The following is a 54,808-nucleotide window of genomic DNA, read 5'->3' as shown; positions in this document are numbered from 1 at the left end:
GCGCGACCGGAGAGCCGATCCGCAGGTACGGGCACCCTCACCCAGGATCGCTGGTGCGCGTAGACGTGAAGAAGATCGGTAACGTTCCCGACGGTGGAGGCTGGCGCTACGTCGGCCGCCAGCAAGGCGAGAAGAACCGCGCCGCCACCCCGGACAAGCCGCGCAATCGGTACGGCGGTCCGAAGCTCGGGTATGCCTTCGTGCACACCGTTATCGATGACCACTCCCGAGTGGCGTGCACGGAGATCAGAGACGATGAATCAACGGTGACTGCCGTCGACGTATTGCAGCGCGCCGTGACGTGGTTCGCCAGCCGCGGAGTCACCATCGAGCGGGTGCTGTCAGACAACGGCGGCGCGTACCGGTCCGGCCTATGGCGCGATACGTGCGGGACACTCTCGATCGTCCCGAAACGAACACGCCCGTATCGGCCGCGAACGAACGGCAAGGTGGAGCGGTTCCACCGCACGATGGCCGACGGGTGGGCCTATGCCCGCTGCTACCGCAGCGAGCAGGAACGCCGGAACGCGTTGTCCGGGTGGCTCCACCACTACAACCAGCATCGCCCGCACACAGCTTGCGGGAACCAACCGCCCATGTCTCGATTGACCAACGTCCCCGATCAGTACATCTAGAAGGTGATCCCGACGTTGGCGAGGTAGGGGAGCGGGTCGGGGTCGACCCGCTGGCCGTCGACGCGGAGCTCGAAGTGGAGGTGGCAGCCGGTGGATGCGCCATCGGTGCCGACCTTGCCGATGTTCTGGCCGGCCTTCACGGTGTCGCCGGCCTTCACGAGGACCCCATCAGCGAACATGTGCGCGTAGCCGCTGGAGAGGCCGTTGCCGTGGTCGATGAGGATCCAGTGCCCGTAGGTGCCGAGGGGCGCGGCGTAGACGACGGTGCCGGCGCGGGCGGCGTAGATGGGGGCGTCGCAGGCGGCGCCGATGTCGGTGCCGTAGTGGAAGCCTCCTGAGCAGCCTCCAGGGCCGCAGAGGGTCTCTCGGGGGCCGTAGCCGTCTGTGAGTGGGCCCTCGGCGGGCTTCGCCCATCCTTGGGCGTTCACGACGCCGGCGGGCCTGGCCTGGCAGGACGAGACCGATCCTCCGAAGGCCGCCATGATCTTCTGAGCGGCCGGGTAGAAGCGCTCGTAGTGGACGGGTCGGCGTTGATCTGGACGCGGTGCGCGGCGATGGTCGGCTCGAGCGTCTCCCAGTTGGGGACCTGCAGGAGCCGCTCGTAGAAGAACGTGGCCGACTTCGCGGGGTCCATTCGGTCAGCGAGGCTGCCCCAGCTGTCGCGCTGCTGGAACAGGCCGCGGGAGTCGGGCCGGCCTGGTCGCCGTAGTCGAGGACGTGGAGGCTGGATTCGCCGATCGCGGTCATGATCGCGATGGTCTGCCCCTGCTGGCTGACGCCGAGCGCGGCGCCGGCGTTGGCGATCGCCGCGGCGTTGCCGAGCTGTTCGGCGTCGAAGCCGTCGACGGCGGGCAGGTTCGTCCCGTCGACCGAGACGCCGCTGCTGGCGCAGCTGGGGGAGGCGATGAACAGGACGAAGCTCAGTAGGCTGGCGACGACGCCGGCGGGGATCGCGACGGCGATCCCGACGACGTAGCGGCCCTTGCCTGCGGCGCTCACTGGCCAACAGGCTAGGCCGAAGGTCGCCCCTCGTTCACCAAAATGAACTTTCCCGCATTCAAGGCGCCCGGCAGCCGCACGGTATCGCCCTGCCCGAAAGGACTGTAGCGCTCCGCGCCGGGGCGACCGGGCGCCGGCGCGGAACACGAGGCGCACGTGTCGGGGCCCGTCACTATTGTTGACTACTCGCTCATGCCGTCGCAGCTTCCACCGAAGGAGATTGCCCATGACCACAGCCGACAGCATCACCCTGCCCGTCAATGAGCTGGCGGTGCCAATGCTTCCCAGCGACGATGCCGAGCGGACCGTCGAGTTCTACACCGACTTGGGGTTCCTTTTGCTCCACCGTCAGGCGAAGCCCTACCCCTACCTCGCGCTGTCCTGGCGCAACCTTGATGTGCATTTCACCCGCCGCCCCGAGGGCGCCGATCCTGATCGCGAGGACTTCGCGTGTCTCGTTGCGGTGGACGATGTCGTTCCGTACCACGCTCACTTCGCCGCGGCGCTGAAGCGAGTGCTCGGTCGTGTGCCGGCCATGGGGCGCCCGCGGATCACCAGACTGCGCCCTGGCGCCTCCCGATTCACGCTCGTGGATCCCGATGGCAACAACATCATCTTCGTGCAGCGGGGCGAACCTCGTGCCCTCGAGTATGGCGGCTCGCCTGATCTCGTCGGGCTGGCGAAGGCCCTCGACAGTGCGCGCATACTACGCGACTTCCGCGAGGACGCGCGGGCGGCGTTCCGAGCACTCGACTCCGCTCTGAGACGACCGAAGTCCAGTGACACCGACGCAGACACCGTGACTGCCCTCATGTGGATGCTCGAACTCGCTGAGGCGGCCGGCGCGGCTGAGCGTCGGCCGGAGCTGGTCCGCTCACTTCTCGACCGCGGAGTCGATCAGACGACCATCAATGGGATCAGCGGCGTCTCCTGACGCGACGTGCCGAATACGTCCCGGTTGCGACTGTTACAGGGCGGCCACCCGTTGCGCTCGCTCGGACAGGGCCTGACGGAGGGTGTCGGGCGTGACGGCCTGCGCATCGATGTCGAGCTGACAGATCGCCCACACAGCGTCCAGTAACCGCTCGTTCTGCTCCAGCTTCCGCGGCTGCGGCCGTATCGTTCGGGACTCGGCCCATAACTGCGGCTGCCAGGCGTGGTAACGCGGCATCCAGTGCCGCCGCTTGCGCCGCAGCTCACGACTGATCGTCGATGGGGCCCGGCCGAGCATCGCCGCGATCGACCAGACGGATTGCCCCTGACGGTCGGCGACCATGATCGTCGCCCGCTCCATCGGGCTCAGATACCGACCAGACGAAGGCTTCAACAGATGCTGCGGAACCATCGGCGCAGGGTCCGGCGCGAGGGTGAAGGTATCGCCATCGCCGATGTCGATGTAGTGGTCGTCCATCGGTGCCACTCCTCTATCTGCTCGCTGCGCCAGTACGGCGATGCGACTCCACAGCGCTGGCTCCGCGGCGTTCCTTGACCTTGAATTTGGCAGTGAAGGACCCGTCCTTGTGCACAGCAATGTCTGCGGCGAGCTGTTGGACGCGCTGCGGGGAGAGGCCGAGTACGGCTCCGGCGTCGCGGAAGGTGAGGCCGTCCGCGCGGAGGGTGGCGATGGCGCGACGAGCGAGGGCAGCGGCCGCTTCGCTCTCGGTGCGAGCTAGTGCTTCGCGCTTCTTGGATTCCTCCCACGCCGCGCGGGCGTTCTCGGGGATCTCGATCGAGACGTTGACGTCGAAGGCGTCGGGCTCGACGTCGAGGAAGAGCCCGATAACCTCGCGGGCGACCTCCTCGACCTCGCGGTACTGCGTGCCTGACCGACGGTGTCGAGCTCGGGCACTTCCACGAGCCACCAGCGCCCGTCGCGGCGCGCGGTGGCCTCATACGTGTGTCGTTCAGTCATCTGCTGCGCCTCTCCCTATCGCCAGCTCGCCGGTTCCACCGCACGATGACCGACGGGTGGGCCTATGCCCGCTGCTACCGCAGCGAGCAGGAACGCCGGAACGCGTTGTCCGGGTGGCTCCACCACTACAACCAGCATCGCCCGCACACAGCTTGCGGGAACCAACCGCCCATGTCTCGATTGACCAACGTCCCCGATCAGTACACCTAGCTGTACGGCTACACCGCAGGGGCAAAGGATCTGAGAGCGTTCTCGTATGCTGCCCTGTCGCCGCGCACCTCTTCGGTTACGAGAAGTGCGTGCGGTCCAATCTGCCTCACGTGCGTTCCAACACAGGGCACGGTCACCACCTTGGTCAGGCCCCGTCGCCATGCGTCGGCCAACACCGCCACGCTCCGACGCTCGGGGCTGTTCGCCAGCACCGTCGGTCGTGATGCCACGTGGGATTCGAAACCGAGTCGGTCCCACTCCTGGTACGTCGCGTCATCGAACACCTCAGCGCCGAACTGGTCACTCACACTCGGTCCGGTCAGCTGCCGAAGAAGCCTCGCACGGTCGGGGTCGCTCGCCTCGGCGCTGAAGACGTTGTCGACCAGAGCTCGGTCGGGCTCGGTACCGGCATGTGCCAGGACTTCGTCCCAGACTCCCGACCATCCCCGCGACCATCGAGCGCGTGTCGCCTGATAAACCGCGGTTGCGGCCGGGACGGGCGTGCGGACCAGATGCGGCGGCAGGTCTTCGCCGTCCGGGTTCAGAGAGTGAGCTTCTCGAAGCCACAGCAGCTCGAGCAGCGCATGGGGGCGATCCTCGACGGTGATCGTCATGTCGTGAGGCCACGGGTTATCGGGCATTGGGATCGCAGATCGCATGGCGTCAGTCCACTGCATCCGAGTCGAGGTTTCAACGGACCGCGAAAAGAGGTCCAGTATCTTGCGAGGGCCAGAACAGTGCGGTCTTTCTCGCCGACTGGCCAGACGCTGGGTCGTAACGCAACCCATCTCACGTGGTCGATAGTCTCGGATGCATGTCCTTGACGCTCGGAACGGTCCTCGACTCGGAGTCTCTGCCTATCCAGGACGTGCTGGTCATCAGGCACGCCTACAACGCCGAGCCGACATCGAGCCGCCTCGCCGGCGTACATGCAGGCTCCACGGACGACGAGATTCTCGCGTACACGCGCCGTCAGTCAGCTAAGTCGCAGATCTTCCCCGTGACCCCTCCGCGAGTGTGGGTTGTGCTCGTGCCCGAAGGGGGTGATCGTGGGCGCCTCTGGCGCGTCGTCGAAAACCGTGGGGAGATCTCCAACGACGGCGAGCTCCGCGAGTTTGACCTCGCGGAGACTGATCACTTGCGCGACTTGCTCGGCCGACTCGTGATCGGGTGGAAAGCTGGACGGGTATGGCGCGTCTACGGCGCTACGGCAGCAACATACCCGGTGCTCGAGGTCGCGGACGCTCAGCCTCCTCGGTTCCCGGGCTTTGACCGACTGATCGTCTCGTACGAGATGCTGAAGGCAGTCGTGAAGGAGCGCCGGTACGCCGCCTGGCAGACGGCGCTCTCATCGATTGTCGGCATTTATCTGATCACCGACACTCGCGACGGACGTCACTACGTCGGCAAGGCAGACGGCGCCGAGAATATCCTGCAGCGCTGGCGCACCTACGCCGCCAACGGACACGGCGGCAACGTCGCGCTGAGGGAGCGCGATCCATCGACCTTCCGATACTCGCTACTTCGGGTCTTCGACCCCTCGACGCCACTCCGGGATATCAACGCCGCTGAGAGTCACTTCAAGCGAGCGCTGGACAGCATCACCCACGGACTCAACCGCGGCTGAGCACAGGCAGGTCCACACGCCACAAGCCGTTACCGCGATCGCTCGGGCGCTTCGAACGCCCGCCCGCAGCTACCGCGGCTTCCTCCTCAGAGATGAAGCCGCTAACGGATCCCAACCCGATCTGATCTCAGGCTTGCCGTCGAGGCGCTGAGCGATGATCAGGTCTTTGCGCACCTTGATCCCGGGCGCGAATCCCCCGACCACGTTCTTGATCTGGTAGATCGCGGTGTGGTTCTCCATGGGCATCCTGAACTCTCGGAGCGCCGAAGAGAGGTCATCGAACTGCTTCACCATGCCCCGAACGTATCGCACTCCGCGCTGACCACTCCTCTGAGCTCAACAACGTGCATGCTATTACGCGATCTAGCTCGGGGTCATAAGCCCCGACGGGTCGCCACCCCTTATGACCCCGCACGCGGCTTCTCCAGAATCACGCGGATTCTCACCGCTCTGCTGTGCTCGATTGCTGGGGCAGTTCGTCAACGCTTCCCAGCAATCGAGCGGAAGGGAGCGGTCGCCAGGGTCTCCTACTACCCCACAGGAATCCAGAGGCCGCAGCCGTTCGTCGTGAAGCCCTCGCCCGCGTTCACGGTCACTGTGACGCCGTTGTGCGCTGCTCCGACGAAGTTGTTGTCGAGGATGTCACCGGAGCCGTCGTTGCGCTCCCAATAGCAGTCCTTCACTCCCGCCGCCGTTCGGTACGTCCCCGGCTGGATCGTCTGACCGACGATGTGATCACCGTCGTAAAAGCCACCGAGCACCATGTCCATTTTCGGAGCAAACTCCGGGCAATACACGCGCACCGCGGCGATATCAATCTGACGTGACTCGGTCTGGTCTCCCCACAACATCGGATACACGTTGTCTGGGGTGTAGTACTCATGCAGGTACTCGCAGTACTCGCGGCCGTCGAATGGAGAGGACGTCCCGTTCCCCTCGAATGACGCCGCCATGGTCTCGTACTGATTGTCGAGCGCCTTCTCCGCCGCAGCTGCCAGCTCTGCATCGCGTTGCTCTTTCGAACCAACCAACAGGATTGCGATGTCCACAGAGGTCGCCGCGTCCTTCAACTCCCCGGTCGTCGGCTCCGACGAGTCGAGCAACTTGATGAGGGCGTCGATCTCCGTCCGAAGCTCTTCCCGCTTCGCAGCGTCGCCGTAGGGTTCTGACTCGGCGTAGCGAGACTCGCCCGCTTCCAACGCGGTCTGCGCCTCTTCGAGTGCGTCTGCATGGTCCTGTTCCGCCTGGACGCGCTCAGCCTCGGCTTGCGCATCGGCTGCAGCCTGGGCCTCGGCGCGAGCATTCGCATCCGCTACAACGACACTCGTCGTGATGCCTGCAGCAACAAGAGCCACCACGGCGACAGCCGCGATGATCAGGTTCCGTTTACGGTGCCCCGCCGACCCTGGCTCCGACGCCGCGGATTGCTCGTTCATGAGCCGAATCCTATCGACCCGACCCGTCCTACGATGATTAGCGGCTGCGCGCTACAAGCGACAGGGCGACATTGCGCGTTCCTCACCGCCTAATCGAAGAGCGGGCACACCCACCCGGTCTGCACCGCTCTTTGGTGTGCGTCAGGTGGTATGCGCTCGGCCGCGGGCGCGCAGGAGCAGGATTCCTGCAACGATCACGCTGCCCCAGATCAGGCCCAGCGCAAAGAGCGGTGCGCCACCGGTCGCGGCGAGCTATACAGCGCCGCCCTGGATCGCCCGGTTGCGGGGGCAGGCGGCTTCCGACTCCAGAAACGTCACTACGGGAGCAGTCGCCCCTGGCGATCGCTGAAGGAGATCAAGCGCGCCCTGAAGGCTGGCGAGATCACGTGAAGCCCGCCGTCGCCCTCGCTTAGTTGCACCTCAGGGTCGATAGCTCCGTGCTCGCAGCTCCGGCTTCCGAGATCAGCATCTCGAACCTGCCATAGTCACCAGCCTTAAGAGCGGGGAGCGTGGCGTTCGTCATACCGATGACGACGCCACCCCCGTCCAGCACCCTCGCCTCGATGTAGGCGCCATTCGGGCAGTCCTGGATCGCGAACGCCTCCACAACACGGCATCCGACGCTCGAGATAGAGCACGCGGTACCGTCCGGGGCCTCGCGAATTGCGAGTTCATTCTCAATGTTCTGGTACCCCTCGGGGGCGTCGAGCAACGACGGCTTCGTCGTTGCTGAGCATCCACTCAGGAGGAGGGTAGCGAGGACAGCGACGGCGGCGAGCGACTTCATGTTCACGGTCGAAGCGTATCGGTCCGGTTGCTGCCCGAATCTACTTTGCAGACGATCGACCCCTCGCGATCCCGCTCGAGCACTGCTCAGACGCCGATCAGCAACTCAGCCCCACCTCACTTCAACGTCTGGCCCATTGGGCACGATAAGACCCGGCGGTCTCAACCGATCAACGCACCACCTTCACTCCGAGGAACTCTAGCGTCGAGCTCAGCGGGGATCGTGGGTGCGCATGCGCACCGTGGCCCGTGTCCCTTGGGCGGGCTCGAGGACAGAGATCCGGGACGCGAGCCCGTCGATCACCGACGCGGGAGCTGGGATCCTCGCGGACTGCAGCGCGGTTCGGACCTCGTCTTCCGAGTGTCCGGCGTGCTGGTGCGCGATGGTGTTGAGCCGGTCCTCGACGGTGGCAGACTGGCCCTCGTTGATCCAGCGATCGACCTCATTCAGCGGCTTCGGCTTATGACGTCTCCACATGGATCGAGGCTAGGCCTCGCCCGAGCGTGCTGCCAGAGGTCGAGCACGTCCGACGGCGCGGTAGACGGTCGCGCGGGAGACCCCGAAGAGCTCGGCGATCTCGGCGGAGGTGTGGTTGCCGGCGTGGTGGAGGTCGACGAGGTGACGCTCCTGGGCAGGAGTGAGCTTGGGCTTGCGGCCCTTGAGCTTGCCCTTTGCCTTCGCGATGGCCATGCCTTCGCGGGTGCGGGCGCGGATCAGGTCAGCCTCGAACTCGGCGACCATCGCGAGCACGTTGAGCAGCAGCCGGCCAACCGGGTCGTTGGGGTCGTGGACGGTGCCTCCGATCTGCAGCCGGACGCCGTGGGTGGTGAGCTCGTCGACGATGTCGCGCGCGTCGCGGATCGAGCGGGCGAGGCGATCGAGCTTGGTCACCACGAGCGTGTCCCCGGACCGGGTCGCGGCCAGGGCCTCGCGGAGCCCGGGCCGGTCGCGGTGGGTGCCGGTCGCGCCCTGGTCGACGTAGACGCGTCTCGGGTCGACTCCCATCGTCTCGAGCGCTTGGCGTTGGGCGGTGAGGTCTTGTTCGGCGGTCGAGCAGCGTGCGTACCCGATGAGCGTCGCGGTCATGCCGTGAGTGTCGCAGATAGGCAGCCCTCACCGGCAGATTTTCGAGCGGGTCTATCGAGACAGTCGACATCAAGGTGCTGCCTCGCCGCGTGGGCGTGCGCGGGGTGTCTCGGTAGGGGATCGGCTTACGGCACGGCGGTATGGTCAAGCGGATTTCCGGGTGATGTCGGCCGTAGGTGGTCATGCAGCCCTCGACTCCTACCCGGGCGTCACCGCCTTTGTCCCTCACCTGCGTTGAGCCCGCATAGGGTTGGCTACGTGGACCAGGTCATCCTCATGTGCGGTCCGGCTGGATCGGGGAAGTCGACCTACGCGCGTGGCCTGGAGGCCCGGGGCTATGTCAGGGTCTCGTTCGACGGCGAGGCGTGGGCCCTCGGGCACCGGACCCACCCGATCGGCGACGACGCGCGCCAGGTCGTCAACGGAACGCTCCAGGACAAGCTCGTCGACTGTGTGAAGCAGGGGAAGGGCGTCGTCGTGGACTCCTCGTTCTGGTCCCGTGCCTCGCGCGATGAGTTCAGGCGGCTCTGCGCCCCCCTCGGCGTCGTCCCGGTCGTCTACTACCTGGACACCAGGCGGTCGATCCTCCTGGACAGGTTGGCCCAGCGCGAGAACTCCGGCCCGGACGACATCGCTGTGTCGCGCGAGCGAGCGATCGCGTACATCGACGGGTTCGAGACGCCCACACCTGAAGAAGGCCCACTCAGGATCGTCCACGTGACAAGCCCGATGTGATCGTGGCTGCGCCCAGACCGGCGCCACGCCCACGCTGGTCGCCCTCCTGACTCGAAGGGGTATCCCCGGTGGGCGGTCTCGCAGAGACACATCACAGTCGCCGATTCTCATTGCCTGCCCCGGCTTCATTCCTCAGCTACAGCTCGCACGCCTGCGTCGGATCTGCTCATCGACCGGCGCAATTCTCGAGCCGCCGCTGCGGTCTCAAGAAACCTCTCCGTCGGCGCCGCCCATTCAAGGACCTGCCGAGGCCGTTCGTTGAGGAGCCTCTCGATGCGTTCGAGCTCGTCGTTACTCGTCGCGTTCATGTTCGTGCGCCGCGGGAGGTACTGGCGCAGGAGGCGGTTAGTGTTCTCGTTGGTGCCGCGCTGCCACGGGCTGCGGGGGTCGCAGAAGTAGACCGGGGCGTCGATGAGTGCGCTGAGGAAGGCGTGGTCGGCCATCTCGCGGCCGCGGTCCCAGGTCAGGGACTTGCACATGCCGGGTGGGACGTTGAACAGGGCGCGGGCGACCGCGATGCTGACGTCCTTGGCCTTGATCCCGTCGGGCAGCGGCACGATCTTCAGGTAGCGGGTGGTGCGCTCGACGAGGGTCGCGACCGCGCTCGGGCGCTTGCCCATGACGAGGTCACCTTCCCAATGACCCGGCTCGAGCCGGTCGGTCACGGTGGCGGGGCGGTGGTGGATGGAGACCATGTCGCGCAGATGCCCTCGCCCGTGCGATCGCTTCACGAGCCGGGGCCGGCGCATCGTGCGACCGGACCGCAGCCGCTGGTACGTGCTCTTCGGCAGGTTCCGCGATGCCGGCAGATAGACAGCGCGGTAGATCGTCTCGTGCGAGACCCACATGCCCGGCTCGTGGGGATGTTCGCGGCGCAGCCACGCCGCGATCTGCTGCGGGGACCAGTCCAGCTCGAGCCGCGAGAGCACCACCGCCCGCAGCCGCTCGTCGCTCGCGAGACGCGGCACCCGCGACCGCCGGGCTTCGACGCGGGCACGCTCATCGGCGACCGTCGCACGGTAGGCGTCACGGCCGCCGTTGCGGGCGATCTCGCGCGAGACCGTCGACGCCGACCGCCCCAACCCTTCGGCGATCGCCCGGGCAGAAAGACCAGCAGCGATCCCACGCGAGATCTCTTCCCGCTCACCTGGACTCAGATGCCGTGGGGAGCGTCTCGGCAACGCGGGTCGCACCCCACCATGACGCAGCAAGTACCGGCGCACGTGATGCGACGGGACGCCGGCCCGATCGGCGATCCGCCGCAGTGACTCGCCCTCGCCCCATGCCTGCCACACGACGTCCTGTACTGCCGCTGGCAGCGACGTCACCACACTCATCCCAGCCTCCACGACAACGCATCATCGACCCTCGTGGTGCGTTGGTGGGTTGAGACCGCCCCCCCCTTATCCGGGCTATCGGCGTAAGTGACGAGGGTTCAGGTTGAAGGGTGTCACCGGCGCGCGCGTCGGTCCTGCCCCCGGACACTGCGGGACTTGCGCTGCTTTCAGCTAGGGCGTGTCTCCTAACCCTTGGGTGTGGTTGGGGCAGGGTTGAGGGCGTGTCGCGTACCTCTTCTCTCTCGGATGCCGAGTGGGCTCAGATCGAGCCAATGATGCCGGCCGCGTCGGCGAAGGGTGGCCGGCCGTTCCAGGATCATCGGCGGGTGGTCGAGGGCATCGTTTGGCCGTTCCGGACGGGATCGCCGTGGCGGGATCTGCCGGCAGAGTTCGGGCCGTGGCAGACGGCGTGGAAACGTCACCGCCGATTCAGTGGTGACGGGACATGGGACCAGATCTACGCGGCGATCCTTGCCGCCGCGGACGCTGCGGGCGAGATCGACTGGGCTGTGAGTGTGGATTCGACGATCAACCGTGCTCATCAGCACGCGACGAACCTCCCGCGCGACACAGGGGGATCTATCGAGTTACAAGAATCTGCGTAAGGAGCCACCTGACCATGCAATCGGCCGGTCACGGGGCGGTTTGAGTACGAAGATCCATCACCTCGTCGATGGTCACGGTCTCCCCCTGGTGGTGCTGGTCGGTCCCGGTCAGGCCGGTGATGCGCCGATGTTCCCGGTCCTGATGGAGCATCTCCGCGTCGCCCGCCGCGGACCAGGTCGACCGCGCACTCGTCCCGACCGGGTTCGTGGCGACAAGGCCTACTCGTCACGCGCGATCCGCACGCACCTGCGTGAACGCGGGATCGTCGCGGTGATCCCCGAACCGGCCGACCAGCGAGGGCATCGCGTGCGGCGCGGCTCCCGAGGCGGACGGCCGGTCAGCTACGACATCGCGGACTACAAGGGCCGCAATGTCGTCGAACGCGGCTTCAACGAAGGCAAACAGTGGCGCGGCCTCGCGACCCGCTACGACAAACTCGCCCTCAGCTACCGCGGCGGCGCCGTCCTACGAGCCATCACCCTCTGGCTCAAACGCTTAGGAGACACGACCTAGCACGTAGTCATTTTTTAAATGGCTTTCAAGCGGTATGCCCGAAAATGATGATCTCGGCTTGTACCGTTGGACATGTCCAACGGGCGGGTCCATAGATGAGTCGCGCCGCCCCTCCTGTAGATCGTGGTGTGTGATGTGGAGTCCGGAAGCAGCCCAGAGTTTCGGTGGCGTCGTCCGCGCGCGCCGAAAGGCGCTCGGAGTGACTCAGGAAATGCTCGCGAGCCGCGTGGGCATCACCAAGAACCAGCTCCAACTCATCGAAGTCGGTCGCTCGAGTAGCGCGAAGGACTCTACGGCACCGTCGAATCCACGCATGTCCACACTGACTGGTATCACCGCATCGTTCGGTCTGTCTGTCGCACAACTCATGGAGGAGTCGCGCCTATAGCTGACCAGCCGAGGGTTCCATCTGCGCTGAATCCGGAAGGCGGCGATGGCCGGCCACAGGGCGGACGCCACTCGTTCGGGGAGGTCGGCGGGGACGTCGCCGCCGAATCGGTTGAAGTCGGCGAAGTAGCTGCCGAAACACAGGCTGACGATGGTGTCGACATCGATGTCCGCACGCACAGCTCCGCGCTGCTGCAGGTCCTGGAGCACGTCGGTGAGTTCCTGGCACCGAGGTTGGTTTCCTTGCGCTCTCATCTGCTCGAGCAGGCCCGGCTCCCGCTCGGCCTCGGCCATGAAGTTCCCCAGGGTCACAAGCAGGGCGACGGGATTGCGGGATGCCTCACGCGCCGCCGGGGGGGCGACGGAGTGGGGCATCCCGCATGAGGTCTCCCCAGCCTCATCCTCAGAAGCCGGTCAGCGACGGAGACCCGACGCCATCCGGCCCCATCAGGATCCACCACCCATACATCCGGCGCAAGCGCTCGACCCTGGCAACCCCTGACGCCAGAAACGAAAGAGCCGCCCGCGGCTTCATTGCCCGGGCGGCTCCTCGTGTCGTAGATGAAGTCAGATCCTCGCGAGGATGTCCGCCTTCTTCGCCACGAACTCCTCCTCCGTCAGCACGCCGGCATCTCGCAACGCTGCGAGTTGCTGCAGCTGAGCGGTGAGGTCCGGAGCAGCGGCCGCCGGTGCGGGAGCAGCGGCGGGCGCCGCTGCCTGGACGACGACCGGCGCCGAGGCTTTCGCTTCCTGCTCCTGCATCGCTCCGAGGATCGCCGAGCGGAATTGCGCCGCCTCGTCCTTGCTCACTCGGAAGGTGATCGTGTTCACCACAGCGCCGGAAGACGTCTGCACGTCGACCGCGTAGTACATCAGTCCGTCCTTGCGGCTGGTGACATTGGTGACGTGCTTGAGCAGCACCATGTCGTGCTCGTCCGTGCCGCCCTTCACACCGGTCGCGAGCAGCGAAACGCCGGCTGTCAGGACGCCGGCGGTGATCTTCCCGCCGGAGACGCCCCGCGGGCGCTCCCACTCAAGCCGGTCAGGCCAGAGCCGCACCTTCGCGTTCTTGCCGTCGATGTGGCTCTCCAGTTCGATGATCGGCTGCGGTTCCGCCGCGGCGGGTGCAGCGACCGGAGCAGCAGTCGGGTCTGCGGCAGGGGCCGCGCCCGGGACTACGGACCGCGCCTTGTCTATGCCCGCCTGAGCTGCCTGCGAGGCAGCGTCCTTCACCTTGTCAAACAGGCCCATGATTCCTCCATGTTCAGGTCTCCTCAGCTGAGATTAGCGGACCCCCTGTGCACGCTCGCGTTCGTCGTTGGACCGGCCATCCAGCCGATATGCTCACGATGACCCGGCAGTGAGCTGTCCTCCCGGGGATCTGGGAGGGAGACCCGATGACGAACACTGGCGCGCGCCCTCAGGCTGCCACCGCATCCGAGACCGTGAAGCACGAGACGAAGACCGTCCAGACCGTCCGCGGCACCGAGAAGCTCATGATCTCCAAGTGGGAGAAGGACGGCTGGGAGCTGGTCAGCCAGAATCCCGGCAAGCTCCGCACCGAGCTGGTGTTCCGTCGGCCGAAGCCGCCCCTGCCGTGGAAGCTGTGCGCGATCATCGGCGGCGTGCTCGTGGTCCTGGGCGTCTTCATCGGCATCATGGCGACCATCGCCGGAGACAAGGACGACACCGCTGCGCCGGCGAGCACTCCGAGCACGGAAGCCGTCGCGCCGCGTGACGAACCGTCGACGGAGGCGGAAGAACCCGTCGCAAGTGCTCCTGCCGAGGAACCGACGCACACGATCGAGAACAACGCCGACCTCGCGTCTCTGCTCACAGGTCCCGCTGAAGGCCCCACCGTCGAGGCCTTCGCGCAGAAGTACTCCGGCCAGCTGATCGAGTTCGATGGCGCCATCGGAGCGATGAACAATCACGAGGGCTACACCACCCGGTACGACATCCTCATCGTCAGCGGCGACTACAGCGAGACCCACTCGAACGGCGGCCCCAGCTTCCAGTTCCGTGACGTCAACATCACGAACGACCTGCATCTCACAGGTGACGTCCCCGACACGCTCGGCGTTGGCGACAACGTCCACGTCATCGCTCGCGTCGGCTCGCTCGACGGTCAGCTGTTCCTTCTCGAGCCGGTGCAGACTAGCGTGCGTTGACTCCGCGACGTCCAGCGAAGCGAGGGCCGCCTCGGCCCATAGAATCAGGGCAAAGAAAAACCCCGGCTGCATGCCGACTCTTGTTCGACAGAGGCTTATGCCGGGGACTTCCCTGCCAGTGTATCCCGCCGAGGAGTGATCGTCCAGTGACCATACCCGCACATCACCTCGCGGCTCTGGACCGTTCCATCACGCCCGCGCGGATGACCACGTACATCAACACCGCAGCGGGTGACCACGCGCGTGCTCGGGACCTCTATCTGTGGGACCGTGAGCTCGCAGTCGGGTTCCTCGGTGATCTGGCTTTCCTGGAGGTGGCACTTCGAAACGCGATGAGCTCGCAGCTCGAAGCGAAGTGGGGTCCCACTTGGTATGAGAACAACAACATGCCGCTGGACGACCGATCCATGAACACGCTGAGCCAGGCCTGGTCACGGATCAACGGCGCAAAGACACCGGGAAAGCTCGTTGCTCAATGCATGTTCGGCTTCTGGCGTGGTCTCCTCGATAAGGGCGACCACGCTGGCAAGGCACCGCGACGTGTTCGTTGTGACTACGAAGTTCTCTGGCGCGGGGTTCTGGACAAGGCGTTTCCAGGAGGCCGAACCCAGGCGAAGAGCGACGGCCTTCGCTGGAACCGGGAGTACGCCCTCGCTGTCGTCACACGTGTGAATGAATTGCGGAATCGTGTGGCTCACCACGAACCGCTCGTAAATGGGATGCCGCTCCCAGGCCAGCACACACGTCTCACTGCGCAGCAAGCCCACGAAGACACTATGAGGTTGGCCGCGATGCTTGATCGCGATCTACATGCGTTTCTTGGCGCTCAGTCGTCAGTGCCCGCTTTGCTCGCGGGCAAGCCTTGACTCGTCAGCCATGAGCGCCCGTGCCTTCCGGCCTCTAGCGATCGATCCGCTCGGCGCCGGCGAGGAACACTCCGTCCAGGAGCTTCGTCGCGCCGAGGATCTCGAGGCCGAGCAGCATGCCTGACTGGTCGAAGTCGAGCACCACGGTGCCGCCGGCGATGTCGACAACCTCGTTGCGCACAGAGCGTCCGGACTCAGTCTCAGGGACCAGCGTGATGTAGGCCGCATCCACCTCGGCGTCGAAAGTCGTTCGCATGCTCGGAGCCTACGCGGCGACACAGACATCACGTCGCTGCAAACGCACAGCGTGGCTTACGACTTCAACGGCAGCGACCACGTACGCGCGCGCATGACGTCTCTAGGAAGCCACGTCGGCGCTTGTTGTGCAGCTCGTGTCACCGCGCTGAGCCTTAGATCCCGGACGAGGAACTCCGGCCCTGGCCGGACAAGCACAGCGCTCAATCACGCAGACGTCCCCTTGTCAACCCAGGCGCGGAAAGTCTGCCGTTGCTCGTCGCCCCACGTTCCGTCGCACGGCATGCTGCCGTCCTCTACGCGCTGAAGGATCGCGTCTGCGTGCTTGGACACATCATCGTAGGACCAGAGGTCGAATGCGAACCGCATCGCGTCTCGGTCCTTCTGGCGGAACAAGGGCTTGATCGTGCTGTCGAACACCATGGGGGTCGTCCTCTCGTCAGGAACTTTAGGGTCGTCTACCGGTTCGTGTCCGCTACGCACCGCGCCCCATCCGACTGGCAAGCTCAACGACGCGATTCGAGAAGCCCCACTCATTGTCGTACCAAGCGAAAATCTTCACCTGGTTGCCGATGACCTGCGTCAACGGAGCGTCAAAGATTGCGGAGTTCGAATTCCCCACGATGTCAGCTGAGACGATCGGCGCATCGGAGTACTGGACATACGAGGCGAGCGGGCCTGCCTCAGCTGCGGCGCGGAACGCCTCGTTCACCTGTGCCGCTGTAACCATCGAATCGAGATGTGCGGTGAGATCGGTGATCGACCCCACAGGCACCGGAACTCGAAGCGCAAGGCCCGTCAACTTGCCGTCAAGATCGGGAATGATCTTCCCGATCGTTCGAGCGGCACCTGACGACGTGGGAATCGTCGACAGCGCCGCTGCGCGAGCTCGTCGCATGTCTCTATGGGGCGAGTCATGGAGGCGCTGATCGGCCGTATACGCGTGCACGGTGGTCATCAGGCCCGAGACGATGCCGAAATGGTCGTGCAGAACCTTGGCCATCGGCGCGAGACAGTTGGTAGTGCACGACCCATTCGAGACGATCGGCTCCGCCCAGTCGATGGAATCATCGTTCACGCCAAGGACAACCGCAGGGACATCCTCGCTGGCCGGCGCAGAGATGACGACCTTCTTCGCCCCAGCGTCGAGATGTGCCGCTGCGCCGGCGCGATCGGTGAACCTTCCGGTCGATTCGATGACGACATCGACTCCCGCATCGGCCCAGGGAATCTTGCCCGGCTCGCGCTCGGAAGTAACTCGCAGACGGTGCTCTCCCACGATGATCTCATTTCCCTCGGCGCGCACCCCTTCGAGGTGGCCCGACACGGAGTCCCATTCCCTGTTGTGCACGTCCTCTCGTGGAGTGTTCTGCTGCGGTCGTGGAGTCAGTTGTAGGTGTAGAAGCCCTCGCCGGTGGCGACGCCGAGCTTGCCGTGGTCGATGTACTCGCTCTTCAGCCAGGCCGCGAGCGCCTGGTCCTTCTCTCCGCCGTGAGCGAGGATGTTATACGGGGTGGTCAGGCCGATGACATCGGTGATCTGGAAGGGTCCCATCGGCGCTCCCGTGCCGATCCGCCACACGTTGTCGATGTCCTTCGGCTCGGCGTACCCGCCGGCGGCGAGTGCGTACCCGGCATTGAGGAACGGCACCAGGAGCGAGTTGAGGACGTAGCCCGACTTCTCCTTGCGCACGGGGATCGGAACCATCCCGATATCGCCGGCGAAGGCGACGACATCGTCGAACACGGCCGGATCGGTGTCGGCGGTGCCCATCACCTCGGCGGTGTTGAACTTCCAGACCCGGTTCGCGAAGTGCAGCGCGAGGAACTTGGCGGGGCGTCCGGTGAAGTCTTTGAGGTCGCTGGGCAGAAGCGTCGACGAGTTGGTCGCGAAGATCGTCTTCTCCGGTGCGAGCTCGCCGAGCTTGCGGTAGGTGTCCTGCTTGATGGACAGCACCTCGGGGATCGCCTCGATGACCAGATCCGCGTCCGCGACCGCGTCGGCGAGGTCGGAGGAGAACCGGACGCGGGTAAGCGCCTCGTCCGCCTTCCCCTCAGCTGCCCCCGCGACTCCGTCGTCCTTGTAGGTGGTGACGAGAGCATCGAACCGCTTCTTGGCTGCCTCGATGACGTCGTTGCTGATGTCATATGCGGTGACCTGGAAGCCGTGGTAGGCGGTCTGGAAGGCGATCTGGGTGCCGAGGACCCCGGTTCCCAGGACGGTCACGTGTGTGATGTTGCTCATTGTCTTGTCTCCTTCATTTCTTCTCGAGCGGCCGATCGGGCCGCCGGGGTGTGGTGCAGCACGCCGGTCACGATGTGCGTGACCTGACGTCTGAGGTCGTCGATCGCGTCAGCCTCGGGGGTGTCCGAGGCCGTCATCCGAGCGATCGCGAGATGAGTGACGGCGAACAGCGAGGATCCTGCGACCCGTGCCTCTTCGTCGCTGAGGGTCGGCGCGGCGCGGCGCAGCGTGTCAGAGAGCGACTTCTCGAGCGTGAGGATCAACGCCATGCCCTCGGCTCGGAACTTCGCGTCGTGAGGCCCGAACAGCAGCTCCCGCTGGTACGCAGCACTGTTCTCCGGCTCCCGTGCGGCGGCGGCGACGAGCGGGCACAGGCGGGCGAAGACCGCGGCGGAAGGATCCGGCGTCGACGCCGCACGCGCGGCGCCTTCATCTATCGACGACCGGAGTGCCTCGTTGTAGACCATGAGCAGCAACTCGCTCTTGGTCGCGGCGTAGCGGAACAGGGTCCCCGCGGCGACCCCGGCCGCAGCGGACACCTCCTGCGTTGTCACCGCGGAGAAGCCCCGCGTACGCAACAGGTCAGACGCGACGCGGAAGATCCGCTCTCGCTTGAGCCGCATGTTCTGCTCGCGGCGCGGCTCCATTCCCCCCACGCCCGGACGCCGTCCGTGCTCTGACAGCTGCTGCATCCCGCTCACACGAATGAGCGTACTCATTTTCTTGCGGACCGCAAGGAGGGCGTGCGCACATGATCGGCGATAGGCCACCTCGGTAACGTGCACAGAGCTGTGCAAACTGTGTATGCTTGCGGGCGTGCGGATGAGCTGGCGGGTTTTCACAAGGGACGTCACCCGGCTGTTCCGTGTCCGGAAGGCGTGGATCATCGTGATCGGCGTGTTGATCACTCCGGCGTTGTATGCGTGGTTCAACATCAACGCATTCTGGGATCCGTACGCGAACACTGAGAGCATTCGCGTCGCAGTGGCGAACCTCGACGAGGGCGCATCGTCGGAGCTGACCGGGGCGCTGAATGTCGGTGATCAGGTCAGTGCGCAGCTCGAGGAGAACGATCAGCTCGGCTGGGTCTTCATGGGCGAGGAGGAGGCCGCCGAGGCCGTCCGGCGCGGTGACGTGTACGCCGCCATCGTCATCCCCGCAGACTTCAGCGAGGACCTCCTCAGCATCACCAGCGGCGAGTTCACCCAGCCGGCGCTGCAGTACTACGTCAACGAGAAGGCCAGCGCGATCGCGCCGAAGATCACCGATGTCGGCGCGTCTCAGCTTGGCCGGCAGATCACGGCCGCTTTCACGGAGCAGGTCGCCCTGGCTGCGACAGACGCGGTGAGGGATGCGGGGGATGACGTGGAGTCGCGGTTGCTGACCGCGAAAGACGACGCGCTGAACACCTTCGACAGTACCTCGCAGTCACTGGCATCGACGCGGAGCAGTATCACCGACCTCCAGGACGGAATCGCCGGTTCTCGCGCGACGCTGTCGGCCGCCCAGGACACGCTCACGGATGTCGATTCGACGCTGGCGGACGTTCAGCAGGCCACAGCGGAAGCGCAGTCGACCATCGCCGACGCACAGGAGCAGGTGATCGGGTTCACCGATGCCGCAACGGCCGCGTACCTCACAGGCACGACACTGCTCGCGGATGCCTCCGCCTCCGCGAACTCCTCGATCACCCAGGTGACGGGGGCTCTGACTGCTGCAGGGCTGCGGGTGGACGCGGCGATCGACAACGTCGAGACCGTTCTCAAGGCGAACGAGGCCGCGATCGCGCAGGTGCAGGCTTTGATGAATGACTTCGATCTGGATCCTGAGACGCAGCAGCGTCTGTCCGGGGTGATTGAGGCGCTGCAGGAGCGAAACGCTGCCGATCAGCAGCTCCTCGCGGATCTGTCGCAACTGAGCGCCAGCACCGGCGACACCATCCAGGGGCTGCAGGCGGCTGCAGATGCCGTCGACGAGGCGGTCCAGGGCACCCAGACTGCGGCATCCGATCTGCGGACGGTGCTCACCCAGAACCTTCCGGCGCTGAACAGCGCGATGGCCCGCCTGTCCTCCAGCGCGGGAGAGTTCTCGGCGGCGGTCGCCTCACAGCGGCAAGTACTCACCCAAGTCGGCGGCCTGCTGCGCAGCGCGGATACGCAGTTGGCATCCACCTCGACGGCGCTCGACAGCTTCGACGCCGACATCGCCGGCGTCGAGTCGAACCTGCAGGCCGCGCGCACCGATATCGAAGCGGTCGCCGCCGCAGCGGAGTGGGGTGCGCTCGGCACGATCACCGAACTGGACGCGGACGACATCGCCCGCTTCATCGCCTCGCCCGTCGTCGTCGAGGAGCAGACGATGTTCCCGGTGTCCTCCTACGGGTCCGCGATGGCGGCACTGTTCACGAACCTGTCGCTGTGGATCGGTGCATTCGTGCTGATGGTGATCTTCAAGATCGAGGTCGACACAGAAGGTGTTGAGGGCGTCACGGTCCGCGAGGCCTACCTGGGACGCTTCGGCCTGTTCGCGCTGCTCGCTGTCGGGCAGGCGCTGGTGGTCTCGATCGGGAACCTCATCATCGGTGTCCAGACCGTGAGCGCCGTCGCCTTCGTGGGGACCGCTGTGCTGATCGCCTTGGCGTACGTGAGCATCATCTACGCGCTCTGCGTCGCGTTCGGGCATGTGGGGAGAGGTCTGTGCATCCTGCTGGTGATCATGCAGATCCCAGGCGCATCAGGGTTGTACCCGATCGAGCTGATGCCCGACTTCTTCCGCGCGATCTATCCGCTGCTGCCGTTCTCCTACGGCATCGACGCAATGCGGGAGACGATCGCAGGGTTCTACGGTGGCCACTACTGGCGGTTCCTTGGAGCACTCGCCGTCTTCGTCGCCCTCGCGTTCCTCGTCGGGCTGGTCCTGCGGCGCAGACTCGCCAGCTTCCACATCCTGTTCAACCGCGAGGTCGCCGCAACCGACCTGCTGATCGGCGAGAACGTCCAGGTCGCCGGCAGCGGCTACCGGCTGAGCGAGATCATCCACGCACTCTCGAACCGCAGCGCCTACCGGGACGAGCTCACCCGCCGGGCCCGCCCGTTCACACACCGTTACCCTGTGCTGCTGCGAGCGTCCCTGATCGTCGGACTGGCGGGGCTGGCGCTGCTCGCCGTCGCCGCTCTCACGTTCGCCGACGCCAAAGCGCTCCTGCTGGGCATAGGAACCCTCTGGTGCCTTCTGGTCATCGGGTTCCTCGTCGCCATCGAGTACGCCAGATGGAGCTTCGCGCGAGCGGGAGAGATCGCTGAGCTCGATGACGCCGAGCTGCGCCAGGCGGTCTTCGCCGGTGGTGCGCAGGCGCACGCCACCGTCGCCTCCTCAGAGGCGCGCACGGCACACGAGTCCGTTCCCGGCGCGCAGCACCTGCTCGCGGAGGATCTGAGCTCCGGTGATCCCCTCGAGTGGAGCCCGTCCGCGGACGTCGCTGCCACCGGTGACGCGGATGAGTACGCCCCTGACGACACGGATGATGTCGTGGCGAAGTGGTTCCGGGACGAGCCCGCAGCCGACGACTCGGTCGAGGCTCACGACTCCGCCCACGCGGACGCTGGCGTGCCCGAGCCGACGACCACAGACGCGGCGCCCCACGATGAGCCCGCGGAATCGGATGAGAACGAGGGCGTAGCGCAGCAAGAGGATGACGGCCCTGCGGAGAAGGGGGAGCAGCCGTGAGGGTCATCCTGCGACTGGTGGGACGCGACGTACGTCACGCGACACGGAACCTGATGGCGTGCATCGTCGTCTTCGGTCTCGTCGTGATCCCGTCGCTGTTCACCTGGTTCAACGTGATCGCCAGCTGGGATCCGTTCGCGAACACCAGCAACCTGAAGGTCGCCGTCGCCAGCACCGACACCGGCTACGAAAGCGACCTGATTCCGGTCCGGATCAACGTCGGCGAACAGGTCCTGTCCGCGCTGCGCGCCAACGACGATCTGGACTGGGTCATCACGACCGAAGACGACGCGATCGACGGCACGAAGTCGGGAGCGTACTACGCAGCGATCGTGCTTCCGCCATCCTTCAGCACCGACATGATGACGTTCTACGTCGACGACGCAGAGCACACCGACATCGCGCTCTACACCAATGAGAAGAAGAACGCCCTCGCTCCCAAGATCACCGGACAGGGTGCCGATGGTGTGTCCGCGCAGATCACCGAGACGTTCACCCAGACCCTCAGCGAGATCGCGCTCAGCCTGCTCTCCTCCCTGTCCGACTACCTCACCGACGACGACACCCAGGCCGCACTGACCCGGCTCCAAGCCCGCGCGGCCAGCCTGTCGACGCAGCTGCGGTCGAGTGCGCAGACCGCCGACATGTTCTCCGCCCTCTTCGACTCCAGCATCCCCGTGGTGAACAGCGCGTCCCGACTCGTCGACACGGCAGGAAGCGCGTTCAGCGACGCCTCCGACGCAGTCGGCAGCGGAAGCGACGCGGTCGAGTCCCTCGCCTCCGCTCTGCGCACCGCCACCCAAGGAGTCTCCGACGCGCTGTCCGCGACGACCGACAGCTACAACGCGGTCGGTGATCGCATCGACGACCTCTACGCGGACATCGACGCCCTCAACGGCGACCGCGTGACGGTGCTCACTGACCTCGCGGCACGAGTGCAAGACCAGATCGACCGATACCACACCATCCGCGACACCCTCGACACCCAGGTCCGGCCCACGCTGCCCGAGGCCGCGGAAGGCACCCTGGACACCGTCATCGCCGCCCTCGACGACGCGATCGCCCGGCAGCAGGCCGTGCATGACAGCCTCGTCCAAGCGGCACAGGACATCCAGGACGACAACGCCTCCGCTCAGGACTCCCACCAGGAGATCCTCGCCACGATCGCCGAAGCGAAGACTGCCGTGCAGAACGCACAGAGCGCATACACCGACGGACTGAAGCCGCAACTGGACCTTCTGTCTTCGACGCTCTCGCGGCTCGACTCCGACATCTCCGTCGTGCGCAGCGACCTGACCCGGCTGTCCTCGAGCTTGTCCGGATCATCGGACTCCGTGCTCGCCGTCATCGACCGGGGCAAGACCGTCGCAAACGGGATGTCCACCTCACTGCGCGAACTGGCCGACCGATTCGACGAACTCGATCAGGCGCTCGGAACCGCAGCCGACACGGGTGATCTCAGCGAACTCCGCGACATCATCGGAGGCGACCCCGGCGTCCTCGCCACCTCACTGGCCGAACCCGTCCGGGTCGACCGCACCGCAGTGTTCCCGGTCGCCGGATTCGGCGCGGCCATGGCACCGCTCTACACAATTCTCGCGCTCTGGGTCGGAGCGTTGCTGATGACGGTCACGATCCGTGTCGACGTCAACAGCAACACGCTTCCCGGCACCCCCGAACTTGCCCCGACCCAGAAGTACCTCGGACGGTACGGCATCTTCGGCCTCGTCGGCCTGGCCCAGAGCACACTCCTCACCCTCGGGCTCATCCTGTTCGTCCGGATCGAGCCCGCGCACCCACTGCTCATGATCCTCGCCGGATGGATCATCTCCCTCGTCTTCACCCTCATCGTCTACACCGCGGTCGTCGCGTTCGGCAACGCCGGAAAGGCACTGTCCGTGCTCCTACTCGTCATCCAGATCTCCGGCTCCGGCGGCGCGTACCCCCTCCAGCTGCTGCCCGACTGGTTCCAGAACATCAGTCCATTCCTGCCGGCGACCTACGCGATTCAGGCCATGCGATCGGCGATTGCCGGCGTCTACGCAGGGGACTACTGGATCTCTCTCCTCCTGCTCGCCCTCTTCATCGTCCCGGCCCTGCTGCTCGGCCTGGTGCTGCGGCGGCCCCTGATCGCATACAACCGGGGCCTGTCGGAAGCGCTTGAATCCACCAAGCTCATGTGAGCGTCCGCGAGAGGTGATCATGTCTACACGAGAGTCCATGGCCTGGCCGGACTCGGTTCCTGCACGCGAGCGCAGAAGTGACGCCACAACCAACCACAAAGCACTCCTCCACGCAGCGCAGATCGTGCTCGCCGAGAATCCCCAGGCCTCCCTCGACACCATCGCGCAAGCAGCTGGCCTGTCACGACGTGCCCTCTACGGCCACTTCGCCGACCGTGAGACTCTGCTGAGAGAGGTCATCGCGCTCGGCGCTGAGCGGTTCAATACAATCGCCGAGATCATCGACGACATCGACCCGCGCGTCGCTCTGGCCCGCCTCGCCGCAGGTCTCTGGCGCGAAGCCTCCGCAGTACGCGCCGCCGCCAACATCGCCCTCAGCGAAGCCCATGTCTCGGAGACAGTCCGTTCACTCGCGCCTCTTCGACGACGTGTCCGCGAACTCACCGATGCCGGCATAGCAGCGGGGGCTTTCCGACGAGACGTTTCGCCCGAAGTCCTCGCCATCCTGATCGAAGAGACAGCCCGCGCCACATTGCGCCAGACTCGCCTAACAGGAAGCAACCCGTCGGTCATCGCCCGAGTCGTGCTCAGCATCGTCGGCCTGTCATGGACCGAGCAGGCCGCGCTCATCGCGTCGAACCCGGACATCGTGGCCTGAGCGTCACCCGTCGGATGCGCGCAGGCGGGCCCGCAACGGCGGCATGCAGCTCTCTCGGGCGATCCAGTTCATGCGGGATGTTCGAGGCTCGCGCGCGTAGTCGGGCGGAAGATCGCTTTCGACGAGCCTACGACGCGTAACGTCCGGCGCCTGCGCAACCATCCGGAGCCTGACCCGGTTTCCCGGACGGTTTCTTTGTGTTGATCATGCCGCGGTTGCGGCGGGGATGTGAAGTCTCTCGAACTCCACGGGGCTGAGGTTGCCGAGAGCGGTGTGCCGACGGGTCGGGTTGTAGAAGCCCTCGATCCACTCGAACATCGCTGACGACAGTTCCGTTTTCGAGGTCCAGCTCGATCGGTCGAGAAGTTCGCGTTGCATGCTCGACCAGAACGACTCGATGAGCGCGTTATCGACGCTGGAGGCGACGCGGCCCATCGAGCCGAGCAGGCCGGCTTGCCTGAGCCGGTGGCCGAAGAGCCAGGAGGTGTATTGCGCTCCTCGATCCGCATGGACCACGGTTCCAGGCTCGGGGCGGCGTCGCCAGCGGGCCATCTCGAGCGCGTCGACGACGATCTCGGCGGTGATCCGGTCTGAGATCGACCAGCCGACGATACGACGTGAGAACGCGTCGATGACGGCGGCGCAGTAGACCCACCCGTCTTTCGCGCGATGCTGCGTGATGTCACAGAACCAGAGCCTGTTCGGCTCGGACGCGCGGAACTGTCGCTTCACGAGGTCCTCGTGCGTCGCAGTGTCCGGCTTCCACCCGCGGCGTTTGCGACGGTGGGAGACGCCGGTGAGGCCGTCGAGGCGCATGAGCCGGGCGACTCGTTTCTTGCCGACGTGAACGCCGAGCCCGAGCCGCAGTTCGGCCAGCACCCGCGGAGCACCATAGGTGCCTCGGGAGTCACGGTGAACCTTTCGGATCGTCAACGTGAGCGCCTCGTCCGCGATCGCTCGTGGCGATGGTGGACGAGATGCCCACTCGTAGTAGCCGGACGTCGAGACGTTCAGGAACCGGCAGGCCACCGCGACGGGAACACCATCAGCGGCGAGTTGGACAGTGCCCATCTGCCGTCCATCCGCAACCTCGCGCCACTGGGTCTCTATCTGTCTGCTGTTCCAGATCGGTCGACGACCCTCTTTCACACGACAATCCGGGTGGCCATCTTGAGCGCAGGCGACCGCTGAAGTAGTAAGTTCTCGCTGTGGGATGCCGTCACTGGGGCGGTCTCGAAGGGGAGCATCGTGGGTGGAGCTGCAGCGGGCTGGTATGCGAATGGGCCAGCGTGGGAAACGTACTGGGACGGCACGCAGTGGCTTGATCAGCACCGACAGGTCGCATCTCCAGACAAAATCGACACAGGTCCCATCCACCAGCCGACGACGACGACAACAACGGCAACGGCAACTACGCAGTCGATGGAGGCGCTCGTAGAACCGCAACCTCAACCAGAGGCCGAACTCTTCCCGTTCGCCGCATCCGGCGTAATCATCGATATTCGACCCGAGGGTATACACCTCGAGGGGACCACATGGCTTGGCCGCGGGCTCGTCGGCGATAAGCCGCGGGTTGTGCCGTGGGATGACATCTCGACGCTCGAAGTCATGACCACCGGAATCCGCATCCGCGAGGGTCGCAAAGCGATGCTAATCGGTGTGCCCTCCAAGTTGACTGCCCAATCCCCCCTCGTTGTAGAACGCCTCGCGCGGGAGTTCGAGACAGCCACCGGCCGGACCCTCTCGACAGGCAAAGTGACGCGCGCCGAAAAGACGGCAGCCGTAGAGGACGTATTCCGAAGGGCACTGTCTCGCAAGGTAGAAGCGATCGGAACAGTCATTAAGAGCGGCGATCACTCCGCAGAAGTCGCGATGTCGCATGCGCTATTGGTGTGGTCCAAAGCCCAGAAGATCAAGGGTGGCGTCGAGTTGGCGACTAGTGAGCTCGACAAACTGCGCCGATCGCTGGGAGCACACGTCCCCACAGTGGTCGGGATCGTCGTCTCCGCGAACTTCTCCCCGAATCTGACGGTGTTCGATGACCGCGTTCATCGGGGTGCGGAGGCGCGCCCGATCGACGCGTTCACGCAGGCGCAGGTGTTCCTCGACGGGCAGGTCCAGGTCACGTCGCGCCCATCGATGACAGCAGGTCTCATCGGGTCGGTGCTCCCGGGCACCGCCCTCCTTCCCGCGTTGGCGTTCGGGAAGAAGGAGAAGACGGACACTCGACAAGCCGAGTTCCACGTCGGCTCGCGCGATTGGACTTTCTCAATGAGCATCCCGGTCCAGAGCGTTGGATCTGCTCGATCGATCGCTCAGCGGATCAATGCGATCGCGGACGGGATGGAGCGAGACGCTCGCTCGTCGCAGATCTCTTCGTCGCCCCCGGTGACGCCATCGCTGAGCGACGATGCCGACCTCACCAGTCAGATTGAGCGCATTGTGGCCCTAGAACGTTCAGGCGCAATCACGGCGGAACAGGCGACGGCGATGAAGGCACGAATAATCGGTCTATAGAGCGGCGTCCTCCGCCCTGGAAAGGCCCTGCGCCGCGACGGCGCCGCCCCGCGTCATCACTCCAAGAGACGGCTTCTGTGCCCTCGATGGCTCGGCCCTCGTCTCACTTCAAGGTCTTGCCTCATAGGCCCCGATAACTTCAGTTATCCGGACTATCGCGTGTCGACTCCGACGGCGACTCCCGTTAGGTCCTGCGATTCCCTGAACACGCCCGCCAGGAGGCAGTCTTCGCTGGAGCGACTGAAAGGCTTTCGTTCCATGCGATGGAAGTTCCCGTCGCGAGTCGGGCCGGGCACGGCCAAGCGCCACCCGGCTCTAGCAACGACTCTCATGCCAGCCAGGTGGGGCGACGCGGGTTGTAGGAGCATGAAAGGCTTTCATCTGCGAGCGGCTTCGCCTGGGGCATGCGGGCGGGTCGTGGACTGCGAGGCTCTAAGAAAGGCCTTCGTTCCAGGCCTTTAAGAAGGGCTTTCGTGCCTAACTTACGAGAAAGACTCTCGTAAGTTAGGCGTGCCTGGAAGGCTTACGTGAAAGGCTTTCGTTTGAGGCGTGCCTGGAAGGCTTATGTGAAAGGCTTTCGTTTGAGGCGTGCCTGGAAGGCTTACGTGAAAGGCTTTCGTTCGAGGCGTGCCTGGAAGGCTTATGTGAAAGGCTTTCGTTCGAGGCGTGCCTGGAAGGCTTACGTGAAGGGCTTTCATCGGCGTGCTCGTTGATTTTACTGAGAGCAAGGTCGGGGTTGATCTGCAGCTGCCACGCCACGATCATTGACATCAAGCTCTCGGGGAAGGACTATTCTCATCACCGCCTCTCGCACCGTACAAATCGCCCGGCACCTAAACGATGTTCTCGGCCCTACCCTCGTGTCTACGCTGGCCGGCTCGAAGGACACACGAGCCGCGATCGGGTGGGCGCGACAAGAAGGTCCCGAGCCCGACGGGGAAGCGAGCCTGCGTCTTGAGTGTGCACAGGAGACCTGGCGAAGAGTGTCGGCAATCGAGGGCGATGACGTCGCGCGGCTTTGGTTCGTCGGTGCCAACCCGTGGCTCAACGAGGACACGGCGGTCACGGCAATCCGAGAGGGTCGATTCAGGCAAGTACGGGACGCCGTGCAAGCTCTCATGGACGACTCGTTCGGCGGCTAGCCGCCGCCCTCGGTCCTCTCGCTTTCGACGATCGCCTCAAGCGCCTCTTCGAGTTCGACGCGCGCCTCCTCTGGGCTTATCTCTTGGGCGAGTATCCGTCGTACGCGATCCAGCGTCTCCTCGTCCAGTTGCTGTCCTTCGAGCTGATGTGCCTTGTCGATCATGGCAAGAGCTCGTTGTACTTCGACCGGAGTGAGCGGATTCCGATACTTATCCATTGTTCTCCTCAGGGCCGCGAAGCTTCGCGCCTGGCGCCGAGCGGGTCCCGGACTCACTCTAGTTGCGGGCGCTCAATCAACAAGCGCCACGTGAACAACGCATCAGCTGGTTGCCGTTCACGCACCGAAGCGCTCTGGACGCCCAGCCCGACCAGCGCTCGAGATCGTCACAGTCCAATCGGCGGGTCGCACCAGGAACTCGGACAGCAGTGCGAACGCCCTGGCCTTTGCTCAGCCACATCCCACTTCTCCTTGTGGGGCTATTGACCGACGATAAGACCACCTATCCGGACTATCGGCGCTGTTCGACGCGCCGACAGCAGCAACTCATCAGGGCTCAGGAGCGAGAAGTGTTCACGACGCTAGGCGCGCGTCGATCGCCGGTGACTGAGGCCGAATGTTGCCGTTCAGGAGATCCAGAACAGACCGGCCGAGGGATTCAGCCATCCAAACAGGAACTGCGTTGCCTATCTGACGCTCTACCGAGCCGTAACTGCCCAACCACGTGTATGTAGCGGGAAACGTCTGAAACGCTGCGGCTTCGCGCAAGCTGATACCTCTGTCTTGTACCGGATGGATGAACGCACCGCAGGCAGGAGTTGTGCACCGCGTTGTCATCGTTGGCGCCGGTTCGCCCGACCGCACGCGTCCGTAACTGCCTGTAGCAGTCCTTCTTGCGTGCCCCTTGTCGTCCACTAGACGCTTGTGACAGTCGAGCTGGAGGTCCTCCGGTAGATCGAACCTCGTTCCATTAATCCGTACGGCCTGGGTCGAGCACCGCGGTTGGTTCTTCGGGGTACTCGGGTCACAAACAGCGCCGGTGAGGCTGCGAGGCGGCACTACGAAGACACCCGGATCGCCTACGAACGTTGCGCCAGGAACTGCTGCACATCCCTACCGCTGACAAGCTCGATCGTCTGATTGCCTTGGCGGCGATAGAGTGTCTTGTCGTCCACCCAAGCGGGCGTCGCGCCCCGGCTCACAGAGACCTTGAGAATGAGCTTCCCTCGGAATCTTACGAACTCTGTCGCCACATGATCCGTGACCAAGTGCTGGTCGATGCGCTTAGCGAGCAGGTCCCCACGGATCCAGCGCTCGAATCGATCCACACTGTCTTTGAACAAGACAAGATCGGGGTCGAGGCCCTTCGCGGATCCATCATCCGCGACGCCGATCAACAGCTCACCGCCATCGGAATTGAGGAACGCAGCGACGGTTTTCACCACTGCTGACTCGATTGCGGTGTCTTTCGCTCCCGACCGTAGGTTGATCCGACTGGTTTCCTTGAACTCGAGGTGATGAGATTCACCTTGGCGTACGAGCTCGTCCACAGTCGACGCGCGGTCCACACCTCCGACTGGGTCTGCAGATCTCATCGACGGACGCGACAGCGATTGGAGTGCAGCGAGTGTTGGGCTGTAGAGAATGCCCTTTGCATCGCGCTGCAGTAGCTTCAACGCAACTAGATCTTCAGCGGCTTGCTCCGCCTCTGCGTCGCCCGCAATCCACTCATTCAGCTCGGCCTCAGTTATCGATGAATCGAGCAGGGATGCCGCCGATGGGTAGTGGATTCCGAGCGCCGAAACTATCCCGTTCCAAGCCTCGCCCGCGACCATGGCCCATTCCGGCGCGCTCACGCTCACATGGTCAGCGTTGATTTTGACAGCGTCAGCGGAATCTTCAATCACCTCTGCCCGAACGCTCTTACGAACCGCGGATGCCAGGTCGCGAACGAAGTAAGGGAAGCCGCCAGTTAGGCGTTGTACCTCGGCGATAGCGTCCGGCTGCCAGTCCAGGAGCATCGGGCGCCCGAGATCGCGAAGGAGCGAAGTTGTTTCCTCGAGTTCAAACGGAGTGAGGTAGACACTGGAGACCTGGTTGAACATCGGATTGTCAACCTCCCCGCGATCCCCGAGAGAACTGCTCCTGAACATGCGATTCGCAACACCACTGAACACCAGGGATACATTCTCGCGAGCCTGCGCCGCAGATCGTAAGGCGCCCAGCAAGACTTTGATGGCCATCGGATTCTCGCGCGCGATCGCCGCAGCGCTCTCGACCTCGTCGACCGCGACCACGATGCGTACACCTGGGTTACGCGAAGCGACGCGTTTGATCCGATCGGAGAGTGCCGAAGGGGTCAGATCTTCGACCGACTGATCGGACTCGTTCCCGATCCAGACATCGATGCCTTTCGCCTTCACGACCTTGAGTTCCTCGTTCAAGCTCGCCGCGATCGAACTGGCGAGCTCCTCTGCGGAGTGCTCTTCGAGCATCTGAAAGTCCGCGATCGGCATGACCACCCGCCGCGGTAGTAGGACCCTTCTCAACTCGCGCAGCACCGATGTTTTCCCGGACCGCCTGAGACCAAGGATCGCGATATTTTGATCACCATCGATGGCCGCGCTGAGGTTACGCATGAGACCCGCTCGGCCGAAGAAGTCGACGCCGCTCACGGGGTTCTGGGTGCGGTACAGGTCTCGTTCACCGAGCCGGTCTCGAAGGTTCTTCGTAATCTCCGCCACTAGATCCGGACCGGTGTGCCGCAACGGATCGATGGCGACGATGGTGAGCTCACTGTATGAGTCGCTCTGCCATTCGTCGAGCTTGGTCTGAACGTTAGGGTCCGTAGAGATGAGGAGGGCGACACGACGGGACGGCGTGAAGCGCTCCGACTGCATGATCTGGTCCTGCAGCGATCGAATCAGATCACTTGTGCGAAGCGTCATCGCATTGAACGACCGTCGTTGAAAATCTCGCCAGGGGGTAAAATACGCGGCTACCTCCCCGTTGATCCCGAAGCGACGCTCAAGGTCTTCCCCGAGGCGTAGCAACGCGAGCCCGGACCCCTTGAGGTCGATTTCCTTTGCGACCGACGCCATGAAGAACATCGGGTTCGGGTTGCTCGCGGTCCGAAGTGACGAGTCCAGGCTTTCGGCGGCCGGAAAATACCCGAAGAACCGGCTACGAACCTCTTGCAATCCCATTTGCGCCTCCCAATCCGCTTCATTCATAGCACGCGCCCAGCCTGACATCTTCCGCACCGCCCACATCCCTACCGCCTTCAGCTGGGCGGTGCCACAACGCCCGATACCCCCCACGAGGGCACTCGATGCCGAACCCGCAAGTTTCACCCGCCCTCAGAGTGGTCCCAAGTCTGCCGACGCGGAGGATCACTGAAGAACCATCCTGCGTGCGGGCAAGTCATCTAAGCTCTGAACGTCCGAATCCTGAAAGGGTCGAGCATGCGGCAATACGACGGCGCCTCCGATACCGACCCCCGAGTGTTCTTGAGGTTGCAGACGCTCGCGCTCGCATCTACCTCGCCAGGTCATCACGACAGCTCGCGAGATCTCCTGCAGCTGACCCATCAGCAGGTCCGCGCTGCGCAAGCGGGTGGGGGCGCCTCCGCTTTGATCGAACAGATACTCGGCGCGGCGGCATCAGCAAACGGCGAGGTCGAAGTGCGCTTGATCCGCACAGCGGAACGGTGCGTCGAACTCCAGCAGATGGTCGACGCTCTGCGCCTCAGGTACCTCGCGAAGGTGAGAGAGTGGCGCGAGTCGCATTCGGAGCGATATGAACGGTCCGTGTCCAGATCTTTGGATACCTTGATTCGGAACGATGTCGACGCGGTGATGTCACTCTCGGAAGCAGACTTGCGAGGCGTCCACCTCATGTTGTCGGGCCAGCACAAGCGCGTCGTGGCTGAGTTCGCCACAAGACTCGGGGAGGGCGCCGAAACAGTTCTGGCGATCGACGACCTCGATGCGGTCACTGAACATCTACTCTCCGAGTGCGAACCAATGCTGGCTGTCGAGAGCATGACACAGCTCCTCACGGCCCGAACGCGAGGGATGATGACATATCGCCCGCGGGATGTTCTTGATGGTATGGAACGTGACACCGACGCGATCCGCCCGCTAGCGAAAGCCTTGATCGAACTGAGCCGGGCAGTCGATGAACTTCGGAACGCAGAGAAGGACGAGCAAGATCAGTTCTCTGAGGCTCGCGCATCTATCGCCATAAACCGGTGGGACCGGGCAACGGAAGGTAGCGCGTGACTCACGATCGGGCGTCGGCGTCCTCCTTGCGGCGCTAGGCCGCGAACGACTCCGACCCGTGATCGTTGTGTGATGCACACGAAGGGTTGAGGTGACGCATCTCGATACCCGCGATGACGGGGCATGCGCGAAATACACTCGTCGACATGGCTAGAGACGAACACCCTATTGAGCGCGCTCAAGTATGGCGCCACGTGATCAGCAAGCGGGAGAGCGTCATCCTTTCGACCCCGGAACCGGGCGAAGTTGGCGACCGCAACGTGATCCACCGCTCGTTGCGACGAGTCCGCTGGGACTCGGAGGATCACTTCCGGCGTAGCCATACCTTCACCGGCGAGATTCGACCGATCTGACGGGACGCCGCGTTAGCCTCCGATTCGAAGGAGTGCAACGTGTCGCACATGGACATACATACGGTCCACACTGCCAGGCAACCCCAGCGCTTCGAATCGAAGGCGTGAGCACGGTGCACCAAGGGCACGCGGCGCATAAGATCTGTTTTCTGAGCAACACGGCGGCCGCTGTCGCGTTCGCGGGACTGCTGGTGGCCATCATGCGCTCGGATGAGGTGCGGGGCATCCTCACGGGGCTTGTCCGCCGCGCCCTGACCGTGTCGTGACGGCCCCTCGCGAGCGACCGCGCGGCGGGAGCGAACGAGGCGCCGTCGCGGCGGAGCTCGCCATGGCGCTGCCCGCCGTCGCGCTGGTGCTGCTGCTCGGGGCCGGGGCTCTCGCGGCCGCGTCCCGGCAGGTGGCGCTCCAGGATGCGGCAGCGGACGCAGCCCGCCTGCTCGGACGGGGCGAGGACACGGCGACGGCTGCGCGCATCGTGCACGCGGCGGTCCCCGGCGCCGGGGCCTCGTTCGCCTCCACCGGGGACCTGGTGTGTGCCACGGCGACCGTCCGGGTCTCGGTCGGCGCCGTCATCAGCTTCCCCTTGCGCGCCTCGAGCTGCGCTCTCGATGGGGGCCGGTGATGGCGGGCTCGGCGCTCGCGGCCGCCCTCCTCGTCGTGAGCGCGACCTTGTCCGTCGGGCTCGCGGCGGTGGGCGGTGCGGCGGTCACGGCACAGCGCGCGGCGGGTGCGGCCGACGCCGCCGCACTCGCCGCGGCCGATGCCGCCAGCGGTGCCGTGGCGACGGCGGATGAGCCGTGCGCGCTCGCGGCGAGGGTCGCCGCGGCAGGCGGGGCGGCGTTGACGAGCTGTTCGCTGGAAGGGTATGTGGCGACCGTGTCTGTGGAGGCGGCGTACGCTGGACTCGCCGCCGTCTCCCGAGCCCGCGCCGGGCCACCCGAGGAATCATGACGGCGGCCTTACCCCTCGCCCGCTGTGAACGACCCCGAATAGCGGTGTGTATGGTGTGCTTCGAAGAAAGGACGCCCCTTGGCTGAAGGCAAGAAGCTCGTCATCGTCGAGTCCCCGACGAAGATGCGGTCTATTCAGGGATACCTCGGCGACGGTTACGAGGTGCTCAGCTCCGTCGGCCACATCCGCGATCTCGCCGACAAGAAGGACATCCCGGCCGAGGACAAGAAGGCGTACGGCAAGTACTCCATCGACATCGACAACGGCTTCGACCCCTACTACGTGGTGTCGGACCGCAAGACCAAGACGGTCGCCGAACTCAAGCGCGCGCTCAAGCACGCCGACGAGGTCCTGCTCGCCACTGATGAGGACCGCGAGGGCGAGGCGATCGCCTGGCACCTGCTGGAGACGCTGAAGCCGAAGGTGCCGGTCAAGCGCATGGTGTTCCACGAGATCACCAAGGACGCGATCCAGGCCGCGGTCGGCAACACCCGCGAGCTCGACCATGCCCTCGTCGACGCGCAGGAGACCCGGCGCATCCTCGACCGCCTCTACGGGTGGGACGTCTCGCCCGTGCTCTGGTACAAGGTCAAGACGGGGATCTCCGCCGGCCGGGTGCAGTCCGCCGCGACGCGCCTCATCGTCGACCGTGAGCGCGAGCGCATGGCCTTCGTGTCCGCGGAGTACTGGGACGTGGATGCCGACGCCGCGGCGACCGGCACCTCCTTCCGCATCCGCCTCGTGCGCGTGGACGGCGGACAGCTCGCCCGGGGGTCCGACTTCGACGACACCGGGAAGCTCAAGAAGGCGGTCGTCGTCCTCGACGAGGCCAAGGCGGCTGCCCTGGCGCGAGCCGTCGACGCCGCGGGGGCGGGAACCGTCACCAAGGTCGAGGCCAAGCCCGGCACGCGCAGCCCCTACGCGCCGTTCACCACCTCCACGATGCAGCAGGAGGCGGGCCGCAAGCTCTCGATGAGTGCGAAGCAGGCGATGAGCGTCGCCCAGCGCCTCTACGAGAAGGGGTACATCACCTATATGCGTACCGACTCCACGGCGCTGAGCACCCAGGCGGTGCAGGCGGCGCGGAGCCAGGCCGTGGCTCTCTACGGCGACAGCGCGGTGCCCCTGAAGCCGCGCGTGTACAAGTCGAAGAGCAAGAACGCCCAGGAGGCGCACGAGGCGATCCGTCCCTCGGGGGAGAACTTCCGCACGCCGTCCTCGCTGTCCGGCGAGCTCGACCGCGAGGAGCAGCGGCTCTACGACCTCATCTGGAAGCGCACCGTCGCCAGCCAGATGTCGGACGCGAAGTACGAGACGACGACCGTCACCATCGCGGTCGAGGCGGACGGCCAGACCGCCGAGTTCACTGCCTCGGGCACCGTCTACACCTTCAAGGGCTTCCTGGAGGCGTACGAGGAGGGGCGTGACGAGAAGCGCAGCGACGCGGACGCCGCCGAGAACCAGTCCCTGCCCGCGGTCTCCGTCGGGGATGAGCTGGCCGTGTCCGCCGCGGAGGCGAAGGGGCACCGCACCACGCCGAAGCCGCGCTACACCGAGGCCTCGCTGGTGAAGGTGCTCGAGGAGAAGGGCATCGGCCGGCCCTCGACCTTCGCCACGATCCCGGAGACCATCCTCGACCGCGGGTACGCGGTCAAGCGCGGACAGGCCCTCGTACCGACATGGCTCGCGTTCAGCGTGGTGCGCCTGCTCGAGGAGCACTTCGCCGAGCTCGTCGACTACGACTTCACCGCCGCGCTGGAGGACGATCTCGACACCATCGCACGCGGCGAGCAGAACCGCGTGGAGTGGCTCAAGTCGTTCTACTTCGGCTCCGACTCGCACGTGGGGCTCCGACAGGTCGTCGACAACCTCGGGGAGATCGACGCCCGGGCGCTGAACTCGACGCGGATCACCGACACTGCGACGCTGCGCTTCGGCAAGTACGGCCCCTACCTCGAGGTGGCGGACCCGAAGGATCCGGAGGCCAAGCCGCGCATCGTCAACGTCCCCGAAGACCTCGCTCCCGACGAGCTCACGGCGGAGAAGGCCCAGGAGCTCATCGATGCGCCGGTCGCCGGCGACCGCGTCCTCGGCGTGAACCCGGAGAACGGCAAGGTCGTCGTCGTCAAGGACGGCCGCTTCGGTCCCTACGTGCAGGAGAACGATCCGGTCTCCGACGATGCCGCCGTCGACGAGGCCACCGGTGAGGTCGTCGACCTCCGACAGGCTCAGGCACCCAGCGCGAAGGGGAAGCGCGGCGCGAAGAAGGAAGCGGCGCCCAAGCCCCGCACCGCCTCGCTGTTCCGCTCGATGTCGGTGGACACGATCGACCTCGACACCGCGCTGCAGCTGCTGAGCCTGCCCCGCGTCGTCGGCGTCGACCCGGAGACGGGTGACGAGATCACCGCGCAGAACGGGCGCTTCGGTCCGTATCTGAAGAAGGGCGCCGATTCCCGGTCGCTGGAGAGCGAGTCGCAGATCTTCGACGTGACTCTGGAGCAGGCACTGGAGATCTACCAGCAGCCCAAGTACGGCGCCCGCCGGGCGTCGAGCGCGCTGGCCGAGTTCGACGCCGACCCGGTGAGCGGCAAGCCCATCCGTGTGCGCGACGGCCGGTTCGGGCCGTACGTCACCGATGGTGAGACGAACGTCACGATCCCGCGCGGACAGACCCCGGACGACATCACGTTCGAGATCGCCGTGCAGATGCTCGCGGACAAGCGCGCCAAGGGTCCGGCGCCCAAGCGTGGAGCGGCCAAGAAGGCACCGGCCAAGAAGGCCCCCGCGAAGAAGGCTCCAGCCAAGAAGGCTCCGGCGAAGACGGCCGCCTCCACCGCGAAGAAGTCCACGGCGAAGACGTCGACCACCTCCGCGGCCCGCTCGGCGGCGGCGAAGAAGGCGGCGGCGACCCGGGCGGCGAACGCGGCGGCGAAGGCGGCAGAGAAGGCGGACTCGTGACCGCAGGCTCCGGCCTCTGGATCACGCTGGAGGGCGGGGACGGCTCCGGGAAGACGACCCAGTCGAACCTCCTGGCCACCTGGCTGGAGCAGAGCGGTCAGACGGTCGTGCGCACTCGGGAGCCGGGAGGTTCCGAGGTCGGGCAGCTCATCCGCGACATCGTGCTCCACCACCGCGGCGACATCGCCCCGCGTGCGGAGGCGCTGCTCTACGCCGCCGACCGCGCACACCACGTCGCCACGGTCGTCCGACCCGCACTCGCTCGCGGTGAGATCGTGCTGCAGGACCGCTACCTCGACTCCTCGGTGGCCTACCAGGGCGCCGGACGTGTTCTGGACGCCACGGAGATCCGCGACCTGTCGCTCTGGGCCGCCGAAGGGGCTCTTCCGGATCTCACCGTCCTGCTGGACCTCGATCCGGCCACCGCGCGCATGCGCCTCGATTCGGCCGACAAGCCGTTCGACCGGCTGGAGGCCGAGAAGGAGGCCTTCCACTCCCGCGTGCGCGAGGCCTATCTCGACCTGGCCCGCGCGGAGCCTGGGCGGTTCCTCGTGATCGATGCCGCTGACGCACCCGAGCGCATCGCCGACCGCATCCGCGCCCGGGTCTCCGCACTCTTCGACTGATCCTCCCCGGAGACATCGTCATCCGGACGGACGCAGAGTCGCCGCCGGGTGGTGGGAGCGTCGGCGGTGCCGATTAGGCTGAGTGCATGCCCTCGACCCTCGCCCCGCCTTTTCCGTGGGCAGACGTCTGGGGGCAGGAAGCCGCCGTCGAGACGCTGCGCTCCGCCTCATCCGATCCGGCCGCACTCTCGCACGCCTGGCTGATCACCGGCCCTCCGGGGTCCGGACGGTCGACCCTCGCCTATGCCTTCGCGGCCGCGCTCATCGCCGAGGGGCCCGACGACGAGGCCACGATGCGGCAGGTCCTCGCCGGGACGCACCCCGATGTGACCGCATTGCGCACCGACAAGGTGATCATCACCATCGCCGAGGCGCGCGCCCTCGTCGAACGCTCCTACTTCGCCCCGTCCGCCGGTCGCTACCGGGTCATCGTGGTGGAAGACGCCGATCGGATGGTGGAGCGCACCTCCAACGTGCTGCTCAAGGCGCTGGAGGAGCCGCCGGAGCAGACCGTCTGGATCCTGTGCGCGCCGAGTGAGGCCGATCTCCTCCCCACGATCCGGTCGCGCGTGCGGTCGCTCCGCCTCCGCGAGCCCGACGTGGCGGACGTGTCCCGCCTCATCAGCCTCCGCACGGGTGTGGACGAGGCGGTCGCCGAGCAGGCCGCCCGACACGCGCAGCGGCACATCGGCATGGCTCAGCGTCTGGCCACCGACGATGCCGCGCGGCGCCGCCGCGACGAGACGCTCCGTGCCGTGATGGGGGTGCGCGGGGTCAACGACGCCGTCGAGGTCGCCGGACGCATCATCCAAGCGGCGACGGAAGACGCCAAGGCCCTCACCGCCGAGCGGGACGCGGCCGAACGCGCCGCCCTGCTGCGCACCGTCGGGGTCGCCGAGGGTCAGGCGGTGCCTCCGGCGCTGCGCGCTCAGGTGTCGGCACTGGAGGACGATCAGAAGAAGCGGGCCACGCGGAGTCTGCGGGACGGCATCGACCGCGTCCTCACCGACCTCCAGTCGCTCTTCCGCGACGTCGTGATGCTGCAGTACGGTCGCGGAGACGACCTCATCAACCGCGAGCTGCATGCCGAACTTGCCGGGCTCGCGTCCGCATGGAGCGTGGAGCGCACGCTCGTCGTGCTCGACCACCTGGCCGAGACCCGTGAGGCGCTGGAGCGCAACGTCGCCCCGCTGCTCGCGCTCGAGAGTTTGCTCGTGACCGTCACGAGCGGGAGGAAACCGTGAAGACTCGATCCCTGCCCCGCCTCCGTCGCTCCGCGGCGCTCATCGCCGGTCTTGCCGCCGCCTCGGTCGCGCTCTCCGGGTGCCTCTACGCCATGATCCCGGAGCAGTCCTCGAAGCCGGCCGTGGAGAAGACCCCGGACACCGAGGGCGTCGCCGAAGATCTCCTGCCTTACTACTCCCAGGAGCTGGACTGGACCGAGTGCGGCCAGGGCTTCGACTGCACCACCGTCACCGCCCCGCTCGACTGGGAGGACCCGAGCGTGGGAGAGATCGAGCTCGCCGTGGTGCGGCACCGCGCCGAGGGCGAGGCTGTCGGCTCGCTGCTCACGAACCCCGGAGGACCCGGTTCCAGCGGCGTCGACCTCATCCAGGGCAGCTTGGACTACGCGGTCGGCCCGGCGCTCATCGAGAACTACGACGTGATCGGCTTCGACCCCCGCGGTGTCGGGGCCTCCACCGCCGTCACCTGCTACGACGCGAAGGAGATGGACGACTACCTCTACGGCATCCCCGCCGCGCCGCGGGGCACCCCGGAGTGGGAGTCCGAGCTGCTCGACTCCGCTCGCGCCTTCGGAGAGGCGTGCGACGCGAACAGCCAGGGGATCCTGCCGTACATCACCACGGTCAACGCCGCCCGCGACATGGACCTCCTCCGCGCCGTCCTCGGCGACAAGGAGCTCAACTACCTCGGGTACTCGTACGGCACGTTCCTCGGCGCGACCTACGCCAAGCTCTACCCGGAGAAGGCCGGACGGCTCGTGCTCGACGGGGCGATCGACCCCTCCGTCCCCGGTCTCGACGTCGGCGCCACGCAGGCATTCGGCTTCGAGTCGGCACTGCGGGCCTACATGCAGAACTGCCTCGACTCCGGCTCCTGCCCCTTCAGCGGGACGGTCGACGAGGCGATGGCCGATCTCGGCGCCCTGCTCGCGAGCGCGGACCGCACGCCGTTGAAGAACGGCGACGGCCGGCTCATGGGCGCCGACGCCCTGATGACGGCGATCATCGCGGCGCTGTACTCGGAGGACAGCTGGGAGATCCTGACCCAGGCCCTGGACGAGGCGCTGCAGGGCGACCCGTCGACGGCCTTCCGCCTCGCCGACTTCTACAACGGTCGGGAGAACGGCACCTACATCGACAACTCGACCGAGGCCTTCCGTGCGTACAACTGCATGGACTACCCGGTCGAGGACGACCCTGCGGCCGAGGCGGCCACTGAGAAGAAGATCGCGGAGGGGGCGCCGACCATCGCTCCGTACTGGTCGGGACCCGACCCGTGCGAGGTGTGGCCGTATCCGCCCACCGGCACCCGCGAGAAGATCACCGCGGAAGGCGCGGGTCCCATCGTCGTCGTCGGCACCACCAACGATCCCGCGACCCCGTACGAGTGGTCGGAGTCGCTCGCCGACCAGCTCTCCGAGGGCGTCCTCATCACCCGTGTGGGCGAGGGACACACCGGCTACAACAAGGGCAACGTCTGCGTGGATGACGCGGTGGAGGCCTTCCTGCTGGAAGACGTGGTGCCGGAGGACGGCCTGCGCTGCGAGTGAGCGCGCCTCGATTCGCGAGCGAGCGCGAGACAGGGTAATATCGGTGATCGCGCCGCTCACGCGTCGCACGCCGCTTTAGCTCAGTCGGCAGAGCATTTCACTCGTAATGAAAAGGTCGTCAGTTCGATTCTGACAAGCGGCTCAGGAAAACCCCCGGAACCCTCGTGGTCCCGGGGGTTTCCTCGTCTCCGGGCCCGGCCGTGGGGCGTACGCTCGGAGCATGAGCAGAGCGCTTCTCATCGTCGACGTGCAGAACGACTTCACCGAGGGCGGCGCCCTGGCCGTCCAGGGTGGTGACGCGGTGGCCGCCGCGATATCCGCCCACCTCGCGTCGCACGCCGCCGACTATGAGGTCATCGTGGCCTCCCGGGACTGGCACGACGCGGACGGCGACAACGGCGGGCACTTCTCCTCCACCCCCGACTACACCGACTCCTGGCCCGTGCACTGCGTCGCCGGCACCGCGGGGGCGGACTACGATCCGCTGCTGGTGACGGACGGCGTCACCCACCACGTGCGCAAGGGTCAGGGGCGCCCGGCGTACTCGATGTTCGAGGGGGTGTCCGACGACGGCGCGACGGTCGCCGCGGTCCTCAGCGCCGCGGGGGTCGTCACGGCGGACGTCGTCGGCATCGCCACAGACCACTGCGTCCGCGCCTCGGGACTCGACGCGATCGCCCACGGCGTCCACGTCCGCATCCTCACGGACCTGATCGCCGGAGTCGCCCCCGAATCGAGCGCCGCGGCCCTCGCCGAACTCGCGCATGCCGGTGCCGAACTCCTCGAGAGCGCGGAGGCGTGAGTCGCAGCGTCCTCCTCCTCCGCGCGGTCAACGTCAGCGGACGCAGCAGCGTACCCATGGCCCGGCTGCGGGAAGTCCTCGACACCGAGACCGACCTGCAGGACGTCTCCACCTACATCGCCAGCGGCAACATCGTCTGCGCGACCCCGCGAGACCCGGCGGCGTCCTGCGCGACGGTGCGCGCGCTGATCGCAGCCGAGTTCGGTGTCGACACCCCGGTCATCCACCGCACGCACGCCGAGCTCGCCGACTCCGAGGCGGCCCAGCCCTTCCCGGAGGGGGAGCTGAAGCTGGTGCACGCGATGTTCCTCGAGGGTGCTCCGGCGGCCGGCGCCCTCGATGCCCTGCAGGGACGTCTCGTGCCGGGCGAGCGTCTCGCCCTGGTCGGGCACGATCTGTGGATCGACTACGCCGCCGGGGGAGTGCACACGACCAGACTCACGAAGGCGGTGCTCGACCGTGCGCTCGGGACTGCCGGGACGGCCCGTAACCTGCGCACCGTGCGGAAGCTCATCGCCCTGACGGCATGACCACCGCGCGGCTCAGCGCGGCCGGTGGCACCTGAGCGTGCGCGGCCAGGTCGACCCGGCGGGAATCGCAGCCGACGCAACGGACGTAGACGACGACGCCCTCGCTGGTGGGATGGCGCGACTCCACGAGCCAGGCGTGCTCATGGGCGTCGGCGGGGGAGGCGAGCCGGGGGATCGGAAGGGTGTCGGAGGAGGTCATGGGACCAGCGTGATGTAATGGTCTTATGCATCTCAACCCTTACGGCGAGTATGCGGTGCTCCTCGCCGCCTCCCTCGCGAACGACTGGCCGGAGGACCGCGCGGGCATCGAGGAGCGCACGCTCGCGCTGGGGATGACGCAGACGTTTCCGCCGGCCCCGGACGACCACGCGGAGGTGCGCGCCGTGATCGACGACTGGCTGGCCATCGTCGACGAACCGGACGCCGATGCGCGGGCCGCTCTGCTCAACGATCAGCTCGCCGCCGCTGGGGCCTATCCGCGGCTCACCAACCACGATGACGAGGGGTGGCATCTGCACTATCGCGACGACGTGCGCTCGCTGCCCTTCGTGCTGCGCGCGATCATCAACCTCGGCACCGCGCTGCACCTCGTGACGAGGGGGATGAACCGTCTCGGACGCTGCAACGCTCCGCCGTGCACGAACGTCGTCGCGGATGTGACGCGCAACGGCCGCCAGCGGTTCTGCTCCGTGAGGTGCGCGAACCGGGCGGCCGTGCGGCGCCATCGGGCGCGCGTCAGCTGAGCGTCAGGCGGTCTGCCCCGCGTGCTTGCCCTCGCCGATCTCCTCGACGAGCTTGGCGTTGAACGCCGGGAGGTCGTCGGGGGTGCGGCTCGACACGAGACCCTCGTCGACCACGACCTCCTCGTCCACCCAGCTCGCGCCGGCGTTGCGGAGGTCGGTCTTCAGGCTGGGGTAGCTCGTGATCGTCCGACCGTCGACGACACCGGCCTCGATGAGGATCCAGGCGCCGTGGCAGATCACGCCGACGGGCTTGTGCTGCTCGAAGAACGCACGGGCCAGGTCGATGGAGGCCTGATCCATGCGGAGGTGGTCGGCGTTCACCACGCCGCCCGGCAGCACGAGCGCGTCGAACTGGTCGGCGGAGGCGTCGGCGGCCTTCAGGTCGACAGCCTGCTCATGTCCGTTCTTGCCGGTGATCGCGGCACCGTCCGGCGCGATGAGAGTGGCGCTCGCGCCCTCCGTCGTCACCGCCTCCCAGGGGCTCGTGAGCTCGCTGTCCTCGAAGCCGTCCGTCGCCAGGAATGCCACGCGGTTTCCGGTGAGAGTCATGGTCCGTCCTTTCGGTGGGAAGTCGCCCTGTTCCGGGCACTCCTCGACCCTCTCGCAGGGCTCCGGGCGTCGCCAGGGGGTGGCCAGCCGGAGACGACGGTGATACAGAGCGGCCGCGCTGGAGGGAAGGGCATCGGCGACTCGATACGATCCAGACATGCGCCTCCGTCCCGCTCTCCTCCTCCTGCCGGTGCTGGTCGTCCTCGCCGGCTGCACGCCGGCCCCGGAACCGACGCCGACCGCGACCTCCAGCGACACGGCGACGCCGTCGTCCTCGCCCGCCCCCACACCGACCGCGACGCCCGCGGAGACGTCGTCGCCGCCGGCCGCCGGTGCCTTCACGAAGGGGCAGCTCGTCTCCCTCTGCACCGACAAGATCCGCACGATCTCGCCGAACGCCACGTTCTTCGCCGACATGGCGACCACCGAGTGGCTGGAACAGTCGGCGGTGTGGTTCGTGGCCGTCCCGGAGACGATCGACGGTCAGGACAACGTCGCCGTCTGCGGCATCGGGGGGAGCCCTGACGCTCCCGACTTCGTGATGCACGGCGAGACGTTGCCGGACGGCGTCGCCGGGATCCGCGACGACCTGCTCGCCGGGAACGCCGGCGGCGACGACTGAGGATGCGGTGGGCCCCGTGGGGCTCGAACCCACGACCCGCGGATTAAAAGTCCGATGCTCTGCCAACTGAGCTAGAGGCCCGTGCTCCCAGTCTAGAGGGCGCACGACGAGGGGCCGTCGGCGCCACAGCCGCCGACGGCCCCTTCACCTGCCCCGTGTCCCTCCTGACAACCGGGGAGGCCGTGTGCCGGTCGGGTCACCGGCACCGTCCCTGGCTTACTCAGCCGGGGGCATCAGGACCGAGTCGATGAGGTACACGGTCGCGTTCGCGGTCTGCACGCCGCCGCAGATGACGTTGGCGTCGTTGACCATCCACTCGTCACCGCTGCCGGTCACCTCGAGGTCGGCGCCCTGGACGGTGGTGTGCATGCCCTCGATGTCGGACGGCTCGATCTGGCCGGGGACCACGTGGTACGTGAGGATCGAGGTCAGCAGGTCGCTGTCGGTCTTCAGAGTCTCGATCGTCGCGGCGTCGATCTTCGCGAAGGCGTCGTCGACCGGTGCGAACACGGTGAACTCGTCGCCGTTGAGCGTGTCGACGAGGTTCACGTCGGGGTTCAGCTCACCGCTGACGGCCGAGACGAGCGTCGTCAGCATCGGGTTGTTCGAGGCGGCGACCGCCACCGGGTCCTGGGACATGCCCTGGATGGAACCGGCGCCGTCCGGGACCTCTTCGGCGTACGCCGCGCAGCCGGGACCGACGAGGTTCGCGGCGGGGTCCATCTCCATCGGCGTCGACTCCGACGACTCCGGCGTCGTCGGCTCCGACGACTCCTCCGTGCTCGTCCCGCTGCCCATGGAACATGCCGAGAGCAGGAATGCGCTCGCCAGACCCAGGGTGACTGCTGCGGTGACCTTCTTCTTGGTGCTGAACATGTCGAGCTCCTTCGAAACTCCGGCCACGGCCTCTCCGTGGCGTCGAGGGCTGTTCGGAAGCCTCCGCGGATCGGATGGGAGGAATTTCGAGATTCTCCGAAATCGGATCCAATCCAATCCGTTGCCGGGGGTCGGCGCGAACAGCACCCGACAGAGACGAGGACCTCATGGACCTGATCATCATCGGCCTGCTCGGCGGGCTCATCACCGGCATCTCGCCGTGCATCCTGCCCGTGCTCCCGGTGATCTTCCTCACCGGCGGAGCCCAGTCGGCGTCGTACGAGGGGGAGGCGGTGCCGGCGAAACGCAGCCGCCCCTACTTCGTCATCGCGGGGCTCGTGCTCAGCTTCACGCTCGTGACGCTCGCCGGGTCGCTTCTCCTCGGCCTGCTGAACCTGCCGCAGGACATCATCCGCTGGGTCGGCATCGCGGTGCTTGTCATCATCGGGGTGGGACTCATCGTCCCGCGGTTCCAGCACATCCTGGAGCGGCCGTTCCAGCGCTTCGGGCAGCGAGAGGTGAAGAACCGCGGTAACGGGTTCGGCGTCGGTCTCGCCCTCGGGGCGGTCTTCGTCCCGTGCGCGGGCCCTGTCCTCGCGGCCATCATCGTCGCGGGCTCCACCGGGCAGATCGGCGTCGGGACCGTGCTGCTCACCGTCTCCTTCGCGATCGGCGTCGCCGTGCCCCTGTTGGTCTTCGCGCTCGCCGGTCGCAGCGTCATCGAGCGCATCCGGGCCTTCCGCACGAAGGAACGGGCGTTCCGGATCGCCGCCGGGGTGGCGATGATCGCGCTCGCCGTGGGTCTCGTCTTCAACGTCCCCCAGGCCCTGCAGCGGCTGCTCCCGGACTACACCGCGCCGCTGCAGGAGCAGATCGCCGACTCCGAGCAGGTGCAGGACGCCCTCGATCTCGGCGGCCTCGTCAACGAGGAGAACAAGGACCTCGACCAGTGCACGAACGGCGCGACGGAGCTGGAGTCCTGCGGCACGGCGCCGTCCATCAAGGGGATCCAGCAGTGGCTCAACACCCCGGACGGAGAGGCCATCGATCTGAAGGATCTGCGCGGGCAGGTCGTCCTCATCGACTTCTGGGCGTACTCCTGCATCAACTGCCAGCGCTCCATCCCGCACGTCGTGGCCTGGGATGAGACCTACCGTGATGCGGGGCTGCAGGTGATCGGCGTCCACTCGCCCGAGTACGCGTTCGAGAAGGATCCGGGGAACGTCGCCGCCGGCGCACGCGACTTCGGCATCGAGTACCCCGTCGCGCTCGACAACACGCTCTCCACCTGGACCAACTACCGCAATCGGTACTGGCCCGCGCACTACCTCATCGACGCGGAGGGCACCGTGCGCCACATCTCCTTCGGTGAGGGCAACTACGCCGCGACCGAGAAGATGATCAGGGAGCTGCTGCAGGACGCCGACCCCGACGTCGAGCTTCCCGCCGCCACGGACGTGAAGGACGAGACCCCCGAGGTGGGGGCCACGACCCGGGAGACCTTCCTCGGCTCCTCGAAGGACGTCAACTACGGCGGTGGCGACGAGTACCGCCGCGGCGACGGCAGCTTCACCTTCCCCGATGACCAGCCCGACGACAGCTTCGCGCTGGACGGGGACTGGACAGTGGACACCCAGTACGTGGCGCCGACGGCTGACGACGCGCGGATCCGGCTGCAGTATCGCGCGGCCGAGGTGCGCATGGTCGTCGCGGGGTCGGGTGAGGTGGTGGTCACGGACGCCGACGGGAACGAGCAGACGATCCGGATCGACGGAACGCCGCGTTCGTACGGCCTGCTCGAGGAGGGCGACATCGAGAAGGGCACGTTCACGCTCGAGGTCCCCAACGGCGTCGAGGTGTATTCGTTCACATTCGGGTGACGTCTGCACGGGAAGAGGGAGGAGATGCGGCATGCTTATGGAGATGGTCATCGATGGGATGGACGTCCCCGAGGACGGGGCGGCGCCGCAGGATGCTGTCGCCGACCTCCTCGTCCGCGTCGCCTCCGGTGATCAGGCTGCCTTCGCCGCGCTGTACGACTCCCTCTCCTCCCGTGTGTTCGGCCTCATCCTCCGCGTGCTCGTGAACCGCGCGCAGAGCGAGGAGGTGCTGCAGGAGGTGTTCCTGGAGATCTGGCAATCCGCTTCCCGGTTCGCTCCGAACAAGGGACAGGGACGAACCTGGGTGATGACGATCGCGCATCGCCGGGCCGTGGATCGGGTGCGGGCTTCGCAGTCGAGTGCGGACCGGGACGTGCGTGCGGGCTATCGAGACCTCGGTGTCGCGCACGACAGCGTGGCGGAACGGGTCGAACTGGGGATCGAGGGAGAGCGGGTCGTCGCAGCGCTGACGGGGCTTCCCGAGGCGCAGCGGGAGGCGCTCGTCCTCGCCTACTACGGCGGTTACAGTCAGAACGAGATCGCGGCGCTCGTGGGAGCACCGCTGGGCACGATCAAGACACGGATGAGAGACGGGCTGACCCGGCTCCGCACGGCGATGGGGGTGACGGCATGAACGAGAAGGACTTCGCAGAGCTCGCGGCAGGTGCCGCGCTCCACGCGCTGTCGGCGGACGACGAGCGTCGGTACCGACGCGCCCTCGCCGAGCATCCGGAGTGGGCGGCGCAGCACGACGCCGACGCCGAGGCTGCTGCTCTCCTCGCTGACGGCATGGCTCCGGTCGCTCCGCCCGCCGGCATCCGCGCGGCCCTGCTCGCCCAGATCGCCCAGACTCCGCAGGATGACGCCACGGACCCCGAGGCCGACCCGGAGGTCCCGGCGGCGGCGAGTTCGATTCCCGCCGATGAGACGGCGCCCCGCACGCCCCGACGCTGGACCCGGCTCGCGTTCGCGCTCGCCGCATGTCTCGCGCTGCTGGTGGGTGTCGGTATCGGTGCCGTCGCCCTCAACGATCAGCTGAACCGGCCGGAGAGCGTCGTCGCGCTGCAGGAGATCGAATCCGCGGGCGATGCGCAGAAGGCCACGGTGGAGCTCGACGACGGTGCGACGGCCACCGCGCACTGGTCGGGCTCGGTCGGCAAGGCCGTGCTGGTCACGGATGGGCTGCCCGAGGTCGCGGACGGGAAGACGTACGAGCTGTGGTTCGTGCGCGGGGAGGACCCGATCGCCGCCGGCGTGTTCGATGTCGACGGTGGGGAGGCCACCGCGCTCCTCGAGGGCGAGATGCAGGCCGGCGATGCCATCGCGGTGACGGTCGAGCAGGAGGGCGGATCGCCGTCCGGACTGCCCACGACCGACCCGGTGATCGTCATCCCGACGGCCTGAGAGGCCCCGGTCCGGCGTACCCTGGAGGGATGCCCGAGCAGCACCACCGTCCCGTGCGTCGACCGACGAGCGCTTTCGACAACATCGTCGGCGCCCATGACCCCGCCGAGGAGACGCGCGTCGCGCACGCCACCGCCTCCGCGCTGCTGACCCGCGTCCGCGAGGACGAGAGCGGGGCGAGCGTCGAACGGCTGATCGCCTTCACGAGCGAGCACGGCATCGACGAGATCGCCGAACTGTGGTCGAAGGCGCCCTCGCGCACCCTGCCCGGGTCGCTGTGGCGGCTGTATGTCCTCCAGCTCGCCATCCACGGCGATCCGCGCACGGCGGCCCTCCTCTACGACCGCGGGCGGGTCGAACTGCCGTCGGCCGATGCCGTGGTCGCCGGTGCACCGGTGCCGGCGAGCCCGGACGAGCTCGTGGCGCTCATCGACACGATCCTGCGCGGCGCCTTCCGCGGCGACTTCGCCGTGGCGCTGGAGCGCGCGGCCGCGTTCTGCCGCGTCCAGGCCTCCGGCGCGACGCACACCGCCGACGACTACGAGCCGACGGAGCCCGCCCGTGCCAGCGAGCTCACCACGCGGGCGCTGCGGCTGAGCAGCTATGCCCAGGACCTCGCGGCGTCGGCGGCTCTGTGGCGCACCGGAGCGCTGGCCTGAGTTCGGCTCTGTCGGGACGGCATCCGGACAGAGAAAGACCGGGCCGCAAGAACGCCTCTCGGCGGAAGGCCGCTCGCAGCGGCGAAAATTGGAGCCCGGGGTTATGCGGCCCGGCCACTCCAGTGTAACGCGAGGACGCGGTGGGTATTCCCGGCGGCCTAGGCTCGTCACATGACCCGTCGCTTCGCCCTCATGATCGACCCCGTCGCCGCCGACGAGCAGCGTGACGACTACGCCGACACGTTCACGCAGGTGGACGCCGCGGCCCCCGCCCTCAGCGTCGGCGAGCTGAGCACGCAACGGGGCGACGGCGTGTTCGAGTCCATCGGCGTGATCGACGGACATGCGCAGGAGGTCGTCCCGCATCTGGAACGCCTTGCGCACTCGGCGCGACTCTGCGACCTCCCGGTGCCGAACCAGGAGCAGTGGCGTCAGGCGATCCAGCAGGCCGCAGCACAGCTCGGTACGGGGGAGTCGGTCATCAAGCTGATCCTCAGCCGGGGCGTCGAGCACGGGCCGACGCCGACCGCCTGGGTGACGGCGGCTCCGGCGGCGGACTTCGCGGCGGTGCGGCGAAACGGCGTCAAGGTCGTCACCCTGGACCGCGGATACGACCTCGGCGCCGCGGAACGCGCCCCCTGGCTGCTGCTCGGGGCCAAGACGCTGTCCTACGCCGTGAACATGGCGGCCCTGCGCGAGGCCAAGCGCCGCGGAGCCGACGACGCGATCTTCCTGTCGAGCGACGGCTTCGTGCTGGAGGCTCCGACAGCCTCCCTCATCCTGCGCGTCGGCGACCGGTTCACGACCCCGGCCCCGAACGGCGGCATCCTGCACGGGACCACGCAGCTCAGCGTCTATGACCACCTCCTCGCGCGGGGCTTCGAAGTCGGGTACGACCGCATCCCCGCCGCCGATCTGACGCAGGCCGATGCCGCGTGGCTCGTGTCGAGTGTGCGTCTCGCGACCGCCATCACCGCGATCGACGGCACGCCGGTTCCCGTGGACACCGCCCTCACGGACGACCTCAACACCTACCTCCTCTCCCCGCGCGACTGAGGTCCTCCCGCTCCCCGGACACGAGTTCGGAGATGCTGGACGACACGCCGACACTCACCGCCCGGTACCGGCGTGTCCTCGATGATCTCCGAAGCTGTGCACGGCACAGGGCGGCAAGATGCTGGGCCGGGGTCAGGGGCGGCGACGCATGGTCTCGACGATGGCGCGCTCGACGAGGGGCCAGTCATGGAGGACCATCGCGTAGTCGAAGCGGAGCGTGGGGTGACCCCAGCCGGCAGCGGTCGCATCGCGGACCAGATCGCGGTGCCGGAGCGAGCTCTCCTCGTGGTTGGCGCGTCCGTCGGTCTCGATGATGAGCCAGCCGTCGATGAGGAGGTCCACCCGGCCCGTTCCGACCACGCCGACCTGCGTCCGCACGCGCCACCCATACCGCCGGATCCGCAGCCGCACCAGAGACTCCAGCCCGCTGTCGGCGTCGGCACGCGAGAACGCGATGGTCGCGTCCCTCGGCTCCGAGCCGGTCGCCGAGCCGGCGCAGCCCGACCTCGTCGATGAGTCCGAGCCGGCGGGCGGACTCCACAGCGACGAAGAACGCCTCCGGCCCTCGGCAGCCGTAGATCTGCCGGAGCACGAGGGGCACCCCCGGCTGCTCGAAGGCACTGCTCGACGTCGCAGCATCCCAGTGCGTCACGCACCGGCAGTCCTCGTGCGGATACTGGTGGCGGTCGTGGTGCATCCAAACGTGCAGGGCCGGCTCGTCGAGCACCCAGAGCCCGAGATGCCGCGCTGCGGACTCGCAGCCGAGGACCCCGCCGTGGGTGGCGGCGGTCACGACCTCCACGCAGGCGCGGTCCGTTGCGTAGACCCCGCGCCGCACCCGGAGGAGGGTGCCGCCGCGCACCCGACGCTCGATCTGCCGTCGTCCGTGTCGTGAGCGCAGCACGGCATACGTCCACACCTGCGTCCCTCGCCCCGTGCACATCCCGCCATCATTCGCGCCGTCTCGGCCTCCCCGGCCGCGACTCGCCTCGGTAGCCCACCGCCTGTGGACGGTCCTCCCGACTCGCGATCTGTGCAGGAGTCACGACCCGGGCAGAGCTTCGGAGATCGAAGGAGACACGCCGTGGCCGGAGCCCGGGCGACGGCGTGTCGCGCGGCATCTCCGAAGTTGTGCCCGGGGACAGGCCCGGGGACGGGCGGGGGACAGGTTCGGGCCCGGACGCGAGGCGTCCGGGCCCGAAGGTCGAAAGAGTGCGGGTCAGCCGAAGCGGCCGGAGACGTAGTCCTCGGTGGCCTGGACGGACGGGGTGGTGAAGATGCTGGTGGTGTCGTCGTACTCGATGAGCTTGCCGGGCTTCCCCGTGCCGGCGATGTTGAAGAAGGCGGTCTTGTCTGAGACGCGGCTCGCCTGCTGCATGTTGTGCGTGACGATGACGATCGTGAACTCGTTCTTGAGTTCGCCGATCAGCTCCTCGATCGCGTAGGTCGAGATGGGGTCGAGGGCGGAGCACGGCTCGTCCATCAGCAGCACCTCGGGGGAGACGGCGATCGCCCGGGCGATGCACAGACGCTGCTGCTGGCCACCCGAGAGTCCGGAGCCGGGACGGTCGAGGCGGTCCTTGACCTCGTTCCACAGGTTCGCGCCGGTGAGGGACTTCTCGACGAGGTCGTCCTGCTCGCTCTTCGACATCCGCTTGTTGTTGAGCTTCACACCCGCGAGCACGTTCTCCTTGATCGACATCGTCGGGAACGGGTTGGGGCGCTGGAACACCATGCCGACCTGGCGACGCACGAGCACGGGGTCGACACCGGCACCGTAGAGGTCCTTGCCGTCCAGGAGCACTTCGCCCTCCACACGGGCGCCGGGGATGACCTCGTGCATGCGGTTGAGGGTGCGGAGGAAGGTGGACTTGCCGCAGCCGGACGGGCCGATGAAGGCCGTGACGCTGCGCGGCTGGATGTCGAGGGAGACGCCTTCGACCGCGAGGAAGTTGCCGTAGTAGACGTTGAGGTCGTTGACTTCGATGCTCTTGGACACGTGGATTCCTATTCTGAGTGGTCGGGCGCTCAGCGGCCGTTGACCTTCGGGGCGAACAGCTTCGCGATCAGGCGCGCGAGCAGGTTCAGCACCATGACGATGAGGATGAGGGTGAGGGCGGCGGCCCAGGCGCGCGCGACGGCGGCGTCCGGGCTCGTGCCCTGGTTCATGTACTGGTTGTAGGCGAACACCGGGAGGGTCATCATCTGGCCGTCGAAGATGTTCGTGTTCAGGCTCTGCGTGAAGCCGGCGGTGAGCAGCAGCGGGGCGGTCTCGCCGATCACGCGGGAGATGGCGAGCATCACCGAGGTCATGATGCCGGCGATCGAGGTGGGCAGCACGACCTTGAGGATCGTGAGCCACTTCGGCACGCCCAGGGCGTAGGAGGCCTCGCGCAGCTCGTTCGGAACGATCCGCAGCAGCTCCTCGCTGCCTCGCACCACCACCGGGGTCATCAGCACCGCGAGCGCGAGCGCGCCCATGAAGCCCATCGAGATGCCGGGGCGGATCAGGAGCGCGAACACCGCGTAGATGAACAGACCGGCGACGATCGAGGGGATGCCCGTCATCACGTCGACGAAGAACGTGATGGCCTTGGCGATCTTGCCGCGGCCGTACTCGACGAGGTAGATCGAGGTCATCAGGCCGACCGGCACCGAGATGATCGTGGCCGTGAGCGTGATGAGGACGGTGCCCCAGATCGCGTGCACGATGCCGCCGCCGTCGCCGACGACGTTGCGCATCGAGTAGGAGAAGAACTCGGCGTCGAAGCGCTCGATGCCGTTCGCCACCACGGTCCACAGCAGCGAGATCAGCGGCAGCAGGGCGATGAGGAAGGCGGTGGCGACGAGGGCCGTCATCAGGCGGTCCACGGCCTTCCGGCGGCTCTCCGCGATGGAGGAGATCACGGTGATGATCACCATGTAGAGCAGGATGCCGACGATGACGGTGCCCGCGATGTTGAAGTCGGCGAGCGGGGTGTCGGACCCGGCGGCGGCGACGCCGAAGACCGCGGCGGACACGACGAAGGAGACGCCGAGAAGGGCCCACGGCGCCCACTTCGGAAGACGGCCGGAGGTGAGGGCGGTGGTGCTCGCGGCGGGCGGAGCGCTGGTGAGGGCGGTCATGTCAGTTCGCTCCCGAGAACTCGGCGCGGCGGGCGACGATCCAGCGCGCCACCGCATTGACCGCGAAGGTCACGACGAAGAGGATGAGGCCGGTCGCGATCAGCGTGTTCACGCCGGTGCCGTGCGCCTCCGGGAAGGCGAGCGCGATGTTGGCGGGGATCGGCGTGGGGTTGGTGGCGGTGAGCACGAGGAAGCTGACCACCGCGGAGGGGGAGAGCACCATCGTCACGGCCATGGTCTCGCCGAGTGCGCGGCCGAGGGCCAGCATCGCGGCCGACACCATGCCGCCGCGGGCGAAGGGGAGGACGGCCATGCGGACCATCTCCCAGCGGGTGGAGCCGAGGGCGAGGGCCGCCTCCTCATGGAGCTTCGGGGTCTGCAGGAAGACCTCGCGGCAGATGGCGGTCATGATCGGGATGCACATCACGGCGAGCACGAGGGCGGCGGTGAGGATGGTCTTCCCGGTCGCGGAGACCTGACCGCCGAAGAACGGCACCCACGACGCGTTCTCGTTGAGCCAGACGTAGATCGGCTGCAGCATGGGCGCGAGCACGAGGCCGCCCCAGAGGCCGAAGACCACGGAGGGCACCGCGGCGAGCAGGTCGATGATGTAGCCGAGGAAGGCGGCGAGTCGGCGGTGCGCGTAGTGCGAGATGAAGAGGGCGATGCCGATCGCGATGGGCGCGGCGATCAGGAGGGCGATGAACGACGCCCAGAGCGTGCCGAAGACGAGGGGCCACACGTACACCCAGAACGACTCGCCCCGGAGGATGTGGTTGTCGGTGGTGTCGAGCTGGAAGGCCGGCAGGCTCTGGATGACGAGGAAGGCGGCGACGAGCGCCAGCACGACCAGGATGATGATGCCGGCCGCCAGCGCGGTGCCGGAGAAGACCCGGTCGCCGAGGCGCTGCTTGGCCTTGATCGGTGTGGGCGGCGCCGGTGTCGGTGCCGGTGCCGTTGTCGGCTCCTGCGCGGTCGTGCTCATGATCTCCCTGTTTCGGGCCGGGTGGAGATGGATCGGGTGCTGACCTGGCGGAGCCCCCGCGCCCGCTCGGGGACGCGGGGGCACCGTCGTCAGTGGATCGGCAGGATCAGCCGACCTGGATCAGGTCGATCGCGGCCTGGACCTGCTCGCGCAGGCCGTCCGAGATCGGGGCGCTGCCGGCGTTCTCCGCGGCGGCATCCTGGCCCTCGGCGCTCGCGACGTACGTGAAGTACTCCTTCACGAGCTCCGCGACGTTGCTGTCCTCGTACTGCTCGCAGCCGATGAGGTAGCTGACCAGGGCGATCGGGTAGGCGCCGTCCGCGGCAGCGGCCGGGTCGACGTCGAAGACGAGGTCACCCTCGCCACGGCCCTCGGCGAGCGGCGAGCCCTCGACGAGCTTCGCGGCGGCCTCGGCCGAGTAGGCGACGAAGTCCTCGCCGACGCCCACGGCGACCTGGCCGAGGCCGTCCGCCTGCGAGGCGTCGAGGAAGCCGATGGCGCCGTTGCCGGCGGTGAGAGCCTGCTTGACACCCGAGGTGCCCTGAGCAGCCTCGCCGCCCTGGATCGGCCACTCGTCCGAGACCTCGTAGGTCCAGACGTCGGGGGCCGTCGCGCTGAGGTACTTGGCGAAGGTCTCCTGCGTGCCGGAAGGGTCGGAGCGGTGCACCGGCGAGATGGCCAGGTCGGGCAGCTCGACGCCGTCGTTGAGGGCCGCGATGGCCTCGTCGTTCCAGTTGGTGATCGTGCCGGCGAAGATGCCCGCGATCGTGGCGGCGTCGAGGTTCAGCGTGTCGATGCCCTCGAGGTTGAAGGCGACCGCGACGGGGGAGATGTAGAGGGGGACCTCGACGATGTCGTCGGTGGTGCAGGCGCCGAAGCCGCCGGCGGCGATCTCCTCGTCGTTGAACGCGCGGTCGGAGCCGATGAAGTTGCTGCCGCCCTCGAGGAAGTTCTCGCGGCCGGTGCCGGAGCCGGTGGGCTCGTAGTTGACCGTCACGTCGGGGTTGGCCGTCTGGAATGCGGCGACCCAGGCCTCCTGGGCTGCGGTCTGCGAGGACGCGCCGGTCGCGTCGATCGTGCCGGAGAGCGTGGACTCCGAGGGCTCTTCGCTGGAGCCGCCGGTTCCGCCTTCGTTCGCGGCACAGCCGGCGAGGGCGAGAGCGGCGACGGCGCCGATGGCGCCGATTCGTGCGATTCGGGAGATCTTCACTGTGGATCCTTCGATCTTGGAGGGGTGGGGCCCGGTGCAGGGCACACAGTGACGCTAGGGGCGACGGTTAACGAGACTCTCCCGCGCAGGTGAACGGCAGGTGAACGGCCAGCGACTCTCTGGGGCCGATCCCCGTCGTTGTGCGGGTCCCAGGGGCGCCTCCTCCGTTCGAATCGCCCACTGTGCGCCATCCCCGGCCCGGATGCAGCCCAGTGAGCGACTCGAACGAGGGAGGGGTCAGACCTTCGGCGCGTGGGTCTCGATCGAGATGATGCCGGAGCCGGGGTTCGTCGCCGAGACATGCACCACGGAGAACGCGCCGGTCTCCAGATCGGCGGCGCTGCTGACGTAGGAGCCGTGCACGGTGCCG

Annotated in this window: 60 protein-coding genes, 2 tRNA genes and 3 pseudogenes (2 of these 65 cut by a window edge); 34 read left to right on the top strand and 31 right to left on the bottom strand. The window is 66.7% G+C overall.

Annotated features, from left to right (window positions below):
• Positions 1–635: the 3' portion of an IS481 family transposase gene (locus tag MICNX66_RS12420; protein WP_187662137.1), read on the top strand. The gene continues 352 nt to the left of window position 1, outside the view; 635 of the gene's 987 nt are visible here — the last part of the coding sequence; its start codon lies off the left edge, out of view; it ends in the stop codon at positions 633–635.
• Here MICNX66_RS12420 and MICNX66_RS16925 read toward each other — a convergent pair.
• Positions 632–1,117: a M23 family metallopeptidase gene (locus tag MICNX66_RS16925; protein WP_269474803.1), complete on the bottom strand. Its 486-nt coding sequence runs from the start codon at positions 1,115–1,117 to the stop codon at positions 632–634. The genes MICNX66_RS12420 and MICNX66_RS16925 overlap by 4 nt on opposite strands.
• Before the next feature lie 263 nt (positions 1,118–1,380).
• Here MICNX66_RS16925 and MICNX66_RS16920 point away from each other — a divergent pair, with 263 nt between their 5' ends.
• Positions 1,381–1,611, top strand: a complete 231-nt coding sequence (locus MICNX66_RS16920) for a hypothetical protein (RefSeq protein ID WP_232089074.1) — start codon at positions 1,381–1,383, stop codon at positions 1,609–1,611.
• Positions 1,612–1,860: 249 nt separating this feature from the next.
• Positions 1,861–2,568, top strand: coding sequence for a glyoxalase (locus tag MICNX66_RS12410; protein ID WP_187662136.1), 708 nt, complete (start codon positions 1,861–1,863; stop codon positions 2,566–2,568).
• A 33-nt stretch (positions 2,569–2,601) separates the two neighbouring features.
• On the opposite strand, the gene MICNX66_RS17065 is transcribed toward MICNX66_RS12410, so the two are convergent.
• Both MICNX66_RS17065 and MICNX66_RS12400 read right to left on the bottom strand, forming a co-directional pair.
• Positions 2,602–3,045, bottom strand: a complete 444-nt coding sequence (locus MICNX66_RS17065; RefSeq protein ID WP_187662135.1) for a helix-turn-helix domain-containing protein — start codon at positions 3,043–3,045, stop codon at positions 2,602–2,604.
• A 13-nt stretch (positions 3,046–3,058) separates the two neighbouring features.
• On the bottom strand, positions 3,059–3,496 hold the full coding sequence (locus MICNX66_RS12400; protein ID WP_187662134.1) for a hypothetical protein: 438 nt from the start codon (positions 3,494–3,496) through the stop codon (positions 3,059–3,061).
• A gap of 80 nt (positions 3,497–3,576) precedes the next feature.
• On the opposite strand from MICNX66_RS12400, the pseudogene MICNX66_RS12395 reads away from it, so the two are divergent.
• Positions 3,577–3,756: pseudogene (locus MICNX66_RS12395) on the top strand (integrase core domain-containing protein); the annotation flags it as partial.
• A gap of 8 nt (positions 3,757–3,764) precedes the next feature.
• Here the strand turns inward: MICNX66_RS12395 and MICNX66_RS12390 are convergent.
• Positions 3,765–4,370 carry a hypothetical protein gene (locus tag MICNX66_RS12390; protein WP_187662133.1) on the bottom strand — a complete coding sequence of 202 codons (606 nt, stop codon included), beginning with the start codon at positions 4,368–4,370 and terminating at the stop codon, positions 3,765–3,767.
• A 200-nt stretch (positions 4,371–4,570) separates the two neighbouring features.
• Here MICNX66_RS12390 and MICNX66_RS12385 point away from each other — a divergent pair, with 200 nt between their 5' ends.
• Positions 4,571–5,383, top strand: coding sequence for a GIY-YIG nuclease family protein (locus tag MICNX66_RS12385; RefSeq protein ID WP_187662132.1), 813 nt, complete (start codon positions 4,571–4,573; stop codon positions 5,381–5,383).
• A gap of 69 nt (positions 5,384–5,452) precedes the next feature.
• On the opposite strand, the gene MICNX66_RS12380 is transcribed toward MICNX66_RS12385, so the two are convergent.
• From MICNX66_RS12380 to MICNX66_RS12360, 5 genes are all read right to left on the bottom strand, one after another.
• Positions 5,453–5,677, bottom strand: coding sequence for a hypothetical protein (locus MICNX66_RS12380; protein WP_187662131.1), 225 nt, complete (start codon positions 5,675–5,677; stop codon positions 5,453–5,455).
• Positions 5,678–5,913: 236 nt separating this feature from the next.
• The gene (locus MICNX66_RS12375) at positions 5,914–6,819 is read right to left on the bottom strand and encodes a hypothetical protein (RefSeq protein ID WP_187662130.1); all 906 of its coding nucleotides are present in this window, start codon (positions 6,817–6,819) and stop codon (positions 5,914–5,916) included.
• 409 nt (positions 6,820–7,228) lie between these two features.
• Complete coding sequence (locus MICNX66_RS12370) at positions 7,229–7,612, bottom strand: hypothetical protein (RefSeq protein ID WP_187662129.1); 384 nt, start codon at positions 7,610–7,612, stop codon at positions 7,229–7,231.
• A gap of 204 nt (positions 7,613–7,816) precedes the next feature.
• Positions 7,817–8,083 (bottom strand): hypothetical protein, encoded by a 267-nt coding sequence (locus tag MICNX66_RS12365; protein ID WP_187662128.1) that lies wholly within the window; start codon positions 8,081–8,083, stop codon positions 7,817–7,819.
• A 9-nt stretch (positions 8,084–8,092) separates the two neighbouring features.
• The gene (locus tag MICNX66_RS12360; RefSeq protein WP_171467210.1) at positions 8,093–8,692 is read right to left on the bottom strand and encodes a recombinase family protein; all 600 of its coding nucleotides are present in this window, start codon (positions 8,690–8,692) and stop codon (positions 8,093–8,095) included.
• Positions 8,693–8,950: 258 nt separating this feature from the next.
• Between MICNX66_RS12360 and MICNX66_RS12355 the strand changes: the two genes are divergently transcribed.
• Entirely contained in the window at positions 8,951–9,427 is a 477-nt protein-coding gene (locus tag MICNX66_RS12355) for an AAA family ATPase (protein WP_232089073.1), read from the top strand.
• Positions 9,428–9,552: 125 nt separating this feature from the next.
• On the opposite strand, the gene MICNX66_RS12350 is transcribed toward MICNX66_RS12355, so the two are convergent.
• Positions 9,553–10,764, bottom strand: a complete 1,212-nt coding sequence (locus tag MICNX66_RS12350; protein ID WP_187662127.1) for an IS30 family transposase — start codon at positions 10,762–10,764, stop codon at positions 9,553–9,555.
• A gap of 221 nt (positions 10,765–10,985) precedes the next feature.
• On the opposite strand from MICNX66_RS12350, the gene MICNX66_RS12345 reads away from it, so the two are divergent.
• Together MICNX66_RS12345 and MICNX66_RS17060 are read left to right on the top strand one after the other, a co-directional pair.
• Positions 10,986–11,883 (top strand): IS5 family transposase gene (locus MICNX66_RS12345; protein WP_232089072.1). Its coding sequence is split into 2 segments (ribosomal slippage): positions 10,986–11,321 and positions 11,323–11,883, totalling 897 coding nucleotides; the frame shifts between segments, so codons are not numbered across the junction.
• 34 nt (positions 11,884–11,917) lie between these two features.
• A pseudogene (locus MICNX66_RS17060) lies at positions 11,918–12,109 on the top strand (hypothetical protein); the annotation flags it as partial.
• On the opposite strand, the gene MICNX66_RS12340 reads toward MICNX66_RS17060, so the two are convergent.
• A complete protein-coding gene (locus tag MICNX66_RS12340) occupies positions 12,088–12,564 on the bottom strand; it encodes a TetR-like C-terminal domain-containing protein (protein WP_197971846.1) in 477 nt (158 codons plus the stop codon). The pseudogene MICNX66_RS17060 and the gene MICNX66_RS12340 overlap by 22 nt on opposite strands.
• A gap of 273 nt (positions 12,565–12,837) precedes the next feature.
• On the bottom strand, positions 12,838–13,521 hold the full coding sequence (locus tag MICNX66_RS16800; RefSeq protein ID WP_197971845.1) for an SHOCT domain-containing protein: 684 nt from the start codon (positions 13,519–13,521) through the stop codon (positions 12,838–12,840).
• A 146-nt stretch (positions 13,522–13,667) separates the two neighbouring features.
• Between MICNX66_RS16800 and MICNX66_RS12330 the strand changes: the two genes are divergently transcribed.
• Positions 13,668–14,441: a DUF4839 domain-containing protein gene (locus tag MICNX66_RS12330; protein WP_187662125.1), complete on the top strand. Its 774-nt coding sequence runs from the start codon at positions 13,668–13,670 to the stop codon at positions 14,439–14,441.
• A gap of 203 nt (positions 14,442–14,644) precedes the next feature.
• Positions 14,645–15,307, top strand: a complete 663-nt coding sequence (locus MICNX66_RS12325; RefSeq protein WP_197971844.1) for a hypothetical protein — start codon at positions 14,645–14,647, stop codon at positions 15,305–15,307.
• A gap of 34 nt (positions 15,308–15,341) precedes the next feature.
• Here MICNX66_RS12325 and MICNX66_RS12320 read toward each other — a convergent pair whose 3' ends face one another.
• The 5 genes from MICNX66_RS12320 to MICNX66_RS12300 form a co-directional block, all read right to left on the bottom strand.
• Entirely contained in the window at positions 15,342–15,563 is a 222-nt protein-coding gene (locus tag MICNX66_RS12320) for a DUF2283 domain-containing protein (RefSeq protein WP_187662123.1), read from the bottom strand.
• A 206-nt stretch (positions 15,564–15,769) separates the two neighbouring features.
• The gene (locus MICNX66_RS12315) at positions 15,770–15,985 is read right to left on the bottom strand and encodes a hypothetical protein (protein ID WP_187662122.1); all 216 of its coding nucleotides are present in this window, start codon (positions 15,983–15,985) and stop codon (positions 15,770–15,772) included.
• Between the two features lie 52 nt (positions 15,986–16,037).
• Positions 16,038–16,913 (bottom strand): type I glyceraldehyde-3-phosphate dehydrogenase, encoded by an 876-nt coding sequence (locus MICNX66_RS12310; RefSeq protein WP_269474802.1) that lies wholly within the window; start codon positions 16,911–16,913, stop codon positions 16,038–16,040.
• 35 nt (positions 16,914–16,948) lie between these two features.
• Complete coding sequence (locus MICNX66_RS12305; RefSeq protein ID WP_187662121.1) at positions 16,949–17,806, bottom strand: 3-hydroxyacyl-CoA dehydrogenase; 858 nt, start codon at positions 17,804–17,806, stop codon at positions 16,949–16,951.
• Positions 17,803–18,741: a TetR/AcrR family transcriptional regulator gene (locus MICNX66_RS12300; RefSeq protein ID WP_232089070.1), complete on the bottom strand. Its 939-nt coding sequence runs from the start codon at positions 18,739–18,741 to the stop codon at positions 17,803–17,805. The genes MICNX66_RS12305 and MICNX66_RS12300 overlap by 4 nt, the downstream gene beginning before the upstream one ends.
• Between MICNX66_RS12300 and MICNX66_RS12295 the strand changes: the two genes are divergently transcribed.
• From MICNX66_RS12295 to MICNX66_RS12285, 3 genes are read left to right on the top strand one after another with little or no spacing between them, the layout of a single operon-like run.
• On the top strand, positions 18,704–21,532 hold the full coding sequence (locus tag MICNX66_RS12295; protein ID WP_232089069.1) for a YhgE/Pip domain-containing protein: 2,829 nt from the start codon (positions 18,704–18,706) through the stop codon (positions 21,530–21,532). The genes MICNX66_RS12300 and MICNX66_RS12295 overlap by 38 nt on opposite strands.
• Positions 21,529–23,715, top strand: coding sequence for a YhgE/Pip domain-containing protein (locus MICNX66_RS12290; RefSeq protein ID WP_187662119.1), 2,187 nt, complete (start codon positions 21,529–21,531; stop codon positions 23,713–23,715). Before MICNX66_RS12295 ends, MICNX66_RS12290 begins: the two co-directional genes overlap by 4 nt.
• A gap of 37 nt (positions 23,716–23,752) precedes the next feature.
• The gene (locus MICNX66_RS12285; RefSeq protein ID WP_187662118.1) at positions 23,753–24,373 is read left to right on the top strand and encodes a TetR/AcrR family transcriptional regulator; all 621 of its coding nucleotides are present in this window, start codon (positions 23,753–23,755) and stop codon (positions 24,371–24,373) included.
• A 204-nt stretch (positions 24,374–24,577) separates the two neighbouring features.
• Here MICNX66_RS12285 and MICNX66_RS12280 read toward each other — a convergent pair whose 3' ends face one another.
• Positions 24,578–25,444 (bottom strand): IS3 family transposase, encoded by an 867-nt coding sequence (locus MICNX66_RS12280; RefSeq protein WP_187662117.1) that lies wholly within the window; start codon positions 25,442–25,444, stop codon positions 24,578–24,580.
• A 177-nt stretch (positions 25,445–25,621) separates the two neighbouring features.
• Between MICNX66_RS12280 and MICNX66_RS12275 the strand changes: the two genes are divergently transcribed.
• Positions 25,622–26,890, top strand: coding sequence for a DUF2510 domain-containing protein (locus tag MICNX66_RS12275; protein WP_187662116.1), 1,269 nt, complete (start codon positions 25,622–25,624; stop codon positions 26,888–26,890).
• Between the two features lie 1,138 nt (positions 26,891–28,028).
• Here MICNX66_RS12275 and MICNX66_RS12270 read toward each other — a convergent pair.
• The 3 genes from MICNX66_RS12270 to MICNX66_RS16795 form a co-directional block, all read right to left on the bottom strand.
• Positions 28,029–28,196: a hypothetical protein gene (locus tag MICNX66_RS12270; protein ID WP_187662115.1), complete on the bottom strand. Its 168-nt coding sequence runs from the start codon at positions 28,194–28,196 to the stop codon at positions 28,029–28,031.
• Positions 28,197–28,604: 408 nt separating this feature from the next.
• Complete coding sequence (locus MICNX66_RS17055; RefSeq protein WP_442922886.1) at positions 28,605–28,946, bottom strand: DNA cytosine methyltransferase; 342 nt, start codon at positions 28,944–28,946, stop codon at positions 28,605–28,607.
• 164 nt (positions 28,947–29,110) lie between these two features.
• Positions 29,111–31,264: an RNA-binding domain-containing protein gene (locus MICNX66_RS16795; RefSeq protein WP_197971843.1), complete on the bottom strand. Its 2,154-nt coding sequence runs from the start codon at positions 31,262–31,264 to the stop codon at positions 29,111–29,113.
• Positions 31,265–31,495: 231 nt separating this feature from the next.
• Between MICNX66_RS16795 and MICNX66_RS12255 the strand changes: the two genes are divergently transcribed.
• From MICNX66_RS12255 to MICNX66_RS12200, 12 genes and pseudogenes are all read left to right on the top strand, one after another.
• The gene (locus MICNX66_RS12255) at positions 31,496–32,314 is read left to right on the top strand and encodes a hypothetical protein (RefSeq protein ID WP_187662113.1); all 819 of its coding nucleotides are present in this window, start codon (positions 31,496–31,498) and stop codon (positions 32,312–32,314) included.
• A 146-nt stretch (positions 32,315–32,460) separates the two neighbouring features.
• The gene (locus MICNX66_RS12250) at positions 32,461–32,667 is read left to right on the top strand and encodes a hypothetical protein (protein ID WP_187662112.1); all 207 of its coding nucleotides are present in this window, start codon (positions 32,461–32,463) and stop codon (positions 32,665–32,667) included.
• Positions 32,668–32,825: 158 nt separating this feature from the next.
• Positions 32,826–32,933, top strand: a pseudogene (locus MICNX66_RS12245) (DUF4244 domain-containing protein); the annotation flags it as partial.
• Positions 32,934–32,995: 62 nt separating this feature from the next.
• On the top strand, positions 32,996–33,289 hold the full coding sequence (locus MICNX66_RS12240; RefSeq protein WP_187662111.1) for a TadE family type IV pilus minor pilin: 294 nt from the start codon (positions 32,996–32,998) through the stop codon (positions 33,287–33,289).
• Positions 33,289–33,618, top strand: coding sequence for a helicase (locus tag MICNX66_RS12235; protein ID WP_187662110.1), 330 nt, complete (start codon positions 33,289–33,291; stop codon positions 33,616–33,618). Before MICNX66_RS12240 ends, MICNX66_RS12235 begins: the two co-directional genes overlap by 1 nt.
• Before the next feature lie 78 nt (positions 33,619–33,696).
• Positions 33,697–36,576, top strand: coding sequence for a type I DNA topoisomerase (topA, locus tag MICNX66_RS12230; RefSeq protein ID WP_187662109.1), 2,880 nt, complete (start codon positions 33,697–33,699; stop codon positions 36,574–36,576).
• The gene (tmk, locus tag MICNX66_RS12225; protein WP_187662108.1) at positions 36,573–37,202 is read left to right on the top strand and encodes a dTMP kinase; all 630 of its coding nucleotides are present in this window, start codon (positions 36,573–36,575) and stop codon (positions 37,200–37,202) included. The genes topA and tmk overlap by 4 nt, the downstream gene beginning before the upstream one ends.
• Before the next feature lie 86 nt (positions 37,203–37,288).
• Positions 37,289–38,446, top strand: coding sequence for a DNA polymerase III subunit delta' (locus MICNX66_RS12220; protein ID WP_187662107.1), 1,158 nt, complete (start codon positions 37,289–37,291; stop codon positions 38,444–38,446).
• The gene (locus MICNX66_RS12215; RefSeq protein WP_187662106.1) at positions 38,443–39,996 is read left to right on the top strand and encodes an alpha/beta hydrolase; all 1,554 of its coding nucleotides are present in this window, start codon (positions 38,443–38,445) and stop codon (positions 39,994–39,996) included. Before MICNX66_RS12220 ends, MICNX66_RS12215 begins: the two co-directional genes overlap by 4 nt.
• Before the next feature lie 69 nt (positions 39,997–40,065).
• A tRNA-Thr gene (locus tag MICNX66_RS12210) sits at positions 40,066–40,138 on the top strand.
• 78 nt (positions 40,139–40,216) lie between these two features.
• Positions 40,217–40,798, top strand: coding sequence for an isochorismatase family protein (locus tag MICNX66_RS12205; protein ID WP_187662105.1), 582 nt, complete (start codon positions 40,217–40,219; stop codon positions 40,796–40,798).
• Complete coding sequence (locus MICNX66_RS12200; protein WP_187662104.1) at positions 40,795–41,328, top strand: DUF1697 domain-containing protein; 534 nt, start codon at positions 40,795–40,797, stop codon at positions 41,326–41,328. The genes MICNX66_RS12205 and MICNX66_RS12200 overlap by 4 nt, the downstream gene beginning before the upstream one ends.
• Here MICNX66_RS12200 and MICNX66_RS12195 read toward each other — a convergent pair.
• On the bottom strand, positions 41,309–41,527 hold the full coding sequence (locus tag MICNX66_RS12195) for a hypothetical protein (protein WP_187662103.1): 219 nt from the start codon (positions 41,525–41,527) through the stop codon (positions 41,309–41,311). The two genes, MICNX66_RS12200 and MICNX66_RS12195, sit on opposite strands and share 20 nt — an antisense overlap.
• Before the next feature lie 25 nt (positions 41,528–41,552).
• Here MICNX66_RS12195 and MICNX66_RS12190 point away from each other — a divergent pair, with 25 nt between their 5' ends.
• Positions 41,553–42,071 (top strand): CGNR zinc finger domain-containing protein, encoded by a 519-nt coding sequence (locus tag MICNX66_RS12190; RefSeq protein ID WP_187662102.1) that lies wholly within the window; start codon positions 41,553–41,555, stop codon positions 42,069–42,071.
• Between the two features lie 3 nt (positions 42,072–42,074).
• Here the strand turns inward: MICNX66_RS12190 and MICNX66_RS12185 are convergent, their stop codons facing one another.
• Positions 42,075–42,620: a type 1 glutamine amidotransferase domain-containing protein gene (locus MICNX66_RS12185; RefSeq protein WP_025104283.1), complete on the bottom strand. Its 546-nt coding sequence runs from the start codon at positions 42,618–42,620 to the stop codon at positions 42,075–42,077.
• A 157-nt stretch (positions 42,621–42,777) separates the two neighbouring features.
• On the opposite strand from MICNX66_RS12185, the gene MICNX66_RS12180 reads away from it, so the two are divergent.
• Positions 42,778–43,242, top strand: a complete 465-nt coding sequence (locus MICNX66_RS12180; protein WP_187662101.1) for a hypothetical protein — start codon at positions 42,778–42,780, stop codon at positions 43,240–43,242.
• An 8-nt stretch (positions 43,243–43,250) separates the two neighbouring features.
• Here MICNX66_RS12180 and MICNX66_RS12175 read toward each other — a convergent pair.
• Both MICNX66_RS12175 and MICNX66_RS12170 read right to left on the bottom strand, forming a co-directional pair.
• Positions 43,251–43,323, bottom strand: a tRNA-Lys gene (locus tag MICNX66_RS12175).
• Between the two features lie 135 nt (positions 43,324–43,458).
• Positions 43,459–44,118 carry a fasciclin domain-containing protein gene (locus MICNX66_RS12170; protein ID WP_187662100.1) on the bottom strand — a complete coding sequence of 220 codons (660 nt, stop codon included), beginning with the start codon at positions 44,116–44,118 and terminating at the stop codon, positions 43,459–43,461.
• Between the two features lie 167 nt (positions 44,119–44,285).
• Here MICNX66_RS12170 and MICNX66_RS12165 point away from each other — a divergent pair, with 167 nt between their 5' ends.
• The 5 genes from MICNX66_RS12165 (at position 44,286) to MICNX66_RS12145 (ending at position 49,117) form a co-directional block, all read left to right on the top strand.
• The gene (locus MICNX66_RS12165) at positions 44,286–45,998 is read left to right on the top strand and encodes a cytochrome c biogenesis protein DipZ (protein WP_187662099.1); all 1,713 of its coding nucleotides are present in this window, start codon (positions 44,286–44,288) and stop codon (positions 45,996–45,998) included.
• Between the two features lie 31 nt (positions 45,999–46,029).
• Entirely contained in the window at positions 46,030–46,632 is a 603-nt protein-coding gene (gene sigK / locus MICNX66_RS12160) for an ECF RNA polymerase sigma factor SigK (RefSeq protein ID WP_187662098.1), read from the top strand.
• On the top strand, positions 46,629–47,402 hold the full coding sequence (locus MICNX66_RS12155; protein WP_187662097.1) for an anti-sigma factor: 774 nt from the start codon (positions 46,629–46,631) through the stop codon (positions 47,400–47,402). The genes sigK and MICNX66_RS12155 overlap by 4 nt, the downstream gene beginning before the upstream one ends.
• A 29-nt stretch (positions 47,403–47,431) precedes the next feature.
• On the top strand, positions 47,432–48,061 hold the full coding sequence (locus tag MICNX66_RS12150) for a hypothetical protein (RefSeq protein WP_060923078.1): 630 nt from the start codon (positions 47,432–47,434) through the stop codon (positions 48,059–48,061).
• 171 nt (positions 48,062–48,232) lie between these two features.
• A complete protein-coding gene (locus MICNX66_RS12145; protein WP_187662096.1) occupies positions 48,233–49,117 on the top strand; it encodes an aminodeoxychorismate lyase in 885 nt (294 codons plus the stop codon).
• Between the two features lie 132 nt (positions 49,118–49,249).
• Here the strand turns inward: MICNX66_RS12145 and MICNX66_RS16910 are convergent, their stop codons facing one another.
• Positions 49,250–49,495, bottom strand: a complete 246-nt coding sequence (locus tag MICNX66_RS16910) for a DUF559 domain-containing protein (RefSeq protein ID WP_232089066.1) — start codon at positions 49,493–49,495, stop codon at positions 49,250–49,252.
• A gap of 76 nt (positions 49,496–49,571) precedes the next feature.
• Here MICNX66_RS16910 and MICNX66_RS16905 point away from each other — a divergent pair, with 76 nt between their 5' ends.
• Positions 49,572–50,012, top strand: coding sequence for a hypothetical protein (locus MICNX66_RS16905; RefSeq protein WP_232089065.1), 441 nt, complete (start codon positions 49,572–49,574; stop codon positions 50,010–50,012).
• 324 nt (positions 50,013–50,336) lie between these two features.
• Here MICNX66_RS16905 and pstB read toward each other — a convergent pair whose 3' ends face one another.
• The 5 genes from pstB to MICNX66_RS12115 form a co-directional block, all read right to left on the bottom strand.
• Positions 50,337–51,116, bottom strand: a complete 780-nt coding sequence (pstB, locus tag MICNX66_RS12135; protein ID WP_025104291.1) for a phosphate ABC transporter ATP-binding protein PstB — start codon at positions 51,114–51,116, stop codon at positions 50,337–50,339.
• Between the two features lie 29 nt (positions 51,117–51,145).
• On the bottom strand, positions 51,146–52,243 hold the full coding sequence (gene pstA, locus MICNX66_RS12130) for a phosphate ABC transporter permease PstA (RefSeq protein WP_187662095.1): 1,098 nt from the start codon (positions 52,241–52,243) through the stop codon (positions 51,146–51,148).
• 1 nt (position 52,244) lies between these two features.
• Positions 52,245–53,228 (bottom strand): phosphate ABC transporter permease subunit PstC, encoded by a 984-nt coding sequence (gene pstC / locus MICNX66_RS12125; protein ID WP_187662094.1) that lies wholly within the window; start codon positions 53,226–53,228, stop codon positions 52,245–52,247.
• 106 nt (positions 53,229–53,334) lie between these two features.
• The gene (locus tag MICNX66_RS12120; protein WP_187662093.1) at positions 53,335–54,438 is read right to left on the bottom strand and encodes a phosphate ABC transporter substrate-binding protein PstS; all 1,104 of its coding nucleotides are present in this window, start codon (positions 54,436–54,438) and stop codon (positions 53,335–53,337) included.
• A gap of 237 nt (positions 54,439–54,675) precedes the next feature.
• Positions 54,676–54,808, bottom strand: partial view of an NUDIX hydrolase gene (locus tag MICNX66_RS12115; protein ID WP_187662092.1) — the end only. 854 nt of this gene lie beyond the right edge of the window; 133 of the gene's 987 nt are visible here — the last part of the coding sequence; its start codon lies off the right edge, out of view; the stop codon is at positions 54,676–54,678.

The sequence above is a fragment of the Microbacterium sp. Nx66 genome, assembly GCF_904066215.1.
Taxonomy (GTDB): domain Bacteria; phylum Actinomycetota; class Actinomycetes; order Actinomycetales; family Microbacteriaceae; genus Microbacterium; species Microbacterium meiriae.
Note: the sequence above shows the minus strand (reverse complement) of the source record. Positions and strands in the feature narration are given on the sequence as shown.

Bases quoted from the DNA above. Each gene is read 5' to 3' on its own strand.
- MICNX66_RS16925 (WP_269474803.1), bottom strand. From the start codon at position 1,117: ATGGCGGCCTTCGGAGGATCGGTCTCGTCCTGCCAGGCCAGGCCCGCC.
- MICNX66_RS16920 (WP_232089074.1), top strand. From the start codon at position 1,381: ATGATCGCGATGGTCTGCCCCTGCTGGCTGACGCCGAGCGCGGCGCCG.
- MICNX66_RS12410 (WP_187662136.1), top strand. From the start codon at position 1,861: ATGACCACAGCCGACAGCATCACCCTGCCCGTCAATGAGCTGGCGGTG.
- MICNX66_RS17065 (WP_187662135.1), bottom strand. From the start codon at position 3,045: ATGGACGACCACTACATCGACATCGGCGATGGCGATACCTTCACCCTC.
- MICNX66_RS12390 (WP_187662133.1), bottom strand. From the start codon at position 4,370: ATGACGATCACCGTCGAGGATCGCCCCCATGCGCTGCTCGAGCTGCTG.
- MICNX66_RS12385 (WP_187662132.1), top strand. From the start codon at position 4,571: ATGTCCTTGACGCTCGGAACGGTCCTCGACTCGGAGTCTCTGCCTATC.
- MICNX66_RS12380 (WP_187662131.1), bottom strand. From the start codon at position 5,677: ATGGTGAAGCAGTTCGATGACCTCTCTTCGGCGCTCCGAGAGTTCAGG.
- MICNX66_RS12375 (WP_187662130.1), bottom strand. From the start codon at position 6,819: ATGAACGAGCAATCCGCGGCGTCGGAGCCAGGGTCGGCGGGGCACCGT.
- MICNX66_RS12365 (WP_187662128.1), bottom strand. From the start codon at position 8,083: ATGTGGAGACGTCATAAGCCGAAGCCGCTGAATGAGGTCGATCGCTGG.
- MICNX66_RS12360 (WP_171467210.1), bottom strand. From the start codon at position 8,692: ATGACCGCGACGCTCATCGGGTACGCACGCTGCTCGACCGCCGAACAA.
- MICNX66_RS12350 (WP_187662127.1), bottom strand. From the start codon at position 10,764: ATGAGTGTGGTGACGTCGCTGCCAGCGGCAGTACAGGACGTCGTGTGG.
- MICNX66_RS12340 (WP_197971846.1), bottom strand. From the start codon at position 12,564: ATGGCCGAGGCCGAGCGGGAGCCGGGCCTGCTCGAGCAGATGAGAGCG.
- MICNX66_RS16800 (WP_197971845.1), bottom strand. From the start codon at position 13,521: ATGGGCCTGTTTGACAAGGTGAAGGACGCTGCCTCGCAGGCAGCTCAG.
- MICNX66_RS12330 (WP_187662125.1), top strand. From the start codon at position 13,668: ATGACGAACACTGGCGCGCGCCCTCAGGCTGCCACCGCATCCGAGACC.
- MICNX66_RS12325 (WP_197971844.1), top strand. From the start codon at position 14,645: ATGACCACGTACATCAACACCGCAGCGGGTGACCACGCGCGTGCTCGG.
- MICNX66_RS12320 (WP_187662123.1), bottom strand. From the start codon at position 15,563: ATGCGAACGACTTTCGACGCCGAGGTGGATGCGGCCTACATCACGCTG.
- MICNX66_RS12315 (WP_187662122.1), bottom strand. From the start codon at position 15,985: ATGGTGTTCGACAGCACGATCAAGCCCTTGTTCCGCCAGAAGGACCGA.
- MICNX66_RS12305 (WP_187662121.1), bottom strand. From the start codon at position 17,806: ATGAGCAACATCACACACGTGACCGTCCTGGGAACCGGGGTCCTCGGC.
- MICNX66_RS12300 (WP_232089070.1), bottom strand. From the start codon at position 18,741: ATGTTGAACCACGCATACAACGCCGGAGTGATCAACACGCCGATCACG.
- MICNX66_RS12285 (WP_187662118.1), top strand. From the start codon at position 23,753: ATGGCCTGGCCGGACTCGGTTCCTGCACGCGAGCGCAGAAGTGACGCC.
- MICNX66_RS12280 (WP_187662117.1), bottom strand. From the start codon at position 25,444: ATGGGCACTGTCCAACTCGCCGCTGATGGTGTTCCCGTCGCGGTGGCC.
- MICNX66_RS12270 (WP_187662115.1), bottom strand. From the start codon at position 28,196: ATGATCGACAAGGCACATCAGCTCGAAGGACAGCAACTGGACGAGGAG.
- MICNX66_RS16795 (WP_197971843.1), bottom strand. From the start codon at position 31,264: ATGAATGAAGCGGATTGGGAGGCGCAAATGGGATTGCAAGAGGTTCGT.
- MICNX66_RS12255 (WP_187662113.1), top strand. From the start codon at position 31,496: ATGCGGCAATACGACGGCGCCTCCGATACCGACCCCCGAGTGTTCTTG.
- MICNX66_RS12250 (WP_187662112.1), top strand. From the start codon at position 32,461: ATGGCTAGAGACGAACACCCTATTGAGCGCGCTCAAGTATGGCGCCAC.
- MICNX66_RS12240 (WP_187662111.1), top strand. From the start codon at position 32,996: ATGGCGCTGCCCGCCGTCGCGCTGGTGCTGCTGCTCGGGGCCGGGGCT.
- MICNX66_RS12235 (WP_187662110.1), top strand. From the start codon at position 33,289: ATGGCGGGCTCGGCGCTCGCGGCCGCCCTCCTCGTCGTGAGCGCGACC.
- MICNX66_RS12220 (WP_187662107.1), top strand. From the start codon at position 37,289: ATGCCCTCGACCCTCGCCCCGCCTTTTCCGTGGGCAGACGTCTGGGGG.
- MICNX66_RS12205 (WP_187662105.1), top strand. From the start codon at position 40,217: ATGAGCAGAGCGCTTCTCATCGTCGACGTGCAGAACGACTTCACCGAG.
- MICNX66_RS12195 (WP_187662103.1), bottom strand. From the start codon at position 41,527: ATGACCTCCTCCGACACCCTTCCGATCCCCCGGCTCGCCTCCCCCGCC.
- MICNX66_RS12190 (WP_187662102.1), top strand. From the start codon at position 41,553: ATGCATCTCAACCCTTACGGCGAGTATGCGGTGCTCCTCGCCGCCTCC.
- MICNX66_RS12185 (WP_025104283.1), bottom strand. From the start codon at position 42,620: ATGACTCTCACCGGAAACCGCGTGGCATTCCTGGCGACGGACGGCTTC.
- MICNX66_RS12180 (WP_187662101.1), top strand. From the start codon at position 42,778: ATGCGCCTCCGTCCCGCTCTCCTCCTCCTGCCGGTGCTGGTCGTCCTC.
- MICNX66_RS12170 (WP_187662100.1), bottom strand. From the start codon at position 44,118: ATGTTCAGCACCAAGAAGAAGGTCACCGCAGCAGTCACCCTGGGTCTG.
- MICNX66_RS12165 (WP_187662099.1), top strand. From the start codon at position 44,286: ATGGACCTGATCATCATCGGCCTGCTCGGCGGGCTCATCACCGGCATC.
- sigK (WP_187662098.1), top strand. From the start codon at position 46,030: ATGCTTATGGAGATGGTCATCGATGGGATGGACGTCCCCGAGGACGGG.
- MICNX66_RS12155 (WP_187662097.1), top strand. From the start codon at position 46,629: ATGAACGAGAAGGACTTCGCAGAGCTCGCGGCAGGTGCCGCGCTCCAC.
- MICNX66_RS12150 (WP_060923078.1), top strand. From the start codon at position 47,432: ATGCCCGAGCAGCACCACCGTCCCGTGCGTCGACCGACGAGCGCTTTC.
- MICNX66_RS12145 (WP_187662096.1), top strand. From the start codon at position 48,233: ATGACCCGTCGCTTCGCCCTCATGATCGACCCCGTCGCCGCCGACGAG.
- MICNX66_RS16905 (WP_232089065.1), top strand. From the start codon at position 49,572: ATGGTCGCGTCCCTCGGCTCCGAGCCGGTCGCCGAGCCGGCGCAGCCC.
- pstA (WP_187662095.1), bottom strand. From the start codon at position 52,243: ATGACCGCCCTCACCAGCGCTCCGCCCGCCGCGAGCACCACCGCCCTC.
- pstC (WP_187662094.1), bottom strand. From the start codon at position 53,228: ATGAGCACGACCGCGCAGGAGCCGACAACGGCACCGGCACCGACACCG.